At 53.7% G+C, this 57,671-nt stretch carries 51 protein-coding genes (2 of these 51 cut by a window edge); 38 read left to right on the forward strand and 13 right to left on the reverse strand.

Annotation, left to right across the window (positions count from 1 at the left end; all coding sequences use genetic code 11):
• Positions 1-51, reverse strand: partial view of a dihydrofolate reductase family protein gene (locus RB297_RS27260; RefSeq protein ID WP_096777016.1) — the 5' end (the start) only. 501 nt of this gene lie to the left of the window's left edge; only the first 51 of its 552 coding nucleotides appear in the window; the start codon lies at positions 49-51; its stop codon lies beyond the left edge, outside the window.
• A 196-nt stretch (positions 52-247) separates the two neighbouring features.
• Between RB297_RS27260 and acpS the strand changes: the two genes are divergently transcribed.
• From acpS to RB297_RS27275, 3 genes are all read left to right on the forward strand, one after another.
• Positions 248-643, forward strand: coding sequence for a holo-ACP synthase (acpS, locus tag RB297_RS27265; RefSeq protein WP_096777114.1), 396 nt, complete (start codon positions 248-250; stop codon positions 641-643).
• A 25-nt stretch (positions 644-668) separates the two neighbouring features.
• Complete coding sequence (mutY, locus tag RB297_RS27270; protein WP_375121875.1) at positions 669-1,817, forward strand: A/G-specific adenine glycosylase; 1,149 nt, start codon at positions 669-671, stop codon at positions 1,815-1,817.
• Between the two features lie 64 nt (positions 1,818-1,881).
• Positions 1,882-3,117 (forward strand): MFS transporter, encoded by a 1,236-nt coding sequence (locus tag RB297_RS27275; protein ID WP_096777014.1) that lies wholly within the window; start codon positions 1,882-1,884, stop codon positions 3,115-3,117.
• Between the two features lie 101 nt (positions 3,118-3,218).
• On the opposite strand, the gene RB297_RS27280 is transcribed toward RB297_RS27275, so the two are convergent.
• Complete coding sequence (locus RB297_RS27280; protein ID WP_009594941.1) at positions 3,219-3,827, reverse strand: superoxide dismutase; 609 nt, start codon at positions 3,825-3,827, stop codon at positions 3,219-3,221.
• 322 nt (positions 3,828-4,149) lie between these two features.
• Here RB297_RS27280 and RB297_RS27285 point away from each other — a divergent pair, with 322 nt between their 5' ends.
• From RB297_RS27285 to folE, 9 genes are all read left to right on the forward strand, one after another.
• Positions 4,150-6,717, forward strand: a complete 2,568-nt coding sequence (locus tag RB297_RS27285; RefSeq protein ID WP_375121876.1) for a hypothetical protein — start codon at positions 4,150-4,152, stop codon at positions 6,715-6,717.
• A gap of 27 nt (positions 6,718-6,744) precedes the next feature.
• The gene (locus RB297_RS27290; RefSeq protein WP_375121877.1) at positions 6,745-7,512 is read left to right on the forward strand and encodes an ABC transporter ATP-binding protein; all 768 of its coding nucleotides are present in this window, start codon (positions 6,745-6,747) and stop codon (positions 7,510-7,512) included.
• A gap of 50 nt (positions 7,513-7,562) precedes the next feature.
• The gene (locus tag RB297_RS27295) at positions 7,563-8,858 is read left to right on the forward strand and encodes an ABC transporter permease (RefSeq protein ID WP_096777011.1); all 1,296 of its coding nucleotides are present in this window, start codon (positions 7,563-7,565) and stop codon (positions 8,856-8,858) included.
• 33 nt (positions 8,859-8,891) lie between these two features.
• Complete coding sequence (locus RB297_RS27300; RefSeq protein WP_009594868.1) at positions 8,892-9,980, forward strand: efflux RND transporter periplasmic adaptor subunit; 1,089 nt, start codon at positions 8,892-8,894, stop codon at positions 9,978-9,980.
• A gap of 445 nt (positions 9,981-10,425) precedes the next feature.
• Positions 10,426-10,848 carry a GNAT family N-acetyltransferase gene (locus tag RB297_RS27305; RefSeq protein ID WP_012819018.1) on the forward strand — a complete coding sequence of 141 codons (423 nt, stop codon included), beginning with the start codon at positions 10,426-10,428 and terminating at the stop codon, positions 10,846-10,848.
• Positions 10,849-11,054: 206 nt separating this feature from the next.
• Positions 11,055-11,657 (forward strand): signal peptidase I, encoded by a 603-nt coding sequence (gene lepB / locus RB297_RS27310; RefSeq protein WP_009594926.1) that lies wholly within the window; start codon positions 11,055-11,057, stop codon positions 11,655-11,657.
• Positions 11,658-11,698: 41 nt separating this feature from the next.
• Positions 11,699-13,543 carry a tRNA epoxyqueuosine(34) reductase QueG gene (queG, locus tag RB297_RS27315; RefSeq protein ID WP_213580210.1) on the forward strand — a complete coding sequence of 615 codons (1,845 nt, stop codon included), beginning with the start codon at positions 11,699-11,701 and terminating at the stop codon, positions 13,541-13,543.
• A 137-nt stretch (positions 13,544-13,680) separates the two neighbouring features.
• Complete coding sequence (locus RB297_RS27320; protein WP_009594912.1) at positions 13,681-13,917, forward strand: YneF family protein; 237 nt, start codon at positions 13,681-13,683, stop codon at positions 13,915-13,917.
• A 123-nt stretch (positions 13,918-14,040) separates the two neighbouring features.
• A complete protein-coding gene (folE, locus tag RB297_RS27325; RefSeq protein ID WP_012819021.1) occupies positions 14,041-14,634 on the forward strand; it encodes a GTP cyclohydrolase I FolE in 594 nt (197 codons plus the stop codon).
• A gap of 110 nt (positions 14,635-14,744) precedes the next feature.
• Here the strand turns inward: folE and RB297_RS27330 are convergent, their stop codons facing one another.
• The 5 genes from RB297_RS27330 to RB297_RS27350 all read right to left on the reverse strand — a co-directional run bounded on the left by RB297_RS27330 (position 14,745) and on the right by RB297_RS27350 (position 19,435).
• Entirely contained in the window at positions 14,745-15,017 is a 273-nt protein-coding gene (locus RB297_RS27330) for a hypothetical protein (protein WP_096777009.1), read from the reverse strand.
• A gap of 32 nt (positions 15,018-15,049) precedes the next feature.
• A complete protein-coding gene (locus RB297_RS27335; RefSeq protein ID WP_096777008.1) occupies positions 15,050-16,324 on the reverse strand; it encodes a Tle-like phospholipase domain-containing protein in 1,275 nt (424 codons plus the stop codon).
• Positions 16,325-16,395: 71 nt separating this feature from the next.
• Positions 16,396-16,680, reverse strand: coding sequence for a hypothetical protein (locus RB297_RS27340; protein WP_090912753.1), 285 nt, complete (start codon positions 16,678-16,680; stop codon positions 16,396-16,398).
• Positions 16,681-17,102: 422 nt separating this feature from the next.
• Positions 17,103-18,281 carry a Fe-Mn family superoxide dismutase gene (locus tag RB297_RS27345; RefSeq protein ID WP_375121878.1) on the reverse strand — a complete coding sequence of 393 codons (1,179 nt, stop codon included), beginning with the start codon at positions 18,279-18,281 and terminating at the stop codon, positions 17,103-17,105.
• Positions 18,282-18,442: 161 nt separating this feature from the next.
• Complete coding sequence (locus RB297_RS27350; RefSeq protein WP_096777006.1) at positions 18,443-19,435, reverse strand: alpha/beta fold hydrolase; 993 nt, start codon at positions 19,433-19,435, stop codon at positions 18,443-18,445.
• 221 nt (positions 19,436-19,656) lie between these two features.
• On the opposite strand from RB297_RS27350, the gene RB297_RS27355 reads away from it, so the two are divergent.
• A complete protein-coding gene (locus RB297_RS27355; RefSeq protein ID WP_009591105.1) occupies positions 19,657-20,397 on the forward strand; it encodes an IclR family transcriptional regulator in 741 nt (246 codons plus the stop codon).
• 236 nt (positions 20,398-20,633) lie between these two features.
• Here the strand turns inward: RB297_RS27355 and RB297_RS27360 are convergent, their stop codons facing one another.
• On the reverse strand, positions 20,634-20,789 hold the full coding sequence (locus tag RB297_RS27360; RefSeq protein ID WP_176502551.1) for a hypothetical protein: 156 nt from the start codon (positions 20,787-20,789) through the stop codon (positions 20,634-20,636).
• A gap of 181 nt (positions 20,790-20,970) precedes the next feature.
• Complete coding sequence (acnA, locus tag RB297_RS27365) at positions 20,971-23,688, reverse strand: aconitate hydratase AcnA (RefSeq protein WP_096777005.1); 2,718 nt, start codon at positions 23,686-23,688, stop codon at positions 20,971-20,973.
• A 316-nt stretch (positions 23,689-24,004) separates the two neighbouring features.
• Between acnA and RB297_RS27370 the strand changes: the two genes are divergently transcribed.
• From RB297_RS27370 to RB297_RS27435, 14 genes are all read left to right on the forward strand, one after another.
• On the forward strand, positions 24,005-25,027 hold the full coding sequence (locus RB297_RS27370) for an amidase domain-containing protein (protein WP_009591119.1): 1,023 nt from the start codon (positions 24,005-24,007) through the stop codon (positions 25,025-25,027).
• A 45-nt stretch (positions 25,028-25,072) separates the two neighbouring features.
• Positions 25,073-26,167: a D-alanine--D-alanine ligase gene (locus tag RB297_RS27375; protein WP_012819030.1), complete on the forward strand. Its 1,095-nt coding sequence runs from the start codon at positions 25,073-25,075 to the stop codon at positions 26,165-26,167.
• Between the two features lie 98 nt (positions 26,168-26,265).
• Entirely contained in the window at positions 26,266-26,583 is a 318-nt protein-coding gene (locus RB297_RS27380; RefSeq protein WP_009591113.1) for a hypothetical protein, read from the forward strand.
• Positions 26,580-27,581 (forward strand): UV DNA damage repair endonuclease UvsE, encoded by a 1,002-nt coding sequence (gene uvsE / locus RB297_RS27385; RefSeq protein WP_375121879.1) that lies wholly within the window; start codon positions 26,580-26,582, stop codon positions 27,579-27,581. The genes RB297_RS27380 and uvsE overlap by 4 nt, the downstream gene beginning before the upstream one ends.
• Positions 27,582-27,844: 263 nt before the next feature.
• Positions 27,845-28,708, forward strand: a complete 864-nt coding sequence (locus RB297_RS27390; RefSeq protein ID WP_036671729.1) for an inositol monophosphatase family protein — start codon at positions 27,845-27,847, stop codon at positions 28,706-28,708.
• Between the two features lie 66 nt (positions 28,709-28,774).
• Positions 28,775-29,041, forward strand: coding sequence for a hypothetical protein (locus RB297_RS27395; RefSeq protein WP_096777002.1), 267 nt, complete (start codon positions 28,775-28,777; stop codon positions 29,039-29,041).
• A 180-nt stretch (positions 29,042-29,221) separates the two neighbouring features.
• Positions 29,222-29,557 carry a hypothetical protein gene (locus RB297_RS27400; protein ID WP_096777001.1) on the forward strand — a complete coding sequence of 112 codons (336 nt, stop codon included), beginning with the start codon at positions 29,222-29,224 and terminating at the stop codon, positions 29,555-29,557.
• Between the two features lie 74 nt (positions 29,558-29,631).
• Complete coding sequence (locus tag RB297_RS27405) at positions 29,632-30,894, forward strand: SGNH/GDSL hydrolase family protein (RefSeq protein ID WP_213580214.1); 1,263 nt, start codon at positions 29,632-29,634, stop codon at positions 30,892-30,894.
• Between the two features lie 363 nt (positions 30,895-31,257).
• Positions 31,258-33,123, forward strand: a complete 1,866-nt coding sequence (locus RB297_RS27410) for an SLC13 family permease (protein WP_375121880.1) — start codon at positions 31,258-31,260, stop codon at positions 33,121-33,123.
• Positions 33,124-33,426: 303 nt separating this feature from the next.
• Positions 33,427-35,259: a sensor histidine kinase gene (locus RB297_RS27415; protein WP_375121881.1), complete on the forward strand. Its 1,833-nt coding sequence runs from the start codon at positions 33,427-33,429 to the stop codon at positions 35,257-35,259.
• Positions 35,259-36,578 carry a response regulator gene (locus RB297_RS27420; protein WP_375121882.1) on the forward strand — a complete coding sequence of 440 codons (1,320 nt, stop codon included), beginning with the start codon at positions 35,259-35,261 and terminating at the stop codon, positions 36,576-36,578. The genes RB297_RS27415 and RB297_RS27420 overlap by 1 nt, the downstream gene beginning before the upstream one ends.
• Positions 36,579-36,675: 97 nt before the next feature.
• Positions 36,676-37,611: a carbohydrate ABC transporter permease gene (locus RB297_RS27425; protein ID WP_332296542.1), complete on the forward strand. Its 936-nt coding sequence runs from the start codon at positions 36,676-36,678 to the stop codon at positions 37,609-37,611.
• A 1-nt stretch (position 37,612) separates the two neighbouring features.
• On the forward strand, positions 37,613-38,479 hold the full coding sequence (locus tag RB297_RS27430) for a carbohydrate ABC transporter permease (RefSeq protein ID WP_090912776.1): 867 nt from the start codon (positions 37,613-37,615) through the stop codon (positions 38,477-38,479).
• Positions 38,480-38,610: 131 nt separating this feature from the next.
• Positions 38,611-40,053: an ABC transporter substrate-binding protein gene (locus tag RB297_RS27435; RefSeq protein ID WP_375121883.1), complete on the forward strand. Its 1,443-nt coding sequence runs from the start codon at positions 38,611-38,613 to the stop codon at positions 40,051-40,053.
• Positions 40,054-40,174: 121 nt separating this feature from the next.
• Here the strand turns inward: RB297_RS27435 and RB297_RS27440 are convergent, their stop codons facing one another.
• The 3 genes from RB297_RS27440 to RB297_RS27450 all read right to left on the reverse strand — a co-directional run bounded on the left by RB297_RS27440 (position 40,175) and on the right by RB297_RS27450 (position 43,707).
• Entirely contained in the window at positions 40,175-41,047 is an 873-nt protein-coding gene (locus RB297_RS27440) for an aminoglycoside 6-adenylyltransferase (RefSeq protein WP_375121884.1), read from the reverse strand.
• Positions 41,048-41,220: 173 nt separating this feature from the next.
• Positions 41,221-42,537 (reverse strand): glutamate-1-semialdehyde 2,1-aminomutase, encoded by a 1,317-nt coding sequence (locus RB297_RS27445; RefSeq protein ID WP_096776993.1) that lies wholly within the window; start codon positions 42,535-42,537, stop codon positions 41,221-41,223.
• Between the two features lie 81 nt (positions 42,538-42,618).
• Entirely contained in the window at positions 42,619-43,707 is a 1,089-nt protein-coding gene (locus RB297_RS27450) for an LCP family protein (RefSeq protein ID WP_096776992.1), read from the reverse strand.
• Between the two features lie 130 nt (positions 43,708-43,837).
• On the opposite strand from RB297_RS27450, the gene bcp reads away from it, so the two are divergent.
• Positions 43,838-44,320 (forward strand): thioredoxin-dependent thiol peroxidase, encoded by a 483-nt coding sequence (gene bcp / locus RB297_RS27455; RefSeq protein WP_012819045.1) that lies wholly within the window; start codon positions 43,838-43,840, stop codon positions 44,318-44,320.
• Between the two features lie 139 nt (positions 44,321-44,459).
• On the opposite strand, the gene RB297_RS27460 is transcribed toward bcp, so the two are convergent.
• Positions 44,460-45,308: a pirin family protein gene (locus tag RB297_RS27460; protein ID WP_375121885.1), complete on the reverse strand. Its 849-nt coding sequence runs from the start codon at positions 45,306-45,308 to the stop codon at positions 44,460-44,462.
• A gap of 167 nt (positions 45,309-45,475) precedes the next feature.
• Here RB297_RS27460 and RB297_RS27465 point away from each other — a divergent pair, with 167 nt between their 5' ends.
• The 10 genes from RB297_RS27465 to RB297_RS27510 form a co-directional block, all read left to right on the forward strand.
• The gene (locus tag RB297_RS27465) at positions 45,476-46,789 is read left to right on the forward strand and encodes a polysaccharide deacetylase family protein (protein WP_375121886.1); all 1,314 of its coding nucleotides are present in this window, start codon (positions 45,476-45,478) and stop codon (positions 46,787-46,789) included.
• 269 nt (positions 46,790-47,058) lie between these two features.
• Positions 47,059-47,529 carry a DUF1641 domain-containing protein gene (locus RB297_RS27470; RefSeq protein ID WP_009591098.1) on the forward strand — a complete coding sequence of 157 codons (471 nt, stop codon included), beginning with the start codon at positions 47,059-47,061 and terminating at the stop codon, positions 47,527-47,529.
• A gap of 32 nt (positions 47,530-47,561) precedes the next feature.
• A complete protein-coding gene (locus tag RB297_RS27475; protein ID WP_009591109.1) occupies positions 47,562-48,737 on the forward strand; it encodes an NAD(P)/FAD-dependent oxidoreductase in 1,176 nt (391 codons plus the stop codon).
• 324 nt (positions 48,738-49,061) lie between these two features.
• Entirely contained in the window at positions 49,062-50,840 is a 1,779-nt protein-coding gene (locus RB297_RS27480; RefSeq protein ID WP_096776989.1) for a sensor histidine kinase, read from the forward strand.
• On the forward strand, positions 50,815-52,368 hold the full coding sequence (locus RB297_RS27485) for a response regulator (RefSeq protein WP_375121887.1): 1,554 nt from the start codon (positions 50,815-50,817) through the stop codon (positions 52,366-52,368). Before RB297_RS27480 ends, RB297_RS27485 begins: the two co-directional genes overlap by 26 nt.
• A gap of 141 nt (positions 52,369-52,509) precedes the next feature.
• On the forward strand, positions 52,510-53,832 hold the full coding sequence (locus RB297_RS27490; RefSeq protein WP_375121889.1) for an ABC transporter substrate-binding protein: 1,323 nt from the start codon (positions 52,510-52,512) through the stop codon (positions 53,830-53,832).
• Between the two features lie 30 nt (positions 53,833-53,862).
• Entirely contained in the window at positions 53,863-54,813 is a 951-nt protein-coding gene (locus RB297_RS27495) for a carbohydrate ABC transporter permease (RefSeq protein WP_036664374.1), read from the forward strand.
• Between the two features lie 29 nt (positions 54,814-54,842).
• Positions 54,843-55,676, forward strand: coding sequence for a carbohydrate ABC transporter permease (locus RB297_RS27500; RefSeq protein WP_012819052.1), 834 nt, complete (start codon positions 54,843-54,845; stop codon positions 55,674-55,676).
• A gap of 167 nt (positions 55,677-55,843) precedes the next feature.
• Positions 55,844-57,391: a helix-turn-helix domain-containing protein gene (locus tag RB297_RS27505; protein ID WP_375121890.1), complete on the forward strand. Its 1,548-nt coding sequence runs from the start codon at positions 55,844-55,846 to the stop codon at positions 57,389-57,391.
• Positions 57,392-57,408: 17 nt separating this feature from the next.
• A protein-coding gene (locus RB297_RS27510; protein ID WP_375121891.1) for a sensor histidine kinase crosses the window boundary here: on the forward strand, positions 57,409-57,671 show its 5' portion. The gene runs 1,582 nt beyond the window's last position; 263 of the gene's 1,845 nt are visible here — the first part of the coding sequence; its start codon is at positions 57,409-57,411; its stop codon lies off the right edge, out of view.

Raw genomic sequence — 57,671 nt, forward strand, 5'->3', positions numbered from 1 at the left:
TGCGATAAAATAGTCAAGCGAAACGGCAACGTGATAAATTAATGTACCCAAAACATGATTCCTCCTTTGTTTTATATGCTGTTTTGTTCAGTTTATATGGATAAAATTTGAAATACAACAAATGTATTTAATTCATGCTGTTGTAACACCGTAGTCTCGCGTTGGCAGACATCGACTGCTACAATAAGAAGGAGTGTTTATTTTTTTGGAACAGGAAGACTGGATCAACGAAGGGGAGCAGACGATTGTGATCTACGGAATCGGGCATGATGTGCTGGACATGAAGCGAATGGAGACGTTGATGACAGGCCCGCATGGAGAGAAGTTCATTCAGCGCGTGCTTACGCAGCAAGAGCAGGCCGTTGCCGCTAAGAAGGGGGCAAGACGGACGGAGTTTATTGCCGGGCGTTTTGCTGCCAAGGAGGCGATATCCAAGGCATTTGGCTGCGGAATCGGCCGCCTGATCGGATTCCATGACATGGAAGTAATGCCGGGTGCTCTCGGCAGGCCGGAAGCCAGTCTGTCCAAGGAAGCCTGGGACCGCCTGGGCTTGGGGGGCCCCGCCCATTATGCGATTCATTTGACGATTTCCCATCAGGCCACGCTGGCTTCCGCCTTCGCCGTGGTGGAGAAGATCAAGTAAGGAAGACGAAGGAGATTACGAATAGATGCATAACACGGAACACAAACGATACTTCAGCCAAGAGCTGCTGGATTGGTATGAAATCAATAAACGGGATCTGCCATGGCGCAGGCATCGCGATCCTTATTATATATGGGTATCTGAAATTATGCTGCAGCAGACCCGGGTAGATACGGTGATCCCGTATTTCCATCGGTTTATCGAGCGGTTTCCGACGATCCAATCGCTTGCGGACGCGCCGGAGGACGATGTATTGAAATGCTGGGAGGGTCTGGGCTATTATTCCCGCGCACGCAACCTTCAGGCTGCCGCTAGACAAGTGACGGAGCAGTACGATGGCGTGATGCCCAGCGGCAAAGACGAAGTGTCGGGTCTGAAAGGGATAGGGCCCTATACCTCGGGCGCCATTCGCAGCATCGCGTTCAACATTCCGGCCGCGGCCGTGGACGGCAACGTGATGCGCGTGCTTTCCCGTTATTTTTTGATCGAGGAAGATATCATGAAAGTGAAAACCCGTACCAAGATGGAGGATCTGGTGCTGACGCTGGTTCCGGATGGACGGGCCTCGGATTTCACCCAGGCGCTGATGGAGCTGGGGGCCTTGATCTGTACGCCGAAGTCGCCCAAATGCCTGGTATGTCCGGTCATGGAGCATTGTTCGGCCAGGCTGGAGGGCAAAGAGGAATCGCTTCCTATTAAAACGAAGGCCAAGCCGCCGCGTCCTGAATACCGTCTTACCGCGATTGTAGAGGGCACCGGCGTGCACGAAGGCAAGATCCTGATCCGCAAGCGTCCAGCCGCCGGTTTATTGGCCGGGATGTGGGAGCTGCCGCATGTGATCGTATCGGCTGATGGGAGCAGCGTACCGGCTGCAATGCCCGAGGAGACGGCGATGGTCCGCTTGCGCGATGCCTTGCTGGAGGATGGGGTCCCGGTCCAGCCGATCGGCCATGTGATGGACGCGGAGCATACCTTTAGCCATATTCAATGGAATATGGGCGTATACCGCTGTAAGTGGCAGGATGTGCCGCCGGCAGCCCTGCAAGCAGCGGAAAGCGCGGCTGCATATGAGACGGGCGAAGAGAATTTCCGGTGGATTCACGTTCAGGATATGGAGCGTTACGCATTTCCCAATGTATTCATCCGGATTCTGAATGCCTATTTCTCATCTTGAAGCCGCTTTTGCCTTTTTCATTAGGATGTAATGCAGAAGAGGTTTGTAAGGAGTCGTGAAGCTTTTGCATAGTTGGAAGAATGCGTTGTTGTACATTTTTGGCATCGGGATCTCCAATCTCGGGAACTGGATCTATCTGGTTGCCATCAATTTGCTCGTGCTCCACATGACGGGGTCTCCCGCGGCAGTGGCCGGATTGTTCATCATCCGGCCGCTCGCTACCCTGTTGACCAACTCCTGGGCGGGCAGCATCATCGACAGGGCGAACAAGCGCAGGCTCATGATGATCACCGATGTGATCCGGGGGGCCTTGATCGCCCTGATTCCCTTCATGTCCTCGGTGTGGGGCATCTATGGCATCATGTTTCTGATTAACGTGGCGGGCTCTTTCTTTGGGCCTACGTCCATGACGTACGTAACGAAGCTGATTCCGGCAGAGGAACGAAAGCGGTTCAACGCATGGTCCAGCTTTACGACTTCCGGCGCGGTATTGCTTGGACCCGCCTTATCCGGCCTGTTGATCGCCTACACGGATATTCGGGTCAGCATCGTCATCAATGCGGTATCCTTCCTGATCTGTGCGCTTGTCATCTATTTCCTTCCCGATGTGGATGAAGAGGAGGCGGCAGACAGCAAGCGGGAGGCCATGACGATGAGAATGCTGCTTCGGGACTGGGCCGCGGTGATCGATTTCGGAAAGGCCGCGAAGTATTTTATGCTCGTATACGTGCTGTTTCAATCCGCCACGCTGCTCGGTTTTGCGCTTGATTCCCAGGAGGCCACGTTCATTAAGCAGGTGCTGCTCCTCGGCGACGAGGATTACGGATTGCTTGTCAGCGTTGCGGGAGCAGGGTATCTGGCAGGCTCGATGGCTGCGTCTTTATCCGTTAAACGGCTGTCGCTGCGTATGTTTATCGGTGCAGGGATGCTCCTGTCGAGCATCGGCTATATGATCTTCTATGCGGCATCGGGCCTCATGACGGCCGTAATCGGTTTTATCGTGTTTGGTTTCTTCTCTTCGTATGCCAACGCGGGCTATACCACCTTTTTTCAAAACCAGGTACCCGTTGATCTCATGGGACGCTTTACGAGCGTGACCCGACTGCTGGAAGGGATGCTGCAGATTCTCTTCACGCTCCTGCTCGGTTTTGCCGCCGATGCCTGGTCGCTGCAGGCCGTATGCCTGATCGGTGCAGGCGCAGCGGTTCTGTCCTCGGCCATGCTGCTGGCGGTCATCTACTCGCCGTCCAAAGCGCGTTATTATGAGACCGGCCCTGCGGCAGCGGCAAACGATGCGTAGGAGAATTCAATGAAAATGAAAAGGCTGCTTTCGCGGTAGACAGGGTCTACGGCGGAGAGCAGCCTTTTTTGTGATATGAGATCGGTTGTAGTCAGGCGATATTACTTCGCGTTGTCGTAACGTTTGCCGACTTCTTCCCAGTTTACAACATTCCAGAATGCGGAGATGTAGTCCGGGCGTTTGTTTTGATATTTCAGGTAGTAAGCATGCTCCCAAACGTCCAGGCCGAGGAGAGGAGTTTGACCTTCCATGATCGGGCTGTCTTGGTTAGGAGTGCTGGTTACCGCCAGTTTGCCGTCTTTAACAACGAGCCAAGCCCAGCCGCTGCCGAAACGAGTTGTAGCCGCTTTGGCGAAATCTTCCTTGAATTTATCGAAGCCGCCGAGCTCGCTGTTGATGGCATCAGCCAAAGCGCCGGTTGGTTGCCCGCCGCCGTTTGGTCCGATCACTTCCCAGAACAGGGAGTGGTTAGCATGGCCGCCGCCGTTGTTGCGAACCGCTGTGCGGATGCTTTCCGGTACAGCATCAAGGTTGCCGATCAGATCCTCAAGGGATTTGCCTTGAAGCTCAGGAGCGTTCTCAAGAGCAGCGTTCAAGTTGGTTACGTAGGTATTATGGTGGCGATCATGGTGGATCTCCATCGTTTGTGCGTCGATGTGGGGCTCGAGCGCGTCGTTTGCGTAAGGAAGTGCTGGTAATTGAAATGCCATAGTAAAAACCTCCTGTAAATTTAGTTTTTGGTTATGATGAAAGGACTTCCTTCATCAGGAAGTCTTTATCATCCCGGAGCAATGGAATATGTAATCCGGCTACACTACATATATTAAACCGTTTTGGGTGATTAAATCAACTTTTATGTTTGAAAAGTCCGCGAGAGCCGATTTAAGGCCTAAAGAATGTTGTTTCGCCGCAATGGAAAATGATGAAAAACTTTCCTAAGAAAGTTGTCGTTATATATATATAGCCTTGAAGAAATCTGTACTTATAGATGGAGCATGAAAGGGATAGATCGAGGTAGAAAGGAGTCGTAACATGAATAGTACAAAGTTCAGAGTGACGGCCATTTTGATGGCTGCGATTCTGGCTGCGGCACCGCAAGTCGAAGCTGCTGCATCTAAGACGGAGACATCGCAAATCGCGAAGTCGGCCGTGCAGAAAAATGCAAATCTGGCCTGGAGCGTGAAGCTGGGCAGCAACGTCACGGCGAAGCTCGACCATGCTGACGTATGGCAGCAAAACGGATCGCATGCGGCGGTATTTACCCTGACTTATAAAAATGGGGGCAAGAGCGCGGCGCGCCTGGTATCTTATTTTCCCAAGGTGGTCCTTCCCGGCGGTTCCGTGAGCGCGGCCAATCCCATTTCCAAGGACCTGGCCAAGAAGAAGGTAGAGCCCGGGCAAAGCGTGAGCGTCACCTACTATGCGAAGACCGACAGCAGCTCTTTGGCCGGCATGAAGCTGGTCATGGACGTATGGAATCCGCAGGTCAAAGGCTACCTGCAGCGCGTCGGAACGTACAGAATGCCCGCCAATTATTCCGCTGCCGTCCCAACGGGCTCAAGCACCAAGCTGAAGCTGGGCGGAACGCCGGTTACCGTACAGGCGGAATCGCTGGAGATCATCAAGTACGACGGCAAAGTCATCGCCAAAGTCGGGATGTATATGACCAATCATGGCGGCAAGGTATGGAACGATCGGGGATTCGAGCCGCATTTGGTAACGGCAAGCGGCAATTCGTTCCCGTTGCGTCATGAGGCGGGGGCAGAAGGGGTGCCTGTCCAGCCGAAAGAAAAGAAACTGGTTTACTACATAACGGAAGTTCCCTCTTACCTGAAGACGGCCGGCCTGCGTTTCTTATGGACCGAAAACGATGACACGCTGAAGCTGTCCCTGCCTGTCGCCTCATTCAAGCTGCCGGCGGCAACAGCTCCGAAGTGGGACGTCAAGGCGGGCGAAGCCAAGAAGTTGACCATCCGGGGGATTCCGGTCGATGCCAGAATCCGCCAGTCTTCGCTGCGTGCCTCCGGGGGACAGGGCATATGGACCATCGAGATGGCCTTCAAGAACAAAGGAAAAAAATCGGTGGAGGTTCCGGCCTACGAGTTCGCGATTAAAGCGTCCGAAGGCTCCTTCCATCCTTATACGCCGGACGCCAAAGCGGGCTTGACGCTCCGCCCCGGGGAAGAGAAAACGATGGTGATGGAAATCCCGCTTCCGCTTGATCTCAAGCAGGACCGGCTGAAGCTGCAAATGATCGGGGCATCAGGCACGGCCGGCCCATCCAAACCGCCCGCGAATCCGGGTGAGTCGGGCAGCGAGCCGACCTCCGAGGTCCAGGAGCCGTTGACCCTCCCGATTGCATACTTTGCCATCCCGTACCAAACGGAACGCAAGTCATCCATCGGCGTGGAATACGGCGCGCAGTCGGCCAAAGGATTTGCGTACACGCTGGAATCCATCCAGCGCCTGCCGTGGCAGGACCAGGACCTGATCGTGGCGACGCTGCGGCTGCGGAATACCCAGGAATCCAAATCGCTGCCGCTGCCTGAGCTTAAAGCGAACGTCACGGCGGATGAAAAAACAAGCTTGGCCGGCCCGGAGGTCATCGCCGAGGAGCAGGGCTCCCTGATTGCGCCGGGGGCATCAACCGAGGTGTACGTCATGGCGCGGATCCCGTATACGAAGGATATCCGTTCGCTCCGTTTCGAGCTGTTTACGCAGCAGGAGACGGCCAAAACGTCGTTCCTGACCATGACCACGTCCGGGATGATGCAGTCGATCGGCGTTCTGGAGAAAGGGAAGCCGTATACGGTCACGGCTGCGGGTAAACGTGCGGAGGCACAAGAACGGCGGACGGTCATCTATGAAGGAGCAGATTCCGATATCGTCTATTCGGAGTTCGTGCTGACCAGCAACGAACAGCGCCGCGTTCAAGCCGCAGTGCTGAAGGGGTACTTCCAAAGCGCGGACGGCAGGATTTATGAAGCGGAGACCCTTCAGCCGGAAGCGGCCCTTCAGCCGGGATCCAGGCAGTCGATCGTCTTTTGGGCCCGAGTGCCGAAAGGGGCTGCCAGCGAATTGGGCCTGGCCCTCGGCACGGCGATGTCCGGAGGCAAGCTTGCGGAAACGGGCAAGGACGCTACGGGTGTGCTGGGCGTGAAAAAATTGATGCTGAATCCGGCCAGACCTGCGGCAAGCTCCGGCCTGACGCAGCTCGATTGGTATCCTTACAGCGTTTCGGTCACGAAAGCGGCTGGACATTTACAGGAGGGCAGTTCCACCATATCGCTCAATGCCACGTTGGATGTGAAACGGAGCGAGAGCATTGCGGCCGCGGATTCCGGCCGCAAGCTGATACTCATCATCAAGGACAGCCTCGGACAAACACAGGAGCGGACGCTTACGCCAGGCACCGATATCCAAGTGCCGGGCACCCGGTCGATATCGATGGAGCTGACGGACGAGCAGTACAAAAAGCTCCGCGGCGGCTGGTTTAACTTGACCTTTGTGGACGAATTCCAGAACGAGCGGATCACGCTGGGCAGCCAGAGCTACAACCTGACGTTCCAGCCCCTTCTGGACCCGAACGAGGAGAGATAGACTAAGAACCGGAAAGGAATAGCGAACATGCTGCGTTTGGAAAATGTATCGCACAGCTTTAAGAACGGCAACGAAGTGTTAAAGGTGCTTCATAACATCCAGTTCGAAGTCCAGAAGGGCGAGATGATTGCGCTGCTCGGCAGCTCCGGATCGGGCAAGTCCACGCTGCTCAACTTGATGGCCGGGCTGATGAAACCGTCCGAAGGCCATATTTATATTGCGGATCAGGATATCGTCAAATACGGGGAGAACAAGCTTGCCGTTTTTCGGCGCAAGCATATCGGATTTATTTTTCAGGCTTACGAATTGATTCCGACACTCACGGTTCGTGAGAACGTGGAGCTTCCGCTTGTTTTTCAATCCGTTTCTCCGTCCAAGCGCCGCAAGAAAGCGATGGAGCTTCTGGAGATGACGGGGATCGGTGATAAGGCTTCGCTGTACCCGTCCCAGCTGTCCGGCGGACAGCAGCAGCGCGTCAGTATTGCCCGCTCATTGATTACCGAGCCTTCCGTCATTTTTGCGGACGAGCCGACGGGCAACCTGGACACCAAAACGGAAGAGGAAATTATCCGAATCATGATGTCGCTGAACGAGTCCATGAAAACGACGTTTGTCATCGTTACCCATGAGATGGAAGTCGCCGCCCAAATGAAAAAAACGATTATGCTCCGCGACGGTTATTTGGTTCAGCCGGAGAACTACGCGACTTCCACGGGAGGGCAACGGGGGCCGAGCGCCCCTTCGCCCCTGTCCGGGGTCCCGGTTCATTCGGAGGAGGCAGGTGAGGTCAGCTGAGATTTTTAGACAGCATACGGCTGGCATGGGGACAGATCAAACGCCGTAAAGTGGTAACGGCCCTGTGCATGACCGGCATTTCGATCGGATGTGCGGCTATCATCGTAGCGATCAGCATCGGAAACGGCGCCCAGAGTTATTTGGAGACGGAAATCATAGGCGGCATGAAACTTGACGAAATTACGGTGACTCCGCAGAGCACGGGCGGGCCCGGGGAAGGCGGCGGCCAATCGGCGGGAGGAGAACGGGGATTGCTTACGGATGATAAGGTTCAGGTCATTCAGGGCTTCAATCACGTCAAATCCGTTGTAGCCACCAAGCAGCTCGGTTATTTCCGGACCATTTCGTCCGACAACCTGATCCATGAAGGTATCAACGTCGTGGCCGTGGACCTGTCCAAGCTTAAAGAGCAGGGAAACCGGTTCAAGGAAGGCGGCCCGCTGGAGCAGATCGGTGCCGTGGTGCTGAATTACGGAGCGACAACCGGATGGAAGGACGCGGAGACGAGCGAAAGATTGAACAATATGATGAATTCCGATCCCAACAATCCGCAGCTATGGGAAGAGTTCCAGAAGTATGAGAGCGCCGTTTCGGAAATGATCGGAAAGAACGTTCAGCTGGAGCAGATGGACAACGACAAGAAATTGCTCAGCCCGCAGCTCTACGTCGGGGGCGTGCTGGATGTGCCCAAGGGGCGGGATGCCCAGTTTGCATTCTATGACCGTCAGGCCTACATATCCTTTGACACGGCAGATTGGCTGACGGACAGCTTGAATCTGCAAAAAGGGCCAGCTTCGAAACAGCGGGTTTACGATAATCTAACGGTCAAAGTGGAGGATCTGCAATATATTAAACCGCTCGAGGACCTGATCTCCAAGCTTGCGCTGAATGCGAGCGACAATCTGGCCATGCGGGATCAGGTTGCTTCCCAATTGGACACCTTCAAGGCGATCGCTCTCGGCGTAGGCGTATTTATCCTGTTGCTGGCCTCGATTTCGATCATCGTCGCCATGACGATGTCGACGCATCAGCGCCGCCGGCAAATCGGCATCATGAAGGTTCTGGGAGCGAATATGCCGCAAATCCGGAACATGTTCATCGTGGAAGCCAGCCTGCTCGGTTTGCTTGGCGGCTTGCTCGGCATCGTATTCGCGTATTTGATCATCAAAGGGCTGAATTCATTCATCATGGCTTCGGCAGGCATGTCGGGACTGCAAATCGCCGTGACGGCGGAGACGCTGCCGATCGGCATTGCCTTCGCCGTAATGACGGGCATCTTCTCGGGGATTTACCCGGCGATCAGCGCAGCAAGAACGAATGCGCTGCTGGCCATCAAGCGGGATTAGGATCATGAGTTTCGGAAAGGAAGCTAAATCGGAATGATAAAAAAAATCATAAAATGGACGGTTATCGCTGCTGTGCTGGGTCTGGTGGGATATTGGGGATATGGGCAGGTGAAACCCAAGGAACCTGAGATTCCCATGATGGAAGAGCCGCAGGTCATCTCATTCCCCGTAACCGAGGAAACGATCCTATCGACCGTGCAGGTCAAGGGAACGTCCGAATACGGAAAGGAAACGAACGTATACGCGCCTTTTGAAGCGAAGGTGGAGTCCTGGAACGTCGAGAACGGCCAGCAGATCAAAAAAGGCGACGCCCTTTTCAAATTGGAGCAAAAGGCGATTCGCCAGCAGCTCCAGCAGAAGGAGGCCGAGCTGCAGAAGCGGAAGCTGGAGCAGGAGCTGAAGGAGTTTACGCTGAATCAGGATCTCGACAACGCGCCTGTAGGCGCAACGGAGGCGGAGCGCCTGAAAATGCTGGCAGACCAGGAAAATGCGCGGCTGAGCAGTCAGCTGGACGAGGTGAACAACGATATCGAACGTCAGACGCTTGCCGATTTGAACGACAGGCTGAGGCAATCGACATACGTATCTCCGGCAGCAGGTCTGTTCCTGTTCGACCCGACCCAGCAGCGGCCGCAATCGGTGACGGCCAACCAGTATATCGGCAAAATCGTCGACCTGGATTCCCTGCGGTTAGTGGCATACGTCGGGGAAAACGACATCTTCAGCATTCAGCCGGACATGGCGGTAGAGGTCAAGCTGCCGTCCATCAAGGATTTGAAGCTAAAGGGCAAGGTGCTGGAAGTGGCCAAATTCGCCGAGGCGACGGCTCAGGAGAAACAGACGTCCCAGACGCCGCAGTTCAAGGTCATCATCTCGCTGCCGAAGAATGATCGCTTGATCGGCGGATTGACGCTGAACGGAGAGATCGTGACCAAACGGAAGAACAAGGCGGTGGTGGTTCCCAAGTTGGCCGTCATGACGGAGGGAGATAGCTCTTATGTCATGGTGGACAAGGGAGGCGGCCAGATCGAGCGGCAGGATATTGAGACGGGGATGCAAACGCTTGATAAAATCGAGGTTTTGTCAGGGCTGAAAGCGGGAGATACCGTCGTTCTCCAGTAAACATGGATGTACGAAAGCAGCGTTCCTCCAAAGGCACATGTCCGGGGGGCGCTGTTTTTTTTCATCAAGTTCCTTCATTACAGCATGTATCGCCACAGGAAAGGTAGCCCGGTGATTTCAAAAATACATGGGGACAATGATGTAAACTCATTGGTAATTAATGGAGCGACTTTTACCATGAGCTAATGGTTTAACGGCAGGAAACGAATCGTTTATTCAACAAAAATATGGAATTTTATCCATCAAAAATAATGAAAACGCTTCATATAAAGCGCTTTCAGAAGAAAACTCGTGAATTTACGAGAAAGATGTGGTTTAATGGACAAGGAAACAGGATTTTCGGGTTTTTTGTAGTAAACTTAAATGTCAGGTTTGCGTTAACGGAATACTAGATCTTTGTAAACCGGGTAAACCGCATCATGCTAACGAAAAGGGAGATTTTGAAATGCATGTTCGTTCCTTTCAGTTGAGTGACTGTAACCCCGTAACCGAGCTATTACAGATTGCTTTGTCGGAAGAATGCTACGAAAACACGATGGAGCCTTTCTCCAGGCAGCTCGCTTGGGACTCCGATCTGATTATGGTGGCAGAAGAAAACGGTGAAATCGTTGGTGCCTTAATCGGTACGATCGAACGCAATCATGGTTGTTATTACCGCATCGCCATTCATCCCGACTATCGCAGAAAAGGGATTGGCAAAGCCTTGATATCAGCGATGGAACAGCGTTTTCAATCACGGAAAGTCAGTCGGATCATGGTAGCCGGAGATGAGCACAACGCCGCAGCCATGCCATTTTATGAAGCCATGGGATACGGTGCCAGCCAAATCCTGCGGTCGTTCCAGAAGCTCAGTATCCTTGGTCAATAGTTGCAGCGACTACAGCGGTACATACGAGCAGCGCAAAACGGCGGCCTTAAGCTTCGACAGAGATAAGAAACGACATTTTTTCGATATGAAGCATATCTTTCAGCCGTTGCAAATGGGTGGGAGATATGCTTTTCTATTAATGTACCTGTTTTTGAAGGTGCCGCCCTCGATGCTCGAAGGTGAAATCGAAGTAAAGTAGGTGTAGCATGGGACAAGTGATTCCTCCGGATTCAACTGAGCATGGCGAGAACAACGGGCCTCAGAATCAACCGGCCAAGAAGAACGGCTGGGCCGCCGAGCTGTGGGATTGGGTAAAGACGATTGCGATTGCATTTGTTATTATGGTGCTTCTAAATATGTTTGTGTTTAACCTGTCTATGGTTAAGGGCGAATCCATGCAGCCGACGCTGGTGGCATCGGAGCGGCTCTTTATTAATAAAGTGGTCTATCGCTTTTCGGAACCGAGCCACGGCGACGTCATTGTGCTTAAGGATCCGAGCGACGGACCGGACAAGAAGGAGTTTCTTGTTAAGCGCGTCGTCGGCGTACCCGGGGATACCATTGAGGTAAAGGATCAGAAGCTGTACGTGAACGGCGTGGCCCAAGAGGAAGGGTATACCGATGTCCCGATCGAGGATCCTGGCTTTGAGCCCGTTACCCTGGAAGCGGGAAGGTATTTTGTTATGGGGGATAACCGCCACCTCGGAAAAAGCAAGGACAGCCGCATGTTCGGCAGCGTGAAGGAAAGCGACATCGTGGGCAGGGCCGAATTTATTTTCTGGCCGTTGTCCGAGATCAAAAAGCTGTAGCTTAAGACAGAACATCATCCCAGAAAAGGAGGCGCTGGAGAATGACCTACACACTCGGCTCGTACGCTCCTCCGCCTTCGGTATGGGAGGAGCTCAAGCAGGAGCTAAAAGCCGTTGCACCCGAGCTCGGCATAGATGATATCGGCTTCGCCTCGGCGGAGCCGTTCCAATCCCTGAAGGGGATTTTGCAATCCCATCGGGATAAGGGATATGAGTCCGGGTTCGAGGAGCGGGATCTGGATAAGCGGGTGACTCCCGCACTCCCCGGCACCGAGCCGAAGTCCCTGATCGCCATCGCGATAACGTACCACTCCAAGATGGAGAACCCGCCGAAATCGGAGCCTGGCAAGTACAGGGGCATCATGGCGCGATCCGCTTGGGGAAGGGATTATCACCATGTGCTCCGTGAGGCGATGAGCCGCCTGGAGGCATACATCAAGGAACGCGTGCCGGATGCAAAGCTTGAAAGCATGGTGGATACCGGCGCGCTTGTCGACCGGGCCGTCTCGCAGCGGGCCGGCATCGGTTTCAGTGCCAAGAACTGCTCCATCATCTCTCCGAAGTTCGGTTCCTGGATATTCCTTGGCGAAATGGTAACCAATATCCCGTTTCCGCCGGATTCGCCGGTAACCGAGGATTGCGGGGAGTGCACCAAATGCATCGATGCATGCCCAACCGGCGCCCTTGTCGGTCCCGGGCAGCTGAATGCCCAGCGCTGCGTTTCTTTTCTGACCCAGACCAAAGGATTTCTGGACGAAGAGGCCATGCGCAAGATCGGCAACCGGCTGTATGGATGCGATACCTGTCAAATTGTTTGTCCGAAGAACCGGGGCAAGAGCTGGACTCATCAAGAGGACTTCAAGCCCGATCCTGAAAAAGCCAAGCCGCTGCTCCTGCCCATTCTGGATATGAGCAACCGGGAATTCAAGGAGGCCTTCGGAGATACGTCCGCCGCTTGGCGCGGCCGTAAGCCGATTCAGCGCAATGCCGTCATCGCGCTCGGCAATTTTAAAGATATTTCAGCCGTACCGAAGCTGAGCGAAGTACTGCTGAAGGACCCGCGCCCGGAGCTGCGGGGAACCGCTGCATGGGCTCTGGGCCGTATTGGAGGCGAAGAAGCGTTGAACAACTTAGAGAAAAGCATGAAATCAGAAGGGGATTCCCGAGTACGAGATATGCTGCAGCAAGCCTTGAATAAACTAAAGCCTGAACCGGCTGGACATGAAGCACCTGCCGAAGCGCAAGCCGCGGCCGAAGTTTCATCCGCCGGGGTTTCGGGTTCCTCTAATGGGGGCAATCCGGATCAGGAGGGTCCTGTCATTCAGGGGGTCGAGCCGATGGCCATCCCTGAAGGAGGACCGGAAATGCTGTATTATGATGAAGTTCAATCTCCGATCGGACCGTTGACGGTCTGCGCCACGGAGAAGGGCCTTTGTCTCATTGAATTCGGCAGCTTCTATGTGAAGGAAGCGGTCATCCAGCAGTGGTCGCGGACTTGGGCCGGCAACGGCGGCTACCAACGGGACGAGGCCAGACTAGCCCCTGCGATCACGCAGTTGAAGCAGTACTTTGCCGGGGAACTGAAGGCCTTCGACGTACAGCTGGACATGCGCGGAACCTCATTCCAACTGCAGGTATGGGAAGCGCTGAAATCCATTCCCTATGGAACGGTTTGCTCCTATAAGGATGTAGCCGAATCCATCGGGCGTCCGAAAGCGGTTCGAGCCGTGGGCGGAGCGAACAATAAGAACCCCGTTCCGATCATCGTGCCGTGCCATCGGGTGGTAGGGGCCGACGGAGCGTTGATCGGCTATGCCGGCGGCCCGGAAATCAAACGCACCTTGTTGACGATCGAAGGAGCCATGCCGGACCGTAAAGGGTCGTAGTTGACCAAGGCGTAATCATCGGAACTGCCTGCTGCCGAACATCCGTTATTTTCATTTGCTGTGACGAAAAGGACATGCTATGATAGGTTCGTGTATGCGCCATTAAATGGCAGATATTAGTAGAAGGTGGTCAAGTGATGGATATTGTCATTCCGATTATTACATTGATCGTGGGTCTGGTCGGCGGATTCTTCATCGGCGTATTCTATCTGCGCAAGCAATTGGAGAAGATGCAGAACGATCCGCAAATGCTGCAGAAGATGGCAAAACAAATGGGGTATAACATGAACAGCAAGCAGATGCAGCGAGCACAGCAAATGATGAAAAATCAGCCTATGCCGGGCAAAGGGCAAGGCCGCAAACGCAAATCATAATGCAAGAAAGCCCGCTCCCGTCTAAATGGAACGACGGAGGGGCATTTCTATTTAAAAAGACCGCTAACAGCGGCTATAAGTTAACCGTTTGCTTTTTTTTGGAACGGAAAGGGGGATTGTACTGTGGCGGGCGTAAAGGACTATGTGAACCATAAAGTAGGCCAAAACCGGGAGCAGATCGAGTACCATGTAGAGCAAATATTGAAGCTGATCGGTGAAGATCCCAAGCGTGAGGGTCTGCTTGAGACACCGGCCCGCGTGACGCGGATGTACGAAGAGATCTTTGCGGGGTATGAAGTCGATCCCAAGGACGTTCTCGGGGTTACCTTCGACGAGAATCACGAGGAACTGGTCATCGTGAAGGATATCGTATACTACAGCCAGTGCGAGCACCATATGGCGCCGTTCTTCGGCAAAGTCCATATCGGATATGTCCCGAGCGGCAAAATCGCCGGCTTGAGCAAGCTGGCACGCTTGGTAGAGGCGGTTACGCGCCGTCTTCAGGTGCAGGAGCGCATCACTTCGCAAATCGCCGATATCATGGTGGAGGCGCTGCAGCCTAACGGCGTTATGGTCGTGGTGGAAGGCGAGCATCTGTGCATGTGCGCGCGCGGCGTGAAGAAGCCGGGCAGCAAGACGGTAACGTCGGCTGTACGCGGTACGTTCCAGAGCGATTCCGCGCAGCGCTCGGAGTTTCTGTCCTTGATTAAAGACTAAGCTGGATCTTCATGATATCAAAAAGGCTTCGCCCACGGAGGCGAAGCCTTTTTTTGTTATCCCTGTGACGATATGAAGCCATCTGATCATCCAGGACAAGCAAGGAAAGATCAAGATGCGCCATCGACTTGTTTCATATATTGCACATACTGGACGAGGGCGCTTTTTTGCTCCTCGATCTCCCGGATTCGACGGGACATCTCCATGAAAAAGACTTCGATCTGATCCCTCAGCACATTAGCCGATTGTCCCTTCCAATCCTGAAGGCGGGCATACATGACCCGCGCCTCTTGTTCGTCGGACCGAAGGGCTGCAAGCAGCCCCGTCAGCTCGCGTTCGGCTTGAAGCAAATCATCAAGCTCCAGCAGAATCTCTCGACTCATCCCCATTCCTCCCGGTGGTTGCTAATAGATGTTTACCCGCTGTTATCTGTACGTTCAAACAGATCCGCCTTAAATTTAATGTACTGCACGATGTCGGTGGTATGCTGCAGATGCCACTGACTCATCGACATGATGGATGTATCCAGCTGCTGGACGATCGGCTGCAGACGCCGGCTGTGGCTGGAGAACATGTATTTGGAGAGACGCTGCCGGATTCCCTGCATTTCGGCATCGCTCTGATGGGCATGCGCTCGCCATTTCTCGGCTACGCTTCGCAGCTCGGCAGGGGTAACCTGGATGGTACCGGAGGAGCCTCCTGCCGATCCGGCCATGGCTCCCAGCGAGCCGCCCAAACCTAAGCCCAAGTTGCTCAACGGCCCGCCAAGACCAAACAAGAGATCGCTGTGGGAAGGGATTCTGGGCGAATCCACGGACTTACCGGTAGCGCCGTCATACAGACGGTTCGAAATGTACCCATTCTCGAATTGATAGCGGTCCAGTTGGTGATAGTTGGGGCCTCCCAGCGTATTATCGATTTTTTCTTTGATGCTGAGCCCGTCATTGGCATCCTTGTAACTGGAGTCTATGTAATAGGTTGAGCCTACGTGACCGTCGTAACCTCCGAGCGCACCGCTGGCAATAATGTCGCCGGGATGGGCGAAATTAATGATCTGGGAATCGAATTCCCCATTCTCGGCTTTTCTTCTGGCTTCAGGGGAGAGGCTACCGATGACGGACGGGGCGCTGAAGGTGACAGCCGACATGCCGGTATAAGCGGCAGCATATTGCGCGTTGGCTCCGCCCAGCGAATGACCGGTAAGGGAAAAATCAACACCCTTGTACTTCTCCTTCATTTCCAGCGCGTAATCCTCGGCTTGATACATCTGATTGGTGCCCAAGATATCCGTTTTCTTATCGATTTTCCTCGATTGTTCGCCGAACCAATCCGTGACATCGTTAATGCCCGTCACTTCTTTGACTTTGTCTACATGGTCGGCCCAAGGAGCCCGGAACTCCGGAATTTTTCGTTTGATCTCTTCAATGCCAATATCCGCGTCGGCCAGATAATCGGGGAGCGCATGGGATAAATCTCTGCCTGCTTCGGTGCCGCGGTATGCGATAACGGCCTGGTTCGTTTCCTTGTTGTAGAAAGTTACCGCGTCAAAACCGGATATGCTGTTGCTCTTATAGTCCTCAAGAACCTCCCATCCCGGCAGGTCCTCAACGGTATCTTCTTTTTTCAGATCGAGGTAAGCCGCTTCCGACATGAGTCGGTATGTCTCGTCATCCACTTGCGGTGAACTCAAATATATTCCCTCCTTAACGTGATCTATCAGGTTCAGAGCCTATGGTTGCTGCAAAGAGAAACATAGGCCCGTCACTCGCCCTTAATAGCTTTTCTAAGCTCCGGGTTCATCACGAAATTGGACGTTTCGCCTGTGTTGAAATCTACGGATATTTTAAAGGTTTGTTCAGGATGATCCACGACATACCCTTCGAGGTTAACCTTGTCCGCTACGATCGATGGCATCATCTCTTCTTTGGTAATCTCTACATCCAAATTGTATTTTTCCTTAAAATACTCAACGGCCGTGGTTTTCGCCTTTGTTATAACCTCGTCCGAGCTGCCGTTTGCAGTGGCTTCGTTTTGATTATGGTTCACGGGCTGGCATCCTCCAACAATTAGAATAATGAATACAAATGCAAAAATGAAAATACGCGATTTGAACCTACTGTTCACACTGACCCATCCCTTCAGTCGTGATGTCCTGCTCCCACAGGCACGCCGGATCTTTCGGTTGTTGCCTTAGACCAATGCTGAGGCTGCGTACCAAGCTTACTGTCATATCATAATCCAGCATATGGTAGCGATCAACCGAATAAATAACCAGATATGTGGTAAAAAAGACCTAACAATAAGGTTGGGTTACTCCGTAGCTTGATAATCCTGTTCAAATCCGGGCTTATGACCAAGTATCCCTCTGAACAGGGAAGCCCTCCCTAAACTCCATAAAGGAAGTAAGGAGGGCTATAGACTTCATACCCAATATTAACCAATCCGAAGCAGCTAATGCCGGCTGAGAATTAAAACGGTTTCCATTTCAGCTTGCTGGCATGCTTGAAACGCTCCGCAACTTCCGGCCAGTAGACCACGTTCCACCAATCGTTGATGTAATCCTTGCGTTTATTTTGATGTTTAAGGTAATATGCATGCTCCCATACATCCAGGGCGAGGAGAGGGACGACGTCCCACTGGGAGAGATTTTGATGTTTCTCGGCCTGCAAAATTTCAAGCCGATGGCTGCGCGGACTCCAGACGAGGATCGCCCAGCCGCCGCCTTCCACTTTGTCTGCTGCTTCGGTAAAATGCTTCTTGAATCGATCGAAGCTTCCGAAATCCTTCTTGATCTGCTGTGCAAGCTCTCCGCCCGGTTCGCCGCCGCCCCGCGGGTTCATGATGTTCCAGAAGATCGTATGCAGATAGTGGCCGGCACCGTGGAACGCAAGCTCGCGTTCCCAATGCTTCACGAGCTCGAAATCGCCGCTTTTTCGGGCCTCCTCCAATTTCTTCTCCGCCTTGTTCAGGCCGTCGACGTAGCTTTGGTGATGGATGTCGTGGTGAATCCGCATGGTTTTCTCGTCGATATAAGGCTCGAGCGCATTATAAGCGTAAGGCAGTGGAGGGAGGCGGTGTCCGCCAATCGGCACAGCCTTGCCGCCGCTGTCTCCCATGCCTTGAATGGACAGCTCGGCTTCGGGAGTAGACGGCTGAGGAGACGTTGCCTCGTGCAGCGTCATCGACTGCAGCGGCATATCCACATCCATGAATCTCTCCAGCGCTCCGGCGGCGTTCAGTGTTTCGAGAGCATTCAGGAAATACTCGGACTCCCGAATCACATGGTGCAGGACCGTACCGGCAAGCGGCACTTTCTGAACGGCTTCACTGTTCTCTTTTAAGCTGTGCAGCTGGCGAATGAACTCCCTGGACTGCTCGCAGGAAGCGCGCAAGAGCTGCTCGACCTGGGCCAGCATTTGAGGCGTGGGAGAAGCATTATAACTTAGAATATGGCGCAGAAGTTCGTCTGCCGCCTTCTCCGTGTCGGAGAACACGACGGCCCATTGATCCAGCATTTTGACGTAGACCGGCTCCAGATCGGGCACCACGGCTTTGATCAGCGCGAGGTGTTTTCTTTCCTGATGCTTCCAAAAGCGAATTTCCTCCAGTAATCGCACCGGGAGCTTCGCTCCATAATGAAATAACATGTCCGTTCCCTCCAGTATCAGGTTCACTAAACACACTATATTCATTTGGCGGCCTGTATTATGAAGGAAATATAAAAACCCCCGCTGCATCAGGCAGCAGGGGGGAGAATCGTATACTGAAAGGCACGGTCTCTTCGCTACAGAAACACCTGATGAAAACCTCAGGATTCGTCCGGCGTTTCGAGTTTGCCGAGGAAGGTCGATACTTTGCGCAGATATTCCCTAGGATGCTCGCGGAAGATAAGCTCATGATGGGCATCCTCTACAATCCAGGAGTCGGAATCCGCATGCGTCTGGTTGGAAGCGATTTTCTCGGCGATCGGGTAAGGAGCCTTATCGTCCTTCGTTCCGTGGATGAACAAGGTCGGGAACGGGTAATCGTGCTTCTTCACCTCATTGTACGGGATCTGGTCCAGACTTGTGCCGTTAAGCACAGGGAAGAGCAGCTCCAGAATCTCCAGCGATGGATGACGGGGGAGATCAATCTGGTTGTGGATATTGTGGTAAAGCGTGTCCGGCTCCAATAAAAAGGCGCTGTCCAGAATCATGGCATCCACGTCCTTGGTCTCAAGCCCTGCCTGCAGCGCGGTGCCGGCCCCCATGGAGAACCCCCAGACGACAATTTGCTTCGCGCCGCGCTGCTTCACATGCTCAATGGCTCCAAGAAGCTGGCGTTTCTCCTCCTTGCCGCCGGTCGCCACTTCCTTGCTGGTCTGGGAGGCAAAACCGTAATCAAACATGAGCACATTGAAATTCATATTGTGCGCGTAGTGGGCGATATCGTACATCGGTACCCAGGTTTCCTCCCGGTTGGCGCCGTAACCATGGCTGAGCACGATGGTTTTCGAGGAATTCTCGGCCGGGATATACCATCCATTGATATTTCGTTTCCCGTCAATCGAGTGGAACGTGACGTTCTCGTAATTCATATCTTTCGCAAGCTTGGGATTGGAATAGAGCGGAGCCACCGTCGGATTCGACAAAACCCAAGCGATATAGGCATGAAGCGCAATAAAACAGAAAACGAGGAAAAAAACGACAGATAATAACAGCGCTAATATAATATGCTTTAGACGGACCAAGCCCGTGGACAGCTCGGCCGGCGCGTCATTCAATTGGGAGAGTGGGGCATTACTACCAGTCGTAGTGCTCATAAGTGGCCCCTCCTTACCATATAGTCTGAGTGCGTTTCGTGAACATGAAAAAGTTGAAATTATAATAATCGTATGCCCGGATGCCTATAAAGTCAATGCAAAACCATAGATTGTAAGACAACTGTAAAGTCCCTGTCCCCATGGTTTACTTTTGAGAAGAATTCTCATATAATTCTTGTAACCAGGTTTCATACAATGAAACAGGAGAGGAGCTGATCGGGATGGAAGACCGCAAATTAACGGTACGCGCCGTAGAGCGGGCCCTTGATATCTTGATGTGTTTTACGAAGGATGGCGAACTTGCTCTCACGGAGATTTCTTCCCTTATCGGATTACATAAAAGCACCGTCCATCGGCTGCTAACAACGCTGGAAGACAAAGGATTCGTTGTGCGGAACAAAGAGACGGAGAAATACCGGCTCGGCTTGAAAATATGGGAGCTGTCGATGCATCTGTCCCAAAGCGACGACCCTGCCATTCGCCTTCAGCCGGCGATGGAGGCCTTGCGGGATCGGCTTGGGGAAACGGTAAGTCTTTATTTAAGGGACGGTTCGGATCGCCTTCGGATTCAAGCGGTTCAGAGCAACCAGGGGATCCGCCGGGTCGCCCAGGTCGGCGTGCGGCTGCCGCTCTCGGTGGGCGCGTCCAGCAAGGTTCTTGTGGCCTTTGCGCCTGAGGCGGACCAGGAGGAGCTGCTGAATGCGCCGGATTGGCCGGAGGCGGTCGATAAGAACGCGTACCGGCAGCAGCTGGCGGAAATACTCGAGAACGGCTACGCGATCAGCATCGAAGAGCGCGAACCTGGAGCGGCTGCCGTATCGGTGCCGATCTTCGACCGCAGCGGCCGCGTCGCCGCCGCATTGTCGATGTCCGGGCCTGTAACCCGCCTGTCGGCCGAAACGCTTCGCGAGCATGCGCCAATCCTGATGGAAGCGGCAAGGGAAATGGGAATGATGATTTAATTTATTCTATTGCCGGATCAGAGACAGCATCACTATAAGTTATTCAATGACCGGGAGGCTGCGTGTGATACAGCCGCCCGGCATAACAAACCGTCCAAGCGCTGGCCGTCTTCGGAGAAGGCTCGCCCATCAACGCTATTTCTTATAGGATGGAAAAGGACCGTCCCCATGATCTTGGTGATCGCGGGGACGGTCCTTTTGACGCTGCAGCTCAGTATGTAACACGTAAGCGCAACTTAGGTCAGCTTCACGTTCTTTTCCTTCATTTTCTGATTAAGGATTTCTTGAAAGGTCAGGGGTTTGTCCGTCGCTTCCTCTTTCTTAGGCGCCGCCACCGGGTGCGGCCGCTGGTATTGATAGTGGAACGAAGCCATCGTATGTATTTTGATCATCGGTACCTTCCTCCTGGATATGGGTTTCCGCAATGTTTTGTACCCATTAACCTGTGCGGCCTTATTCGAAACGGAATTTCCAATATTCAGGAAGAAAGTACCGGGAAATAACAAAATCCCCATCATCCACGCGTGGATGATGGGGATTTTTGACTAAGGCCAAATCGCCTATAAGAATGCTTTATTGGTTCGATGCGATCATTTGACGCAGTACCGTTTGGAGGATACCTCCGTTATGGTAGTAATCCACGTCCACCATGCTGTCGAGACGGGCGATGGCTGGGAACTCGAATTGGGTTCCGTCTTCGCGCGTAGCGACAACCGTCAATTCCTGGCCTGGCTTCACGTCGTTGCTGAGGCCCAAAATATCGAATGTCTCGCGGCCGTTCAGACCGAGGCTCTTCCAGCCGTGACCTTCCTGGAACTGGAGCGGCAGAACGCCCATGCCCACCAGGTTGGAGCGGTGGATACGCTCGAAGCTTTCAGCCAGTACAGCCTTGACGCCGAGGAGATACGTACCTTTTGCCGCCCAGTCGCGGGAGCTTCCCGTACCGTATTCTTTACCTGCGATAACGATCAGGTTCTGTCCGCCTGCTTGATAATTCATCGATGCATCATAGATGGACATCACTTCTTCCGTTGGCAGGTAAGTCGTAACGCCGCCTTCCGTACCTGGAGCTACCTGGTTACGGATCCGGATGTTAGCGAACGTACCGCGCATCATGACTTCGTGGTTACCGCGGCGGGAGCCGTAGGAGTTGAAGTCTTTGCGTTCCACGTTGCGATCGCTCAGATATTTGCCGGCAGGGCTGTTCGTTGCGATGTTGCCCGCTGGAGAGATGTGGTCCGTCGTAACGGAATCGCCCAAGAGAGCCAGCACGCGCGCTTCCTTGATGTCCTGGATGTCGTTCAGGCCGTTGCCCAGGCTTTCGAAGAACGGCGGGTTCTGAATGTAAGTGGATTGATCGTCCCACTCGTACAGCTCGCCTTCAGGCACAGGAATCTTGTTCCAACGCTCATTGGCGGTGAACACGTTCTCGTACTTGGCGCGGAATGCTTCAGCGCTGACGGACAGGCCGATCGCTTCGCGGATTTCCGCGCTCGTTGGCCAGATGTCCTTCAGATACACAGGCTCATTGTTCGGATCGTAACCGATCGGATCGTTCTGAAGATCGATGTTCACCGTGCCTGCCAGGGCGTAAGCAACAACCAGCGGCGGCGAAGCCAGGTAGTTGGCTTTGACTTGAGCATGCACGCGGCCTTCGAAGTTACGGTTACCGGACAATACGGCAGCTACCGTCATGTCGTTGTCGGCAATCGCTTCGCTCACTTCATCCGGCAATGGACCGGAGTTACCGATGCACGTTGCGCAGCCATAGCCTGCCACGTAGAAGCCGAGGGATTCCAGATAGTGCAGGAGTCCGGCTTTCTCCAGGTAGTCGGTTACGACGAGGGAGCCCGGTGTCAAGCTGCTCTTCACGTAGCCAGGCTTTTTCAGGCCGCGTTCAACGGCTTTCTTGGCCAGGAGGCCAGCGCCGAGCATAACGCTTGGGTTCGACGTGTTCGTACAGCTGGTGATGGCCGCGATTACAACCGCACCCGTACCCATTTCGCTGGTAGAGCCGTCTTTATGGTTAACTTTAACGGTCTCTGCGATTTTCTCGTCGCTGAGTCCATATCCGCCCTTATCGATCGGCGTACGGATGATGTCGTTAAAGTTTTGTTTCATGCTGGTAAGCTCGATACGGTCCTGCGGACGTTTCGGTCCGGCCAAGCTCGGCACAACCGAAGCCAGGTCCAGCTCGATTACGTCGGAGAACTCAGGGTCCGGCGTATCGGCCGTACGGAACATGTTTTGCGCTTTATAGTAGTTCTCCACGAGCTCAACCTGCTCATCGGAGCGGCCCGTGTTGCGAAGATAAGCCAGCGTTTCGTCGTCAACCGGGAAGAAGCCGATCGTAGCGCCATATTCCGGAGCCATGTTGGCAACCGTTGCACGGTCAGCCAAGCTGATGTTGGCGAGGCCTGGACCGTAGAATTCTACGAATTTGCCTACGACGCCTTTCTTGCGGAGAAGCTCGGTTACCGTGAGGGCAAGGTCAGTCGCGGTAGCGCCTTCTGCCAGGCTGCCTGTCAGCTTGAAGCCGATAACTTCAGGGGTGACAAAGTACAGCGGCTGGCCGAGCATGCCGGCTTCCGCCTCGATGCCGCCGACGCCCCAGCCCACAACGCCAAGACCGTTGATCATGGTTGTATGGGAGTCCGTGCCTACGAGGGAATCAGGGAAGACCAGCGTTTCGCCGTCAACGGTCTTCGTAGCCGCAACGGAAGCCAGGTACTCCAGGTTAACCTGGTGAACGATACCTGTTCCCGGAGGAACCGCGCGGAAGTTGTTGAATGCCGTTTGAGCCCAGCGGAGGAAACGGTAACGCTCCTCGTTGCGCTCAAATTCAAGCTTCATGTTCGTTTCAAGCGCTTGGTCGGTACCAAAAGCGTCGACCATGACGGAGTGGTCGATAACGAGGTCGACCGGAACGAGCGGGTTGATCTGTTTAGGATCGCCGCCGGATTTTTTTACAGTGTCGCGCATGGCTGCAAGGTCTACGACAACGGGAACGCCGGTGAAGTCCTGCAGTACGATACGGGCAGGGATAAACGGAATTTCCTTGTTGTTGTCGCGTCCTTCGTTCCACTTGGACAAGAGTTTTACGTGATCTTCGGTAATCGCGCGTCCGTCAAACTGACGAACGGCAGCTTCAAGCAGCACCCGAATGGAGAAAGGAAGCTTGGACACGCTGCCGTATCCTTGCTCTTCGAGCGCCTGCAGGCTGAAATAGCGGTAACTTTTACCGCCCACCTCTAGGTTGCGAGAGATGGAGAATTGATCCTTTGCTGGCATTGATGAACCTCCTTAAGTCATTTCATAAATCGAATAAAGACAGTTAGGGTTAAATCCTTTTCGGTTTCACTAGATGAAACCTAATTTCATAAATTGACTACTTTAAGTATAACGTTTTCAACTCCCCGCGTAAAGCATTTTTTATAGAAGAAACGCATTTCAAAAAGGTGAAAACAAGACTGTTTTCTTACCGGAAAGCAGCCGCTGCAATCCCGCGTTTCTGCAATCTCTTGACCGAAGTTCATAGCCTGAAGATTTGCTTCATATAGTTGTGATAGGGAACGGCGTGAATGGCAAGGTTAGAGGAGGAGAGAGGATGAACAGTTTGAAGCAAGCCGAGAAGCCTTGGAAGCAAGCTCTATATATTTACGTCAATCAATATAACCAAAATCGCGTGGACTATTCCTCAGGCCTGAAAGAGCAGATTGTGGCGGACCTGAACTACCTGGTAGAGAGAGGAGAGAGGCAGTTTCGCCTGCAATCGTGGTATGCGGAGCGGGAGGCAACGCCGCTTAAGAGCGAGACCCGTGCCCGTCTTCAGCGCATACTGAGGGAAACGGAAGATGATGTGGTCGCCGATGTGCGGCTTCACAGCGTTTTTTATTATGAAAAAAGAGGGATGACGCATCGGGAAGACACGGTTGTCGGGGAACGGCTGACGCTGATTCGGGACGGGGATGCCTGGCTGATCGTCGGCATCGAACGTCTGCAGGATGAACGCCATCCTTTGCAAAGGGCCGATATTCCGGGAGCAGGCTCGGACGCGGCCGGAAGGGAGCCGTCCACTCCTTTCATGAACGGACGCGTATACGCCGCTGGCAGCAGTCCGCGATCGGGACGTTACGAACGCGAAGCCGCGGCTGCCTATGCCGACCGTTGGTGGGATTCGGGGAATCCGGAGTTTGAGGAATTCGACGTGGATTGCACGAACTATATCTCCCAGTGCCTCTTTGCAGGCAAAGCCCCAATCCACTATACTGGTAAAAGAGAAACGGGATGGTGGTACAAGGGATACGTCAACAAACGGGAGTGGTGGAGCTACAGCTGGGCGGTGTCGAACAGCTTCGCGCATTATCTGAATGCCAGTACCACGGGGCTTCGGGCCGAGCGGGTGGAGCGTCCCGAACAGCTGATGCTGGGGGACGTCATCGTGTACGACTGGGACGGCGACGGCGCGTTTCAGCACAGCACCATCGTGACGGCGTTTGACGCGGGCGGGATGCCGCTGGTTAATGCGCATACGGTGTCAAGCCGCCACCGCTATTGGGACTACCGGGATTCCTATGCTTGGAACGATAACACCGAATACCGGTTTTACCATATTCCCGATTATTTTTAATATGACAGCATGTCATGCTGCAATACGGACAAGAGAGAGGTTAACATGGGACAGGATAAATTGACGGTTGGTTTAGTATACGGGGGAAAATCCGGCGAGCATGAGGTGTCGCTATCCACGGCATTCGCGGTCATGAACGCTTTTGATTTTGATAAATACGAGATTGTCCCGTTTTATATTTCAAAACAGGGAACCTGGAGAATCGGCAGCAAGATGTCGGCTCCTTTCGCCCGGCAGGAGGAATTGAAGCTGGCTGAAGGGGAAGGCACGCAAACGGCGCTGAACGCCGTGTTCAGCAGACTGTACGGGGAAGAGAATCAGGCGGTCGATATTATGTTCCCGCTGCTTCACGGGACGTTCGGCGAGGACGGGACGATCCAGGGGCTGTTCGAAATGGCGGACATCCCTTACGTGGGAACCGGCGTGCTTGCATCCGCTGCCGGGATGGACAAAGTCGTCATGAAGAAGCTCTTTGCCCAGGCAGGATTGCCGCAATGCGAGTACTGCTATTTCAACCGCACCCAGTGGGAGCGGAGCCAGCATGAAGTGCTCAAGAACATCGAGGACAAACTCGGATTCCCGAGCTTCGTGAAGCCGGCTAACCTCGGCTCGAGCGTCGGGATTTCCAAGGCCAAGAACCGGGAGCAGCTGAAGGCAGCGATTGAATCCGCGCTCCGCTTCGATGACAAGATCATCGTTGAAGAGTTCGTCGATGCGCGCGAAGTGGAGGTCAGCGTGCTCGGCAATGACGAGCCGATGGCGTCCGTTCCTGGTGAAATCGTCTCTTCCAGTGAATACTATGACTACGCGGCCAAATATACGGATGGACAATCGCAGATGCAAATCCCGGCCGAGATCGACCCGGATACGGCGGATCGGCTGCGCGACCTGGCCATTGCCGCCTTCAAAGCGATTGAGGGCGGGGGCATTACCCGCGCCGACTTCTTTGTCCGCCGTTCGGACGGTGCGATACTGATCAACGAAGTGAACACGATGCCGGGCTTCACGCCGTTCAGCATGTACCCGCTCTTGTGGCGGGAGACGGGCGTTTCCTATCGCGAGCTGCTTGACCGGATGATCGAGCTGGGCCTTGAGCGGTACCATCGCAAGCAATCCCTGATTTATGAGAACCAGGCGTAAGCCGTCACAATAGGATATGAAACACCAGGGGGAGTCCGCGCTATTCATTACGGCTCCCCTTGAGTCTAATATTTTGGGATGAAAGGAAGAGACATGATATGGGATTTCAAACCGAGTTCAATTCCGTTTGTAAGTTTAAAAGCGAGCAGGAGCTCTACGAGCTGCTGGAATACGGCCGCGGCAAAATGCTGAAGGACGGGCTCCGGGTGTTTCCGACGGGACAGAAGGTCATTGCCTATACGCCGGATAACCGGGCGGTGGCCATCGTCCTGATCACCGCATGCGTATCGGAGATCAACTTCCAGGGGCGGGAGGTCACTTCGGTCGAGCTGCAGCTCATCCGCAAATTGACGGATGAGGAAGCGCGCGTACAGACCGCGCTCGCGCACGAGATGTTCTTCGGAGACCATGCATGATTGTCCGTTTCGGTTATGTGGCCATGTCCACGGTCGTGCAGAATGCTTCTCCTTCCAAGACGATGACGATGAAGAGTTTCATGAAGCTGAATGACCGTGAGGCCGGCCTGCACAAACTGGAGCGGATCGCGAATGAGAACCTACATAATACCCTTCGGCTTCTGAAGCATAATGCGGCTCACGATATCAAGGTATACCGCTTCTCGTCCAAGCTGATTCCGCTGGCCACGCATAACGACATGCGGGACTGGGACCCGTTCCCGGCTTTGCGGGAAGGCTTTCAGGCCATTGGGGAATTCGTGAAAAAACACGGGATGCGGGTTTCCTTCCATCCGGATCATTTTACGGTGCTGAGCACGCCGCGTCCCGAAGTGCTGGTCAATTCGGTCCGCGACTTGGAGTCGCACGTCCGCATGCTGCAGGCGATGGAACTGCCTGCTTCCATGAAGAATAACATTCACATTGGGGGAGCTTATGGGGACAAGCCTTCGGCAGCGGCCCGATTCGTTGAACATTTTTATGAGCTTGACCCGCACATCAAGGAACGGCTGACCCTTGAAAATGACGATAAAACCTTTACAGCCCAGGAAACGCTGGCCGTATGCAAGCAGACCGGGCTGCCGATGGTGCTGGACATCCATCACCAGTGGGTCAATAACGACGGCGAGGCGTCCTGGGAGCTGTGGCCGGATATCCTTCGCACCTGGGAGACGCCGCTGGCGCAGGCCGATTCGGAGCCGGCTCAGCCGCTCCCGCCGAAGATTCATGTCTCCAGCCCCAAGAGCAAGACCGATATCCGCAGCCATGCGGACGGGGTGGATGTCGTGCCGCTGCTCGCTTTTTTAAGGAATATTGCCGGGGCTACACCGAAAGTGGACGTGATGATTGAAGCGAAGATGAAGGACGGCGCCTTGTTTGACCTGATGAGGGATCTGGGAAATTATACGGAAGAGGGCATTACCATACTCGACGGTGCTTCCATCGAAGTGAACCCTTAACCGATAAGTTGAGCTTGTTAACACTTGCAAGTTGATGGGTTTTGGGTTACGTTGGAAGTAGCCAAACAGGGATTCCCCTTAAGATAATGACATTGGACTAAAAAGTTCGTTCTCGCCAAGCATTCAGGTGCACAGCATAGGACGGACTTTTATTGAAATAGGCGGAATTTTCGCGTGGCTGCCCTTTCGGCTACCGTAATGACGGAATAGGATGTAGAGATTTCCAAGATTACTAGATTTATATAGAAAGTAGAGTGAGTGCTTTGAACGAGAATGAAAAGATTCCTTATGTTGTCAGCAGTAAGAGCTATACCGCCGTTGCGATTAATTGCGCCGCGAAAGCGGGAGAATGGATTAAGAGCAAACTGGGCACCGTCAAGCAGCTGAGCACCAAGTCTTCGGCACAGGATATCGTAACCGAGGTCGACAAAGGCGCGGAGCAGATGATCCGCAAGCTGATCCTGACGCACTTCCCGGATCATGCGATCCTGGGAGAAGAAGGGGTTGCCCCGGGTACGGATGCCTATGCGAAGGCGCTTGAGGAAGCCAAAGACGAAGAGTATCTTTGGATTATCGATCCTGTGGACGGCACGACGAACTATGTTCACGGATTTCCGTTTTACTCGGTATCCATCGCGCTGGCTCATCATGGAGAAGTGATTGTCGGCGTTATCTACGACCCTTCCCGGGACGAGTTGTTCGTGGCGGAAAAAGGCAAAGGGGCTTACGTTCACGGCAATCCGACCTATGTCTCCACGGAGGAACAATTGTCGGACAGCTTGCTGGCCACGGGCTTCCCGCTGGACAGCAAGGTCAACTTGCCGCTCAACATGGCGGAGCTTCAGGCGCTGCTGCCGATGGTACGCAATGTAAGGGCGGGCGGTTCAGCCGCGCTTCATCTTGCTTATGTGGCGGCCGGCCGGCTGAGCGGGTACTGGGAGCACGGCTTGAGTGCCTGGGACGTTGCCGCAGGCGCGCTGCTGGTTCAGGAGTCCGGCGGCAAAGTAACCGATACGGAAGGACGTCCCTACGATCTGTCGGTGCGTCATTTAGCGGCAACCAACGGGTTGATTCATCAGCGTTTTTTGGATACGCTAAAAGATGCGGGCGAGGCTTTGGTCCGCTAAACGGTCACCATCCGCAGAGAGAATGCCGTTCACTATTAACCGTTTGATAAAAGGAGTGTGCGTACGATGAATGAGAAGTCGGATCAGGATTTGGAGCGCCAGCTCAGCGAGATGTTAACGGACGGTGAAATGGAGAAGAAGGATCGGGAGAAGGAGGAGCGCAGGCTGCTCTCTCCGAAATATGAGATCCGGATTCAGACGCAGCTCGACCCCATCGTGGAGGAGACGCTCAAATACCGCAGCATGGCAAAGGAATTGGATGACCGCTATGACAAGTATATCGATAAGGCGGTAAAGAAGGAGAAGCCTGAGGATTCAGGCGAAGGCGTGTGATAGCGCTTCAAGGAATATTGCGGTATTGGAGCGTAACATCATCCTAGTTCGGTATCAGGAATGGACAGCATGAAACAGGCTGTCCATTTTTTTGTGCAGCAATCAAGATAAGACTCTTCAAGACGGTGAATGTCGGAGTCAGGATGTGCGACCTTGTCCATATAGGGGGGAGGAGAAACAATGCGGGTTCAGCTGAAGGCTTCTCATTTTTTGGCAGGATTATCAGGTGTGGGTTCCATCCTGTTGTGGTGCATACTTATCATCTTTAATCCGTTTACGGACGTTATGAACTGGAGTCCGGCCCTGAATACGTTCATTACGCTCTTTCTGCCAGGCTGCTTGGCGTTGATTGCGATGGTGTATTCGTACAGAATGCTGCTGCTGATTGCTTTTGGATGGTCGATACTGCCAAGCCTGTATATGGCAGGCACGCCAGGGATATTTGCTTGGATTGGAGTTACCTCCATAGGTTATCTATTCGCTTATCTTCGCATGAAGCCGTCTCGTCCGGCTTGATTCGGTACCATTCGCCTGATGGTGGTGGTAAAATAAGGCTGTATCAAGATATTCGACGTTAAGGGAGTGAAGTCATGTTCAAACAATGGAAGAAGGGGCTGGCGGCAGTAACCGGCAGCTTGACGCTCGCGGTGGCGCTAGTCGGACCGGGCGTTGCGCCGGCTTATGCCGATGAGGCTGCGGCTAAGCATACATATCGTATCGTAACGCTGGGGGATTCGCTGACCGTCGGGTATGAGCCGGGAATGGATCTGAACAGCAAACCGTACGGTTTTGTTGACCGGCTGTATGAGCAGGGGCTGTTCCATGGCCGGACCGAAGTCACGAATCTGGGGATCGGCGGGTTGAAGACCGACGGGCTGAACAACTACGTCAAGGCCGTCCTGGATGAACGGGCGATCACGCCGGAGGAGCTGCAGCCGGGACTCAGCAGCATCGATCCGCGGACCAAGCAGATCGGCGCCGATGCAGCGAAAGCTAAGCCGATTATCGCCGAAGCCGATCTGATCACCATTACGATCGGCGGCAATGACATGATGAGTCTTGTCAGCACCGTGGAAACGTTAAGCGATGAGCAGCTGCAAGCCAAGATGCAGGAACTGTTCCAGATCTATAAGGACAACGTGTCATCCGTCATTACAGGCCTGCATTCCCTGAATCCGGATGCCGCGATCGTAGTGGCCGACCAGTATAACCCGGTTCCCAAAATCGCCGATGACGTCGCGTACGCGAAACTGCTTGCGGCATCCGGTGAGTTCACGAAGCTGGTGGACGGGGTGGCCGGCGGTTTTGCAAGCCAGGGCGTAGACATCAAGGTAGCGCATGTCGCGAAGAAATTCGTGGGCTCCGAGCTGACGATGACCCATATCCTGAAGGATGACATCCATCCGAACCAATACGGATACGAAACGATGGCCAGCGTGTTTGCAGAGACGATCTGGGGCAGCTATCAGAAACCTCCTGTTCAAAATGAGGGGCAGCCGATGCGCATCGTCGTGAAAGGGCAGGAGCTGAATACGCCATACAAGCCGATCCTCCGCGACAACCTGAATTACGTAGCCATACAAGACATCGTGAACGCGGTGGGGGCGACTACCAAATGGGAGAATAAAACATCCAGCGCAACGATTACCTTCGGAGACCAGACGGTCGTGGTGAAGATCGGCGCCAAAACCGTTCAAGTCAACGGAACGGCCGTACCGATCGATACGCCGGCTTTCCTGCACAAGGTAGGAAAAGAGGATAAAACCTACGTGCCGCTCGCCGTGATTGCATCCGGCCTGGGCTTTGACGTTCAGTACAGTTCCAAATTGCGTACCGCATTCATCAATTTGTAATTCCATGAGCAAGCTGCACCGGCTGGAAGGAGCCGATGCAGCTTTTTTTGTGATTCCCCCGTGACGGCCTACGAGAGAAGTTCTTTGTTTACCCCTCGTTATGGTCGACGGTTCGATAGAGGATCGGATGGGGATATCGCCTAAAGATTTGCACACAGGGTTGTGACGTTTTTAACATGAGATGCTCCCGGCAGGTGTTACAATACTACATCATTTCCCTTGAATGGGTGGTGTGACGCTGGCGCAGATTGGCCGCCTGCTCCGGACCGGAAAGTGGCAGATCCGTGAAATGGGCAGGGAAAGGTTTATCGAATGTCGAATCTTGGAAGAAACATAGATATGGCATTATAGGGGGATCAAGGAATGAATGGACCGATGATCATTACGTTGTCTGTTTTGGCCGTGGCATCCGTATTGTTCATGTCGGGAAAAGTGCGGTCGGATTTGGTCGCGATCGGCGTGTTGATGGTACTTATGCTAACGGACATTTTAAGTCCGGCTGAAGCCCTGTCGGGCTTTTCCAATTCGGTTGTCATCATGATGATCGGTTTGTTTGTTGTGGGGGGCGGGATTTTCCAGACCGGGCTGGCCAAGATGGCCAGCGGGAAGCTGCTGAAGCTGGGCGGAGGAAGCGAGACCCGGCTCTTGATCATGATCATGCTGGTGACGTCGCTCATCGGCGGATTCGTCAGCAATACGGGCACGGTAGCGGTGATGCTGCCCATCGTTGTCAGTCTGGCATACAGCGCGGAGATCAATCCGGGGCGGCTGCTGATGCCCCTTGCGTTTGCAAGCAGCTTGGGCGGCATGCTCACCTTGATCGGAACGCCGCCGAACCTTGTGATTCAGGAGACACTGATTAACGCAGGGTACGAACGGTTGTCGTTTTTTGCTTTTCTGCCGATCGGCCTGGTGTGTCTGGCAACCGGGATTCTCGCGATATTGTTCCTTCGCCGTTATCTTCCCAGCAATGAAGAAGGAAGAACGGGGAACCAGGGCGGACGCTCGCTCAGGGAGCTGGCCAAGCAGTATCGGCTGACCCAGAACCTGTATCGGATTCAGGTCGGAGCCGATTCCTCCATTCGCTCCAAGACGCTGCGGGAGCTGGATATTCCGGCACAGTTCGAAATCAACATCATTGAAATCCGCCGTAAAATGTCGGCCAAGAATCAATTCTTCAAAACGATCAACCAGGAGATCGCAGGTCCCGGGACCGTGATAGAGGAAGAGGATATTCTGTACGTGAATGGTCCATTCGAGCGGGCATCGGAGTTTGCGGAGACATACGGGCTTGTCATGCTGGACCAGGGTGTGCCCGAGCATCGTAAACATGCCGAAGAGTCGCAGTACGCCACAAGCGACGTCGGCATTGCGGAGGTGATGCTGACGCCGTCCTCGCGTCTGATCGGCCGGCTCGTCAAGCATTCGGGATTCCGCGAGAAGTATCGGGTGAACATTCTGGGCATCCAGCGTAAAGAACAGTATTTGCTGCATCATCTGAAGGAAGAGAAAATGCGCTTTGGCGACGCGCTGCTCGTGCAGGGCACGTGGAAGGACATTGCCCTGCTGGCAGCGGAGCAGACGGATGTCGTGGTGGTGGGGCAGCCTGCAGAGGAGTCGCGCAAATTGACGATGGATCACAAAGCGCCGATCGCGGCGGGTATCATGCTGCTGATGGTGATCCTGCTCGTGACGGAATGGATTCCGGCGGTGGCCTCCGTGATGATTGCCGCGGTATTGATGGTGGTGTTCGGCTGCGTGCGCAACATGGAGGAAGCCTATAAGACGGTCAACTGGGAGAGCATCGTCCTTATTGGAGGGATGATCCCGATGTCCATTGCCATCGAGAAGACGGGAGCCGCCAGGCTGATCTCGGATATGCTGGTTCATTCCCTGGGCAGCTATGGATCGCTTGCCCTGCTGGCAGGGGTGTATTTCACCACTTCGCTGCTAACGCTGTTTATCAGCAATACCGCCTGCGCGGTATTATTCGCGCCGATTGCGTTATCGGCTGCGATCCAGATGGGAGCCAGTCCGTATCCGTTTCTGTTCGCCGTTTCGATTGGAGCGAGCATGTGTTTTGCGTCCCCGTTCTCCACGCCGCCCAACGCGCTCGTCATGTCGGCAGGACGTTATAAATTCAGCCATTACGTGAAGGTCGGCCTGCCGCTTCAACTGACGATCGGGCTCGTCATGATGGCGGTACTGCCGCTGTTCTTTCCGTTTTAAAAAAGGGAACCGGCACCTAACACCCGCATGTTCAATCCGATGAGGATCGCGCATGCGGGTGTTATTCCATTTTGAGGGTAGATAGCGTGGAAGACGGGCGGTCAATACTCCCTCATACCTCGACAGATCGACTCCCGCCAGACGCTCCTGCCCCTTTTGCAGGAAATCGCCTGCCGCAGGGCTAATACATCCACTTAGGGCATCCTGCCTAATCGTAAAAATGCGCATCATTTCCGTAGAAATGACTACGCTGATCCCGCTGGATTGTTGCTATGCTTGAGAAAGCCGGAGGTGCAAGGGCCGATGAAGAACCGCTTCAAAAATCCGCTGGGCCGCATGAACATCAAACAGCAGATGATTCTGCTGTTCCTGGTGCTGGTCATTCCGTTATTCGGGCTGAACGCCTACGGGAATTCCATGGCCGGGCAAATCCTGAAGCGCCATGTGACCAATGCTTATATCGAACTGAACAAACAAAATTTCAAGCTGATTAACCGGGACATTGAAACCGTCAACAAAGTAACCTCCACGGTCATCCAGAACTCGCAGATCCAGCAGCTGGATCCTTTTGCCGAGGTTACCGTGCTGGAACGCGTCAAAAATTACGAGCGGCTCGAAAAGATGCTGATTTCCTTCTCCCAAGAGACGGATGAGCGTGAACCGGTCTATTACTCGCTTTATGTGTACGACCCGGACAACAGCTACTTCTTTGCCCCGTATTACCCAGACCGCAGAAAAGCAGGGGTATATTTTTTCTCCGACGAGAAGGAGAAGCCCGCTTGGTTCGATGAAGCCGTGGCGATGAAGGGGAACGGGTACCTGAAGCGCATGGCCAATCTGTCGCCGCCGGTGCAAGGACGACAGGATCAAGAGACTTTAAGCTATGTGCGGGCCGTTAACAATATCTATCGGGGCGGTACCATCGGCGTACTGCTGGTCACCAATTTGGACGCGCGGATCGGCGAGTCGTTATCGACGGTCTCGATTCCCGATGGGGAGCTGTATTTTACGGATTGGGACGATAATATCCTGACCTCGTCGGTACAGGGCATGGCGGGCAAGCTGGAATTGCCGCCCGAAGCGGATCCGGGCCATTCCACGATCGGCGTCATGGACGTGATCACGTCGGATTTCATCTATGTCATCGATTACAATTACGTGCTCCAGCAGAAGCTGATTTACAAGGTGCCCGTCAAAACGCTGCTTGCCCAGCAAAGCGAGATGAAGCGCGTCATACAGGTCATTTCCGTCGCTTATTTTGCCGTGGGCCTCATTATCGTCTTTTACTTCTGGCAGTCGCTGATGACGCCGCTCCAGAAGCTGGCGCATTTCGTGAGGAGGTACGAACCGGGAAACGTCGTGCCGGAAACTCCTTATCGGCGCAGAAAAGACGAAGTCAGCGTCCTGATCTCCACGATCTATGACATGGCCCGCCGACTGAATGACCTGATCCATTACAAATACAATATGGATTTGAAGCAGAAGGAAGCGCAGCTGCAGCTGCTCTATCAGCAGATCAATCCCCACTTGCTGTACAACACCCTGGAGAGCATTTACTGGAAGAGCACGATGGAGGGCAATACCGAGTCCGCCGAAATGATCAAGGATTTATCCAAATTGATGAAGATCAGTCTCAGCCGGGGCCGGGATCTTATCACGCTTGGGGAAGAGCTTGAGCATGCGGGGGCTTATATGAATCTCCAGCTGAACCGTTATGATTATCAGTTTACGATCCGATGGGACGTTCCCGAGGCATTGCTGGCGAATCATGTGCCGAAGATCACGCTCCAGCCGCTGCTGGAGAACGCGATCATTCATGGCATTAAAAATATGGGCGAGGACGGAATGATCCGCGTATCGGGTCATCTGGAGGGTGATCGATGCCGGATCGTCATTGAAGATAACGGCTTCCGTCCCGTGAACTACGAATCCATTCACCGGCTGCTCCATGATGATGCACCCGATCATTCGCTGGGCTACGGCATCCGCAATATCCAGGAGCGGATACGGCTGCATTTCGGCAGCCGCTACGGGCTGCAGTATGAGCCCGGGGAAGAAGGGGGAACCCGCGTGACGATCACGATACCGCGAACAGAAGCAGCAACCATTACAGCAACCGGACAGGAGGTTTCCTGATGTACAACATTTTGGTGGTAGATGACGAACCTTTGATATGCAAGGGCTTGGCAGGGCTGTTAACGTCCTCGGGCCTTGCCATCGATGGCATAACCACGGCTTACAGCGGGCAGGAAGCGCTGGACTACATACGGATGGGGGACATCGACCTGCTGGTCACCGATATCCAGATGGGCGAGATGAACGGCATTGAGCTGATGCAGCAGGCAAAGATCGTGAAGCCTTGGGTACAGACGATCATTATTTCAGCCCATGAAACATTTCAATATGCGCAGCGGGCGCTTCAGCTAGGAGCCAAGGATTATTTGATCAAACCGCTGAACAGCGAGCAGTTTCTGGATTCGGTACGCAGCGTGCTGCTCAAGATGGACCGGCCGGCACCCCAGGTCGAGCCGCTTCTCATGGCCGATAATGAGCATTTCCGGATGGAGGAGCCGCCGTCCGAAAGAATAGAGCGGCTGAACGAGCGGCTCTCCATGGAGCCGGATCCATCGGCTGCTGCCGGTCCCGACGAGTCGGAGCTGGGCCTGGTCGGCCCTTATTTTGCCGTTATCAAAATGAAACTGGGACTGGCGGAAGAGCGCAGCGCTTCTTTTTCCAGTCATGATATAAACCTGATTCAATATGCCGCGCTGAATATCGCCAAGGAGCTGCTGGAGCAGGAGCCGCACACCTTAGTGTTCTATTCGCCGGAACGGGACGTCAACATCATCCTTCAATGGAGCGAGCAGGAAATGGAGGAGAACGCCAGCGGGAAAATCCACCACCTGGAGATGATCGGCCGGAGTCTGCACCACCATGTGGAGCTGCACCTGAAACGGAGCTGTACCGTGGGCATCAGCCAAATATTGAGGGGACGGGAATTCTTGAGCGTGCTCAGCCGCCAGGCGGACAAAGCGATGCTGTGGAGCGAGCAGCTGCATGATTTCCATGTCTTTTATTACGGGGATTTCAATTGGCACAATTATGCCCAGGAGACGTCGCAGGAGGTGCTTTCGAGCCAGAGCAACCGGATCGTGGAGAATACGAGGCAATATATCGACGAGCATTACCGCCAGAAGGGATTGACCATTCACGATGTAGCGAAGAACAATCACGTGAGCCCCAACTATTTGAGTTACCTGTTCAAAAAATATACCGGCAGCAGCCTGTGGGAGTATGTGGTGAAGCTGCGAATGGAGGAGAGCAGGGCATTGATCCTGAACACGGATCTCCGCCGGTACGAGATAGCCGAGCGGGTGGGGTATGAATCCCCGGAGCATTTCAGCAAAATCTTCAAAAAATACTACGGCGTCAGCCCAAGCGAGCTAAAGAAGTAAGATCCTTCATACTTCACATAGTTTTAGACATGTTCGAAGGCTCCCCGGCTTTTTTACAATAAAAGCTAGACATTGAATAAAGGAATGAGGGAGTCGGATGGAAGAAACGATCATGTCACAAGGCCAGGCTCTGATCGAGCCCGGCCGCCGCGCCCGGAAGGAGCATAAGCGCAAGCCGCTGTGGAGGAAGTATGTATGGGGGTATTTGTTCCTTGTCCCGGCCATAGCGATCTTTATCGTCTTTTTATGGGTGCCGATTTTCAAAGGGATCTTTTACAGCTTTTTTCATATCGATTTCGTAAAAGGCAATACCTTCGTCGGTTTGGATAATTACGCCAACGTTCTGAGCAATCCCGACCTGCTGCTATCGGTCAGGAATACGTTGTATTTCATGCTGTTAACGCTTGTCATCGGCTTCTGGGTGCCCATCGCCGCATCCATTGCCATCTCGGAGCTGAAGCTGTTTCAAGGGTTCGCCCGGATTGCCGCGTATCTCCCGTTTGTCGTGCCCGGGGTCGTGCTCTACGGCATGTGGCGATGGATGTACGATCCGGTGGGCCCGGTCAATGCGTTGTTCGGCTTCTTCGGGGCAGAGCCGGTATCGTTCATATCGGATAGCCGCTTCTCGATGGTATCGCTGGTCGTCATGGAGACATGGCAGCAATTCGGCTCGGCGATGCTGATCTATCTGGCCGGAGTGCTGAGCATACCGAAGGATTGGTATGAAGCCGCCGAAATCGACGGTGCCGGCGTGTGGGCCCGGATTAAATACATCACGCTTCCCTCGATGCGCAATCTGATTGTGCTCATGCTGATTCTGCAGCTGATCGGCACGTCACAGGCGTATCAATCGCAGCTGGCGATGCTGGATGGCGGACCGAACAAGGCCACGCTCACCTATGCGCTCCTTACCGTAAAATATGCGTTTAACCAGCTGGATTACGGGGCCGGAACCGCGATGGGCATCTTGATGTTCCTTGTGCTGAGTTTGCTGGGCATCCTGCAATTCAAGATGAACAGGGAGGAGTACTAGGATGAAAGAGAGAGGCATTCTGTCCGCTTCGGATTTGAGAAAACCGTGGAATAAGGCGGTTTACGGATTTATGGTGCTGTGCATTGCCGTGATGACCTTCACGATGCTGTACCCGATCGGCATGACGATGTTCAACGGATTGAAGAGCAATCAGGAAATCAACACGTTTCCGCCGCGCTTTTTCCCGTCGGAATGGCATTGGGAGAACTTCCCGAAGGGGTGGGCATACATCGATCTGCCGATGTTTCTGAAGAATACGCTGCTGATTTTCGGCGGTAATCTGTTGGTCACGATTCTGGTGCTGGGCATGGCGGCATTCAGCATTTCCCGCATCCGGGTTCCGTATCATCGGGCCATCTATTTCTTCATTCTGATGACCTTGTTCATTCCGGCGTCGAGTTACATGATTCCGAATTTCGTCAATTTGAAGGAGCTCGGCCTGCTGAATTCCTACTGGGCCTTCTGGCTGCCGGCCGGAGCGAACGCGTACTTCTTCCTGCTGATCAAAAACTTCTTCGACGGCATTCACCCGGAGATCTTCGAGGCGGCGCGCATCGACGGCGCTTCGGAGATGAGCAGCTTCCTGCGGATCGCCATACCGCTATCCGTTCCGATCTTCGCGACGCTGGCGATTTTTACATTCTCCACGGCATGGAACGACTGGTTCTGGCCGTCGCTCGTCATGCAGACCCAGGACAAATATACGCTGGCTACGGCCATTTACAAGTATGTCATCAACGCAAGGAGCCTGGACAGCAGCGTTAAATTTTCGATCCTGTTCATGGTGATGGTGCCGCCGATCTTCGTATTTCTGGCGTTCCAGAAATTCATCATGCGCAGCGTCAGCCTCTCGGCCGTCAAAGGGTAGGGCAGCAGCGGTACACATCGTAGCCCTGCACACGATCGTCATATGAATGCACATCGTCCTTTCCGGATTTGGCTTTTATGATGGAGAGAGGAAAGGACATCATTATTTCAATAAGGAAAAGGGGAGTATCCATGCGCAAGTTCCCAGCATTACTGATCTGCCTTATGCTGTTCAGCTCCTTGCTCGCCGCATGCGGCGGCGGCAAAGCAGCGCCGGAGGTCACGAATACAGAGGGAGGGACCGCCAATTCGGGCGGGACGGCCACGACGCAAACGGAGGAGCCGAAGGAGGATATCGCGGATCAAAAGATCACGATCAAGATTCACTATCCGCTGCCGGATGATACAACGCTGCGTCAGCAGGAGGATGATAAAATCGCCCGCTTCCAGGCGAAATATCCGAACGTGACCATCGTGAAGGACGACTGGCAGTACAGCGTCAACGAAATTGGGGTGAAGATGGCTTCGAACGAAGCGCCGACATTTTATAACACTTGGGCCACGGAGGCACAGCTGCTCGTGGAGCGGGGCTGGGTGGCCGACATTACGGAGTTCTGGAACGAATGGGAGTACAAGGACGACATGAATCCCGTGCTGCAGGATCAATTCATCGTGGACGGCAAGGTGTACGGCGTCACGCAGAACGGTTATATCACGTCTACGATCGTGAACAAGAAGCTGCTGGACGCGAAGGGCGTGCCCGTACCGCCGATGGATTGGACATGGGACGACATGTACAACACGGCGAAAGGCGCTGCGGACCCGAAGGCCGGCATCTCCGGAATCGCGCCGATGGGCAAGGGCAATGAGGCAGGCTGGAACTGGACCAACTTCCTGTTCGAAGCCGGCGGGGATATCGAAGTGAACGAGGACGGCAAAGTGAAAGCGGTGTTTAACTCGGAAGCCGGCGTGAAGGCGCTGGATTTCTACAAGAAGCTGAGATGGGAAGCAAACGCCATTCCGCAGGACTGGGCCCTCGGCTGGGGCGATGCCGTCAGCTCGTTCCAGCAAGGACGGACGGCGATGGTCATTGCAGGCGCATTTGACGTGATCCAGCCGGCATTGAACGAGGGCGGCATGAAGCCTGAGGACGTGCTTGCGTATCCGATGCCTGCGATGGAGAAAGGCGGAGCGCACCACGGCATTTTGGGCGGCAACTATCTGGTCATCAATCCGAATGCCACGAAGGAAGAACAGGAAATGGCATTCCGCTATATCACGTTTGATTATTTTACGGATGATGCGCTGAAATCGGTGGAAGATACGATCAATGCCCGCAAAGCCGAGGGCAAATATTTTGTGCCGACGCCGCTGGAATATTTCAGCGACGATTCGGAGTATGCGGCGAAGGTGAAGGCGATCTACGATAAGTACGACAACGTCTATGAATACGATCCGCAGCTCTTCAGCCTGTTGGAAGGAAAGCCTGAAGCGCAATTCGGCACGCAGGATTATTATGCCGCGATGTCCAACGTGGTGCAGGAATCGTTCTCGAAGGAAGGCACGGATTCCAAGAAGCAGCTGGACGAAACGGCCAAGCTGGTTCAGGAGAATTTCTTCGATAAGATCGAATAGAAGTAGGAAAGAGGCCATTTGATGTCCCGTGAATCTAGTAAATAAACGTAATAGAACAACCCGCCCAAGGATTATCCTTGGGCGGGTTGTTTCTGTTTCATAGGGATGACCGTGGAATCGATTAGTAGATCTCGCTCGCATCCGCCGGCAGCTGCCGGACATGCTGCAGGAAGCCCGTTACGCGCTGATCCTGCCCCATATCGTATTCAAAGCCCAGCTGCTTGGCGACATCCAGCGCGGTTCTGCGGAACAGCGCTCCCATCGTAAACAGCGCCTCCCACACCTCTTCGTAGGTTCCGCGAGGGTAGGTGGACATCAGCTCGTTCCAGCTGTCCGCAGACAGGTAGTTTTTCAAGTACTTGCCGTTCTTGCCCACGCTGAGCGAGAAATCGGTCTGGGTGCCCACCTGCCACTCCAGCATTTTCATCAGCATCGGCCGCATGATGTTGTGTAGATGGTCCTGGGCATAGAGGATTTCTGCCCGCCACAAGCCTTTGGCGACATACGTGGATACCCACCAGAACTCGTTGCAACAATCCTCGAAAAAGGCTGCTGACGGACGCTGTACCCAGAAATCCTCGTCGGACGGAGAAGGAACCTTGGGAAAGGTTTGATCTTTATCCATTAAGATCCGGATCAGTTTGTCTTCCTTGCAGTATTTCTCCTTCTCCTCGATGGGGATCAGGGTCATGTCAATCCGGTTCCCGTCGGTAAATAACATCAGGTATGAGAACCAGCCTCCAAGGTCGGGAGGGAACAGGTCCATATCTTCCGGCGTCTGCAGAATCAACCGTTCCCCGAAGACGTCAATCCAGTTTGGATCCTGGATAAAGCTCTCCATATCCGTAACATGAAAGCTGATGTCGTAATCCTGAAAAATATCCTTAGGGACGTTGGGGTTCGTTCGGGAGCCTTCCAGGGTCACGGCCCGAACCCGCTCATCGCGGGCTGCATAGCCCAATACCAAATCTATCATTTCTTGCTCGCTTCTCATATGTTCGTAGCCTCCGTATTCGTATTTGGACTACCGACGATTCGAATCGAACAGGTCAGGAGGTCCACGGATCCGGATCGTAGAAGCATGGCATGGATGTAGAGCAGGTTATAACTTGTTCAACAGCTTTTTCATGAGGAAATCTCCTTTCGCGTTCTTTGAATTTATCTAGGTTAATTCTTCATGGCCTTAAAAGATTCCTCCGCGGCCTCAAGCGTTGCCTCGATGTCCGCATCCGTATGGGCCGTGGTCATGAACCAGGCTTCGTATTTGGAAGGGGCCAGGTTCACGCCGCGGTCCAGCATGTGGCGGAAGAAGGCCGCAAAGGCTTCGCCGTCGGTATCCTGCGCTTCGTCATAGTTCGTTACCGGATGATCGCAGAAGTGCGTGGAGAAGGAGCCCCGGATGCGGTTGATCGTGAGCGGAACGCCATGGCGGTCTGCGGACGCTTGCAGGCCTTCCGTCAATTTGATGGTCAAGCGCTCCATCTCCTCATACACGCCTTCGCCCTGCAATACCTCCAAGCAGGCGATACCGGCCGCGATGGAGGCCGGATTGCCAGCCATGGTTCCCGCCTGATAAGCCGGGCCGAGCGGGGCAACCTGCTCCATCACGTGCTTCCGGCCGCCGTAAGCGCCGATTGGCAGTCCGCCGCCGATGATTTTGCCCAGAGCCGTAAGATCCGGCTGAATCGCCTCGTGATTGGCCAGACCCGCATAGGTTTGGGTGGATCCGTAATGGAAGCGGAAGGCGCTGATAACTTCGTCATAGATGACCAGCGACCCGTTGTCGTGCGTCATCTGGCACAGGCCTTCGAGGAATCCCGGCTTCGGCATGACCATTCCGAAGTTGCCGACGATCGGCTCGACCATCACGGCGGCCACATCTTCGCCCCATGCTTCGAGGGCAGCGCGCAGGCCTTCCAGATCGTTGAAAGGAACGGTAATGACTTCCGTGGCAATGCTGGCCGGGATGCCGGCGCTGTCCGGAATGCCGAGCGTGGAAGGCCCGGAGCCCGCAGCCACGAGGACCAGATCGGAATGGCCATGGTAGCAGCCGGCGAACTTGATGATTTTGTTGCGCTTGGTGTAAGCGCGGGCGACCCGAATCGTGGTCATGACGGCCTCGGTGCCGGAATTGACGAAACGTACCTTGTCCATGGACGGGATGGCTTCCTTCAGCATTTTGGCCAAGGTAATTTCAAGCTCCGTCGGCGTTCCGTATAGGGTGCCGTTTTGGGCAGCCGCCGTGATCGCCGCCGTAATATGCGGATGGGCGTGTCCGGTAATGATCGGGCCGTAAGCCGCCAAGTAATCGATATAACGGTTGCCGTCCTCGTCCCAGAAGTGGGCTCCGCTTGCGCGTTTCATGAAGACGGGGGCACCGCCGCCGACGGCTTTAAACGAACGGGAGGGGCTGTTTACGCCGCCTACGATATGCTGCAGCGCTTCTTGATACAGGGCTTCGGAACGGTTTCTTGAGGTTGACATGATAGTAAAACTTCCTTTCTTCATGAAGCAGGACAGGAAGCTAGATTGACGTAGCGCCCTGTCCTGATTGCTGTAAGTGTATTAGTTGCGATCCGTTGTCGCAGATGGTGTTGCGGAGCTTTCAGAGTCGCTGTTCTCGGAGTCGGTATTCCCGGAATCGGTGTTCCCGGAATCACCTTCCGTGCCTTCGCCGCCTTCGGTCTCAGGGTCCGGCGTCGGCGGGTTCATGATGTCCTGGATATACTGCTTCAGCGTATCCGGATTGCCGACCGTTAAGACGGCCGCGCCGCCGATATGTTCTTCCTTCAGGAGTTTCATCGGTGGCACCTGCTCGCTGCCGCTCATTTTGCTCTTGTAGGCGACGTTCGCAAGCTTCCACATATCCTCGACATCGAGATTCGTATCAATATAAGGGCTGACGGACTTCAGGATGTCCGGAAGCTTCATGATGGAAGTGGTGGTCTGCATTTTCTTGGCTACGGCCTTCAGGAGCTCGCGCTGCCGCTCGGTGCGGGTGAAGTCGCCCATCGCATCATAGCGGAACCGGACGTATTGCAGTGCCGCGTTGCCGTCCAGATGCTGCATGCCTTGCTTCAAATCAATGTCGTACTCGTTCTTGTCGGCTTTACTTGAATAACTCATGTCCTTCTCCACGTAGAAGTCCACCCCGCCGACGGAATCAACCAGCTTCATGAAGCCCTGGAAGTCCGTATAGACGTAGTATTGAATCGGTATGCCCAGCAGATCGCCTACCGCCTTCATGGCCGTGTTCGGGCCGTGCGTGATGGCCGTATTGATACGGTTTCTGTCATACCCGGGTATTTCTACGTAAGTATCGCGCAGAATAGAGAATAAGTGCATTTTCTTTTTTACGGGATCAATCGAGGCAACAAGCATACTGTCGGAACGAGGAATTTCCCCTTCCTCGAAACCGCGCGCATCGACGCCCATCAGCAGAATGTTAACCGTCTCCTTGCCTTCCCACTCCGGCGGGGCAGGGACTTTGGCATCCACCTTCTCGATTTCCCGAAAAGGGGAGGCTTCGCCAGTTTTCTGAAGACTTTGCAAGCCGTCATAAAACGAGGCCGCATAATAGATGCCGTAACCGATGACGGCGGCCAGTATGATGCTGACACTCCATATAATCGTCTTCTTTGTTTTTTTGGTCATTGGGTTCTTCCTTTCGGATTACGCTGATGAATAAATTCGATAGAACATTTGAACATTCGACATTCATTCTATTATAATTTTTTTCGAAAAGACAATCAATTTTACGGGCCTAAAGTCCGTATAGCAGGAGTTGAGCCTTATCGCAGACCAAAAGCAGTTGAAGATTGGAAGCAAGGTGCCGGATTTTTCACTTCCGGCTTCGAACGGGGAGAAGGTAGCATTAAGCGATTTTCGTGGGCGCAAAGTCGTGCTGTTTTTCTATCCGAAAAATATGACCCCAACCTGCACCGAGGAGGCTTGCAGCTTCCGGGACAACTATGGTGCGTTGGAGCAAGCCGGCGCAGTCGTGATCGGGATCAGCCCCGATCCGCTGAAATCCCACGCCAAATTCATCGATAAGCATAGCCTGCCCTATTTGCTCTTGTCTGATGAGGAGCATAAGGTAAGCGAAATGTTCGGCGTATGGCAGATGAAGAAGATGTTCGGCCGTGAATATATGGGTATTGTACGCTCAACCTTCTTGATTGATGAGAAGGGGAAGCTGGCCGGCGAGTGGCGGAAGGTGAAAGTGAAAGGCCATGTCGAAGCGGTTCTCGCAGCCGTGCTGTCATAGCTATATATGAAGAACGGTCCCTCGGCATGCCTGAACAGGCATGCCGAGGGACCGTTTTTTTTGAATATATCTTGCAAGCAGGGAGCCTCGAATGAGGGGCTTATCACCTAAATCAGAGGATTTGGCCAACCTGAATGAATCAGAACTTCAAGAACGTACCCGTCCGATATTCGCGGAAGGCTTCGTTCACTTCTTCCTCCGTGTTCATGACGAAGGGACCGCGGGCCGCCACGGGCTCCCGCAACGGCTCGCCTGCGTACAGAACAAAGCGAAGAGGCTCCGCAGCCGCTGCCCGTATTTCGCTGGGTTTTCCGTCGATTCCAGCGCCCAGCCACAACACCTGGCTTTTAGCCGCATTTACGCCATTGCCTCCGAAGGTTCCGCTGCCCTCAAGGATGTAGATGAAGCCGTTATAACTGCCGGGCAGGTCCTGCGCGATGGAAGCGCCGGGCTCCAGCAGCACCTCGACCATCGTGACCGGAACATGATTTTCGGTAGCGGATATGACATCGCCGGAAGAACCGGAGAAGACTCGCACAACCGCGCCATCCTCTTGTCGGATCGGCATATCCGCGCCTTTCAGGTTCTGGTAGCGGGGAGTCGTCATCTTCTGCTCGCGGGGCAGATTGATCCAGAGCTGCAGGACGTGGGCCGTTATGCCTTCTGACGGTACTTCGTTGTGGATGACGCCGCTTCCCGCCGTCATCCACTGCACGTCTCCAGGCCCTAGCACGCCGCCCTTGGAGAGGCTGTCATAGTGTTCAACGGTTCCATCGATGACAAAAGTAACGGTTTCGATTCCCCGATGGGGATGGTCGTCGAATGAACCGGCCTGGAACTTGTCCTCCATCATCCCGAGAAACGGATCGGCTTTGCTCCAGTTTCCAAATTCGATGACGGGTCCTGAGGCATGGATGGAGCTGTGCCGCCGAAGAACGACATCCCGGACTTCCGTAATATCACGCTGAATGATCGCTTGGTGATTCATATGTCTATCATCCCTTCCGAGTTCTGGATTTGAATTCAGTTTACTAGTAATGTGAATAGGAATCAAGGGACGTAAGAAAATATCAGATTCTAGTCTTTTTTTGAATCGCCCTCCATATAATCTATCAGGAAGCCGAACTCATAGAAACGATGGAGGTAGAGTTGATAATGAAAAATATGGTGCGGGTTACATCGATAGCGGTATTCTTCGGCGTTGTGGCAGTGCTGATCATGATCGGCATGGGACTTGAGGTTCAGGCGCCGATGGCAGACTATGCGGAGCAGGCCCCTTTAGCAGCGGCACCCCTGACAGCAGTGCCAGAGCAGAATGTTCAAGCAAAGACCCGGGAGGCAAGCAAGCCGGTCGTCACCACTGCAATCAAGAAACCATCGGCTGTGAACGCCGCACCTGTTCAATATAAGAAGAAGCCAAGCGACAAAACGGTATACCTGACATTTGATGACGGACCATCGGATTTAACGCTCGACGTGCTGGATATTTTGAAGCGGGAAGGAATCAAAGGCACGTTTTTTGTACTGGGCAAGGAGGCGGAGACCCGTCCCGAAATTATCAACCGCATCTATGAGGAAGGCCATGTGATCGGGAATCATACATATGATCATCGTTATGACGAGCTCTACGGGCATTTTCAGGATTTCTGGGGACAGATTAAGAAAACCGAGGAAATCATCCGTTTGATTACAGGGGAACGGCCGCAGCTGGTCAGAGCTCCCGGGGGGACGGCCGGACATTTCGACGAAGCTTATTTTCAATACATGAAGCAGGGGGGATATCATGTATTCGATTGGAATGTCGACAGCGGCGATTCCAGATATAGGGGCGTCCCGGCTAAAGACATCGTAAAGGGGGCGACCACGAAAGTGAACGGCAAGGAGGCGATCGTGCTTCTCCATGACGGTAAAGGCCATGGCGAAAGCGTCAAGGCTCTGCCTGACATTATTTCTTATTATAAAAAGCAGGGCTATGCCTTTGACGTGCTGTCTCCGGAAACCGAGCCCGTTCAATTTCGTGCTCAGCAGACCGCCCGCAAGGCTTCACAGCCTTCACAGCAGTGGGTTCGCGAGCACGTCGCCGTCAACGCCGCCTTATTCGGGACCGGGCGAACGCTGGCGGTGGAATTCGGAGGGCTTGAAACCGCGTTTGCGGCAGGCGAATACAAGCTGGTCGACGGCCGGCTGATGGTTCCGCTGCGCGCTTTGGTGGAGCGGCTTGGCGGAAGCGTATCCTGGAAGTCTCACAACAAGACCGTGCAGGTGACGCTGGCAGGGAAACGCTGGGAAGCCGATCCGGTGGGAGGCTTGCTGTTCCCCATGCAAACCGGCGGCAAGCCGGTGTCCTCCGATGTTCATTTAATCGGCGGCACCGCTTGGATTCCGCTTCGGGAAGCGCTTGACTTTTCCGGCCGACCTGTTACAAGAGTGACATATGAAGAAGGCGAGTATCGCGTTCTAACTTTGTAGTCGAAAATTGTATTTTATGTTTGTAATTATGCTTCACAAGTTATAGACTAGTACTTAGAGATATTTATCACAATCCCTGAGATTGTTTCAGATAAAGGAGGGGGAAGTTTCCCCCTGCTTTATTTTTGGCGATAGTGAGTCACCCATAAGTTCGCACTTTTGTAAGTGATGCATAATAGATACCGGTTATCCCAAAATTAAAGCTAGCCGGTACGATCGTCGCCAAGTTCATCTTGGGAATTCACTTAAAGAAAAGGAGGCAATTCATTATGACAGAAACATCTTCTCCACAGCCGTCCGAAACTCCGGAAAATGTTGTAGGAAACCAAGAAGCTGCGGCGTCCAGCCGTCCTGATGTGCTGCTCGAACAACTGCTCAAGCCCGAGGTTCAGGAATCCCTCACAACTCTCGTGGACAATCTTCCAAAACTTACGGAAATGCTGACCGTCATGACTAAGGCGTATGACTTCGGTAAATCCGTAGCTACGGATCCCGTGCTAGCGGAAGACACCATGGCTTCCCTGAGCGGATTCGCGAAGCCGATCACGACAACAGCAAAAAGCGTTGCATCTGCAGCCATCGAAGCCGGAGACCGCGTACACGCTCAAGGCGACCAAGCTCAGATCGGCGTATTTGGTCTGATGAAAATGCTGAAAGATCCTCAGGTTCAAAAGGGTCTTCGCTATGCTCAGGCTTTTTTGGACGTTCTTAACGAGCGCGACCAACAAAACAAGCGTTAATCCATAAATCATACGAAGAACGGAGGATGGTCATGTCTAAACATATTTTAATTTTGGGCGGAGGCTATGGCGGCTTGCTTAGTGCGCTTTCTGCACGCGAGCATTTTGGTGCTGCCGCAAAAATCACGCTGATCAACCGTTTCCCAACCCATCAGATCATTACGGAATTGCACCGTCTGGCAGCAGGCAACATCGCAGAGAAGGCAGTAGCTTTGCCGCTCGACAAGCTTCTGCGCGGCGCGAACGTTGACCTGCGCATCGGCAACGTTAAGGAAATCAAGCCGGATGAGCGTTCGGTTTCCCTCGACGACGGCGGAAACTTTACCTATGATGCCCTGGTTATCGCACTGGGCAGCGAAACGGCATTCTTCGGCATTCCGGGACTGCAAGAGAACAGCTTTATTCTGAAGTCCGTGAACGATGCTAACCGTCTGCGTGCTCATGTGGAGTCCCGCATTGCGGAATACAGCAAAACCAAAAACAAAGCGGACGCTACCATCGTGGTTGGCGGCGGCGGCTTGACAGGCGTTGAGCTTGTTGGCGAATATGCCGATATGAGAAGCGAGCTGGCTCGCAAATACGGTATCGACCCACAAGAAATCACGCTTTATTGTGTTGAAGCAGCTCCTTCCATTCTGCCGGGCTTCCCTGCAGAACTGGTTGACCGTGCGACAACAAGCCTGCAAAAACGCGGCGTGAACTTCCTGACCGGATTGCCGATTACCAAAATGGACGGCACGACCGTTGAACTGAAAGACGGCAGCACGATTGAAACCAGCACCTTGGTATGGACTGGCGGCGTACAGGGCAACTCCGTTGTGGCTAACTGCGGCATCGAAGTCAACCGCGGACGTGCGGTTGTCAACGAATTCCTGCAATCCGCTTCCCATCCTGACGTATACGTTGCCGGCGACAGCGCGGTTGTTATGGGACCGGAAGGCCGTCCATACCCGCCAACGGCACAGCTGGCATGGCAAATGGGCGAGCTGATCGGCTACAACATCTTCGCTCAATTGAACGGCGGCGCACCAGCTTCCTTCAACCCGGTATTCTCCGGTACGCTCGGCAGCTTGGGACGTAAAGACGCCATCGGCACCATCGGCGCCAACAAAACCCAATTGAAAGGTCTGCCTGCAACCTTGATGAAGGAAGCAAGTAACATGCGTTACCTGTCCCACATCAACGGTTTGTTCACGCTGGCTTACTAAGCCTGGAAGGCGACATTATATCCAAATACAAGAGATGGACCCGGAATGATTCGGGTCCATCTTTTTTTATTGCGCAGCCCAAACATAAGCGCATGGACTTAGGGACAACGTCAGGAAAACATAATACGATGGATACACCCGAAGCGAGGATGCAAGCAGGGAAAGAATTCCCGGGCGCCGCTCCCGACGGGATGTGGGAGAAGGAGGTAAGAAAGGGCAGAATGGATGAGCGTCCAGAGCGAAGAAGAAAGAAGGTCAGATAGTTATGTAAGCGCTATCTCAAATGTTCGCAATTTTCATTTCATGAAACAGGAGGGAGCATGTATGCGGGGATACCGTCGTCTTCATTCGATCGTGATTCAACTGTTTTTGTTTTTTTTCATCGGCACAACACTCCCGGTTCTCATCATGGGTTTCCTTTCGTATCACAAATCGGCCTCGATCGTGGAGGAGCAGGTCAGTAAAGTGGCTTCCCTCACGATCACCCAAGTCAGCGACAAGCTGAACATGTTCTTCAAGAAACTGGACGACTCCTCGATGATGGTGCTGAACAGCAAAGTGGTTCACGGCATACTGGAGGATCAGGATATCAGTAAATACGACCTGACGTTGAAGGTGAAGGAGGGGAAGGACCTGCTGACGTCCATCATGATTAATTCGCCGGAGATCTTGGATGTATACGTGTTTGACGTGCAGCGGAACAATTCGGTCCTGAGCGCGGATTCCTTGATGTCCATCCCGGACCAGTGGGATTCGCCTTGGTATCGGGCGATATTGGAGGCGAACGGGCAGGCGGTATGGTTCGGCTTGTCGGATACCTCCTACCTGAAGCAAACGGGAATGGGATTTCCCGTGTTCGGGCTGGGCCGGGCAATCCGGAGCTGGGATACGGGGGAGATCGTCGGGGTGATGTTCATCGAAATTATGGGGGATGTCCTGATCGATGAATTAAACCATGTCCAATTCGGCGACACGGGGTATATGTACGTGGCGAATGACGAGAATCGCTACTTTTACCATCCCGATCCATCGATGTACGGGAAGCAGTCCAGGATCAAGCTGCCCTCGGGTTTGACGGAATACAACCTGAATAACAACAAAACGCTGATGATCCCCTCGCGCCTGAACAACGGCTGGCATGTGGTCGGCATGGTGCCGCTTAAGGAACTGACGGCCGATTCCGCCAGCATCCGGAGTTTCACGGTCTGGATCGTATTCGGATCGATTCTGGCCGCGATCGGCATCGGATATTTCATGACGAGGAGAATCGGCAATCCGCTCGTTCAGCTGAGCCGCTTGATGCGCAGAAGCGAGGCGGGCGATTTATCGGTCCGCAGCAAGAACGTAGGTCCCAGCGAGATCGGTCAGCTGGGCCGAAGCTTCAACAAAATGATAGAGCAGATCGACCTGCTCATCAGGCGGATCGCCGCGGAGGAGTCCGAGAAGAAAAAAGCCGAAATCCGCGCGCTGCGGTATCAGATCAATCCCCATTTTCTCTACAATACGCTGAACTCGATCCGCTGGATGGCCAAGCTGAATCGAACGAATGACGTGGACCGATCGGTCACGGCCCTGGTTCATCTGCTGGAGGGGAGCCTGGAGCGCAACGGTGTGTTTATAAGGCTTGGAGATGAATTGGAGCTGCTTCGGAAATATATGATCATCCAGAATTACCGTTATGACCACCCAATCGAGCTGCGGATCGATTGCCCCGAGGAAATGGAGGACCTCCACGTTCCCCGGATGCTGCTGCAGCCGATCGTGGAGAATGCGATCTTTCACGGAATTGCCCCGCTTGATGAAGGGGGCGTCATTCAGATCCGGATAACATTGCAGCAGCAGGATGTCATGGTGCAGATCGAAGACAACGGAATCGGCATTAAGCCTGAACGGATCAAGGGACTGCTGTCGTATGAGCAGGATCACTCCAAGCATGGCATGACCCATATCGGCCTGCGTCATGTTCACCAAACGGTCCAGCTGTATTACGGCAGCAGGTACGGGGTATGGGTGGAAAGCACGGAAGGCGGAGGCACGAGGGTCACGGTCACGTTTGCGAAACAAAGGGGGGACGATTATGTACAGAGTGCTGCTCGTGGATGACGAAGCGATCGCGCGTACGGGACTGCGCTCGACCTTCGATTGGGAGAAATACGGTTACCGGCTTGTCGGGGAGGCCTCCAATGGACAACGGGCCATGAAATGGATCGTAAACGGGGATCTGGACATTCTGATCACGGATATCGCGATGCCGGTCATGGACGGCCTGGAATTGACCCGCCGGACAAGGGAGCTTTGTCCATGGGTGAAGGTACTGCTGCTCAGCTGTCACAGCGATTTCGAATTCGTGCGGGAAGGCATCAGGCTTGGCGCATCGGATTATATCCTCAAGCCGACGCTGGACGCGGACTCCCTGGTCGCCGTGCTTGATCACATGCGATCGAAGCTGGAAGAGGAGAAGCAGATGCAGCGGATTCTGACCGAGCATGAGCAGCAGCAGCGGCTGAATAAGAAGAAGGCTGCCGGAAAAATGCTCTTTCAGGCGCTGTCCGGTGAGCCGGACGCGCTCGCGAAGCTGGAAGCATGGAACCGTAACGGCCCGTACCTGCTGGCCGTGCTCCAGCTAGATTCGGACCTGGGCGGTGCCGCGGCCGGGGGACAGCCAAAGGATTGGCAGGAGGAGATCGAACGGTTCATGGGACAGTTATACGACCAGGCGCCGGAGGCGCTGGCAGCTCGGCTGGAAACGGACCGGATCGCAGTCTGCTTACCGTTAAGGGATGAAGCAAACGGGCAGGCTTCAGAGCACGAAGGAGCTATCCGCCTGCCGATCCGGAGCACGATGGGGCTCAGCAGGAGATATAACAGCATGGATAAGCTGCAAGAAGCGTTTAGAGAAGCCGCTGAAAGCCTGGAGGGCCTCTTCTTTCATCAAGATCAACAGATATTGCGGGCAGAGGAGCTTCCCCTGACCGATGCCGATTCGGCTCAGGAGAGACAAGCTGCCGAGCTGCATGCCTTAAGGGCCGCGCTGACCGTCGGGAACATGGACATAAGCGAGGAACGTCTGCAGTCCATTATGCAGCGCTGGCGTCCCGGACGGACGAAGAAGCCGGCGGTCCTCCGGGAAGCAGAGGAGCTTCTGAGCTTGCTTGCTATGTTTCATCTTCCCGGCGGCCCGCCGCTTCCGCAGATCGGGGAGGTGGGCAAGCTTCGCTCGGTGGAGGAAGTGAAGAAGCTGGTGGCGCATGGCTTCCATGCGCTGCGGGAGGAAGCCATGCGCCACCCTGTACCGGAATCCACGCTGCATGAGCGGATCGTGCTGCAGGCCGTCCGATATATTAAGGCGCGATTTACCGAGCCGATCTCCCTGCAGGAGGTGGCGGACGAAGTGGCAGTCAGCCGCAACTATTTTAGCGAATTGTTTAAGCGCGTCACGGGACATAACTTCATTGACTATGTCATTGATCTCCGCTTGAAACGGGCCAAGGAGCTGCTTTCCACAACATCGCTGCGTGTGTATGAAGTGGCGGATCGTTCCGGATTCAATGACGTCAAATACTTCAGCAAGCTGTTCAAGAAAATGGTAGGCATGACGCCAGCTGAGTACCAGGGACAGCATCGAAAATAAGCGGGATTTCATAGGATCGGAAAAGAAACCACTTTTTCGGAACATAATCCGTTCAAAAGCTTTTTGCCAAAATTTTATAATTAAAGCGTTTACAAAAGCTATGCCAGCGAGTCCAAATCTGGTTTGAATGGAGGAAATGAAATGACAAGGAAACAGGTGAGAGGGTCATTGCTTGCAATCATTCTTCTACTATCATCCATACTCCAAGCGTGTGGAGGCGGCGGAACATCAGAAGGCGGGGAGTCCGGAAGCGGCGAGAAGGTCAAGATCAAATGGGCGACCTGGGGAAATCCCGGCGAGCTTAGCCGCTTTCAGGAGCTGACGAAGGAATTTAATAAGAATCACTCGGACATTGAGGTCGAATTTATTCCGATTCCGGGCGAGTATGATCAGAAAATATTAACCCAATTAACAGGCGGGACGGCTCCGGATATCTTCTATGCAGGCGACGCCCTGGTCGTGAAACTGATCGAGAATCAGAGCATTGAGAATTTGACGACGTATATGGAAGCTCCGGAAAGCGTGATCAAGAAAGAGGATTATTTCGAAGGCTTGTGGGGCGCAGCCGTGCGGGATGACCAGATCTTCGGGGTACCGGTGGATTGTAACCCGATGGTGCTGTGGTACAACAAGAAGGTGCTGAAGGAAGCAGGGATAACCGAGATGCCGGCCGATCTTCAGGCGAACGGACAGTGGACCTGGGACAAATTTAAGGAGATGGCGGACAAGATCAGGGACAGCAAAAAGTACGGCTACGTGCTGGATAACTCCTGGAACAGCTACCACAGTTGGGTTACTTCCAACGGCGGCCGGGTGTACGACGACGAAGGGAATTTCGTAGCGGCTTCGGATCCGAAGGCGATGGAGGCTTTCCGCTTCCTGTACGACAACGTGAAATCCAAAAACATCACCTTCTCCGGCACGCTTCCGAAAGGGCAAGGCGGGGACGCCATGTTCATGTCCAACCAGGTCGGATTCGTTGCTGCAGGCCGCTGGTACCTGCCGCTGTTCAAGAAGAATCAAGGGCTAGAATATGACGTGGTCACATGGCCAACCAATACCGGCAATAAGATCGAGCCTGCCGGTATTCCGACCGCCTACATGGTGATGAACAAGGCATCGAAGAATAAGGAAGCGGCATACACCTTCTTCTCCGAGTACGTAAGCAAAGAGGGCCAACGCTTCCGCCTGCAGGGCGGCGGCAATGCCGTCCCGTCGGTACAGGGAACGGATGAGGTGGTGCTGGAAGGGAATCTGCCGGAGCACGCCCAGTTATTCCTGGACGCGCGCAAGATCGGGTATTCCCTGACTCCGTTCGAGGCGGGCATTCCCGGGCTAAGCCAGGATATAACGTCCAAGTTCGAGGCGCTGTGGCTGAAAGATCAGGAGCTTGAAAGCTCCTTGAAGGATATACAGGATATGGCCAACAAGAAAATTCAGGATTACAAGAGCGGCAATAATTGATCCAGCTCTGGGGAGGAACGGTGAGATGAAATGAACACGCAGCCTGCAGGAAGCTCCGGAGCCGCTCCTTCTCCGGAGCGGTTTCCGGAGAGGAGAACAACCTTAAAGAGCAAGACGTCCGACGGTTTGTGGGGGTACTTTTTTATCTTTCCCCAGATGATCGGTTTGATCGCTTTTTCATTGGTTCCGCTCATCTCGGCTTTTGTCATCAGCATGATGAACTGGGACGGCATGGGGGCGAAGAAGTTTATCGGACTCCAAAATTTCGTGTCCCAGCTTCAGGATGAGGAGTTCCACATCGCTTTGGTGAACACGGTGTATTACACGATTCTGTCGGTACCGACCGGCATCGTTCTCGCCATGCTGGTGGCGGTGGGCTTAAACCGGGTTCGCGGAAAGATTCTGTACCGGCTGATCTACTTCATGCCGAACATTACGATGTCCGTCGCCGTGGCCGTCGTGTTTATGTGGCTGTTCAACGCCGACTTCGGCCTCATTAACATGTACCTGCAGCAGTGGTTCGGGATAACGGGCCCCTCCTGGCTGACGGATTCCAGGTACGTGATGCCTTCGATTGCCCTGCTGAGCGTCTGGATGGGGCTGGGAGGCAACATGGTGCTGTTCCTGGCCGGACTTCAGGGCATATCGAGAAGCTATTACGAGGCGGCCGAGATTGACGGCGCCGGCAAATGGCAGCAGCTGATCCATATTACGATTCCGCTGCTGTCCCCGACGACCTTTTTCGTGACGATCATGTCCATCATCGGTTCCTTTCAGGTGTTCGACCAGTCGTTTGTCATGACCTCCGGCGGACCGGCGAAGGCCAGTTATACGCTTGTCTATCACATCTACGAGACGGCCTTTGCGGACTTTACCTTTGGCAAGAGCACGGCGTCGGCGGTCATCCTGTTCGTGATGATCCTGTCGCTCACCTTGTTCCAGATGAAGATGTCCAAGCGGTGGGTGCATTACGAAGACTGACGATTCGAACCTAGGAAGGAGGAAAACGAATGATACATCGGGGATTGAGGATGTCCACCGTGGTGCTGCATATCGTGCTGATTTTAGGCGCCTGCCTGATGGCCCTGCCGTTTGTGTGGATGGTGCTCAGCTCGCTCAAGGATTTGTCGCAAGTATTCGTCGTGCCGCCCAAATGGATTCCGGATCCGTTCATCTGGTCCAATTATAAGGATTCGCTGACGGCCCTGCCGTTCGGGCGCGCGTATTTCAACAGCTTCTACATCAATATCATCGTGGTGGTTTCACAGCTGGTTACCTGCTCCATGGCGGCTTATGCTTTTGCCAAAATCACGTTCCCGTTCCGGGAGCCGCTATTCGTCCTGTTTCTGGCAACGATGATGGTTCCTGGACAAGTGACCATTATTCCGCTCTATCTGATCATGAAAAATATCGGGTGGCTGGATACGCATCTGGCGATTATCGTCCCTTCTGCGCTGCTGAACGCCTTCGGGGTATTTTTGCTCCGGCAATTCTTCAGGGGCATTCCGAAGGAAATGGAAGAGGCGGCCATCGTGGACGGCGCGAATCGCTGGACGATCTACGCCCGGATCATGATTCCTCTTATCAAGCCGGCTTTATCGGCACTCGGGATATTTACCTTCCTCGGGATGTGGAACAACTTCTTTAACCCGCTGATTTTTCTCAGCAGCACGGATAAGTTTACCGTGCCGATGATGCTGAATTTGTACCGGGGCATGTATGCAACGGATTGGACGCTGATGATGGCGGGGGCTTCCATTGCGCTCGTCCCGGTGCTCATCGTGTATATCATCGGGCAGAAATATATTATTGAAGGCGTTACGTTATCCGGGATTAAGGGATAAGCCAGCTTGAGCAGACCGTAAGCGGGGTTCCTTTGTACAAAGGAACCCCGCTTACGGTTATTTGTGTTTGTGTTCCTGTAGTATATTCTCATAGATATACTAGTATGGTAGTATAAGTAAAAATGAGTGCGCTTACATTATTCGCTTGGTAAAGGAGGACGAGGGTATTGTTCAATGTACTTCTGGTGGACGATGAACCATGGGTTCTGGAAGGACTTCGAACCATGATCGATTGGAACCGGTTTGGATTTCAAATATGCGGAGAAGCCCTGAGCGCTCCGGAAGCGCTAAAGTTAATGGAACAGTTGAAGCCCGAGCTGGTGATGACGGATATCCATATGCCAGTCCTGAACGGCCTGGAATTGATTGAGCACAGCAAACGGATACTGCCTCTTCCTCCGAAATTCGTTATTTTGAGCGGATATGATGATTTTGGATACGCGCATCAAGCCATGCGCCAACGGGTTGCCGAGTATTTGCTGAAACCGATTGATGACGAGGAGATCGAGGCAGTGCTTGCCAAGCTCAGCCATGAGATCCAGGACGAACGAGACGCTGAACGCAGCAACCGGAAGAAAGCCGGCCTTGCCGTCCATTATTTGTTGAACCGGCTCATTCGGGAAGAGTTGAGTCCTGATTTGGCCGAGCAAGCCAGCAATGCGATGCAAATCCAGGGCGAGCCGCTGCTGCAGTGCCTATTGATTGAAACAGGGATTACTGAAACGGGAGTGGATTGGATCGAATGGATGACCGATTACGGGCCCCCGAGCTTACTGGGATGCTTCCAGGACAATAGCGGGAGCATCGGAGTGGTGCTGCATGTCGAGCATTCGACTCCGGATGAGGTCATGGAGACTGCGCTGCTGTTGCAGTCTGCTCTGGCCCGGGAGCTTGAAGGGCCGGTTATCGTGGCGTTAAGCGGCACAGGGGAGGGAATCCAGGCGATCGGAAAGCTTTACAGGCAAAGCGCGGAGGTGCGCGACGATAAGCGAAGCCAAGGCCGAAGCGGCGTGTTTTGTTGCCAAGAACCGAGAGGAGCCGAGCGGCTCCGGGGACTTCCCTTCGGATGGATGGACGACTTGCTTTCCATGATTATGGCGGGGGAGCATGCGTCCATCGAGTCATGCTTGGCGCGAATTTTTACGGCCATGCCCGATCATCTCCTCCACCTGAGGGCTTTTCAAGCCGATGTGGCCGATCTGGAATTGAAGCTGTGTCGAAGAATCGCGGAAATGAATGGAGATCCGGATCTATTCATGAACCGGCTGCAAAGGAAGCTTGGTCATCTGAGTGATGCTTGCCATAAAGCGCCGTTGAAGAATTATATGCGGTTGCTCGCGTTTGAGGCCGCTTCGCAGCTGGAAGAGTTAAGCAAGCTTAACGAGCATAACACCATTTATCAAGTGATTCAGTATGTCGACCGGGAGTACCGGAGCAGGCTTCAGCTTCAGGATTTGGCACGGCATTTCCATATGAACGCCACCTATTTGGGCCAGCTGTTCAAGAAGCATGCTGGCAAGCCGTTCAAGGAATACCTGAATGACAAGCGGATCGAGGAGGCCAAGCTGCTGCTGAAACGGAGCGGAATGAAGGTTTCCGAGATTGCGCTCCATGTCGGGTTCCCGAACGCGGACTATTTTATCCATAAGTTTAAGTTGACAACCGGGATTCTGCCCTCGAATTACAAGAATCATGTTGAAAGCAAGCAGCGCTAAACCGGGAGGGTGCCTTCATGAAGAGAATGTCCAGGCTGGGGAATTTCGTGAACGATATTCCGTTGAAAACTAAATTTTTTCTTATTTTTGTCATTGGTGTACTGCTGCCTATTCTGGTGGTCAACCTCATCTTTATGGATCGGATGTCGGAGCTGATCCGGGAGAGAGAGGAGCAGAACCTCGATATCTCGATGGAGCGGGCTAGGAAGGATATTCATAATTTCATCGACGGCGGGGTGGCTGTAAGTCATGCGCTGAGTACGGATAAGACCCTTTACGA

This window comes from Paenibacillus sp. CR_12 (genome assembly GCF_041953985.1).
Lineage (GTDB): Bacteria > Bacillota > Bacilli > Paenibacillales > Paenibacillaceae > Paenibacillus_AQ > Paenibacillus_AQ lautus_A.

Bases quoted from the DNA above. Each gene is read 5' to 3' on its own strand.
- mutY (WP_375121875.1), top strand. From the start codon at position 669: ATGCATAACACGGAACACAAACGATACTTCAGCCAAGAGCTGCTGGAT.
- RB297_RS27280 (WP_009594941.1), bottom strand. From the start codon at position 3,827: ATGGCATTTCAATTACCAGCACTTCCTTACGCAAACGACGCGCTCGAG.
- RB297_RS27285 (WP_375121876.1), top strand. From the start codon at position 4,150: ATGAATAGTACAAAGTTCAGAGTGACGGCCATTTTGATGGCTGCGATT.
- RB297_RS27290 (WP_375121877.1), top strand. From the start codon at position 6,745: ATGCTGCGTTTGGAAAATGTATCGCACAGCTTTAAGAACGGCAACGAA.
- RB297_RS27300 (WP_009594868.1), top strand. From the start codon at position 8,892: ATGATAAAAAAAATCATAAAATGGACGGTTATCGCTGCTGTGCTGGGT.
- RB297_RS27305 (WP_012819018.1), top strand. From the start codon at position 10,426: ATGCATGTTCGTTCCTTTCAGTTGAGTGACTGTAACCCCGTAACCGAG.
- lepB (WP_009594926.1), top strand. From the start codon at position 11,055: ATGGGACAAGTGATTCCTCCGGATTCAACTGAGCATGGCGAGAACAAC.
- queG (WP_213580210.1), top strand. From the start codon at position 11,699: ATGACCTACACACTCGGCTCGTACGCTCCTCCGCCTTCGGTATGGGAG.
- RB297_RS27320 (WP_009594912.1), top strand. From the start codon at position 13,681: ATGGATATTGTCATTCCGATTATTACATTGATCGTGGGTCTGGTCGGC.
- RB297_RS27330 (WP_096777009.1), bottom strand. From the start codon at position 15,017: ATGAGTCGAGAGATTCTGCTGGAGCTTGATGATTTGCTTCAAGCCGAA.
- RB297_RS27345 (WP_375121878.1), bottom strand. From the start codon at position 18,281: ATGTTATTTCATTATGGAGCGAAGCTCCCGGTGCGATTACTGGAGGAA.
- RB297_RS27350 (WP_096777006.1), bottom strand. From the start codon at position 19,435: ATGAGCACTACGACTGGTAGTAATGCCCCACTCTCCCAATTGAATGAC.
- RB297_RS27355 (WP_009591105.1), top strand. From the start codon at position 19,657: ATGGAAGACCGCAAATTAACGGTACGCGCCGTAGAGCGGGCCCTTGAT.
- RB297_RS27360 (WP_176502551.1), bottom strand. From the start codon at position 20,789: ATGATCAAAATACATACGATGGCTTCGTTCCACTATCAATACCAGCGG.
- acnA (WP_096777005.1), bottom strand. From the start codon at position 23,688: ATGCCAGCAAAGGATCAATTCTCCATCTCTCGCAACCTAGAGGTGGGC.
- RB297_RS27370 (WP_009591119.1), top strand. From the start codon at position 24,005: ATGAACAGTTTGAAGCAAGCCGAGAAGCCTTGGAAGCAAGCTCTATAT.
- RB297_RS27375 (WP_012819030.1), top strand. From the start codon at position 25,073: ATGGGACAGGATAAATTGACGGTTGGTTTAGTATACGGGGGAAAATCC.
- RB297_RS27380 (WP_009591113.1), top strand. From the start codon at position 26,266: ATGGGATTTCAAACCGAGTTCAATTCCGTTTGTAAGTTTAAAAGCGAG.
- uvsE (WP_375121879.1), top strand. From the start codon at position 26,580: ATGATTGTCCGTTTCGGTTATGTGGCCATGTCCACGGTCGTGCAGAAT.
- RB297_RS27395 (WP_096777002.1), top strand. From the start codon at position 28,775: ATGAATGAGAAGTCGGATCAGGATTTGGAGCGCCAGCTCAGCGAGATG.
- RB297_RS27400 (WP_096777001.1), top strand. From the start codon at position 29,222: ATGCGGGTTCAGCTGAAGGCTTCTCATTTTTTGGCAGGATTATCAGGT.
- RB297_RS27405 (WP_213580214.1), top strand. From the start codon at position 29,632: ATGTTCAAACAATGGAAGAAGGGGCTGGCGGCAGTAACCGGCAGCTTG.
- RB297_RS27410 (WP_375121880.1), top strand. From the start codon at position 31,258: ATGAATGGACCGATGATCATTACGTTGTCTGTTTTGGCCGTGGCATCC.
- RB297_RS27415 (WP_375121881.1), top strand. From the start codon at position 33,427: ATGAAGAACCGCTTCAAAAATCCGCTGGGCCGCATGAACATCAAACAG.
- RB297_RS27420 (WP_375121882.1), top strand. From the start codon at position 35,259: ATGTACAACATTTTGGTGGTAGATGACGAACCTTTGATATGCAAGGGC.
- RB297_RS27425 (WP_332296542.1), top strand. From the start codon at position 36,676: ATGGAAGAAACGATCATGTCACAAGGCCAGGCTCTGATCGAGCCCGGC.
- RB297_RS27430 (WP_090912776.1), top strand. From the start codon at position 37,613: ATGAAAGAGAGAGGCATTCTGTCCGCTTCGGATTTGAGAAAACCGTGG.
- RB297_RS27435 (WP_375121883.1), top strand. From the start codon at position 38,611: ATGCGCAAGTTCCCAGCATTACTGATCTGCCTTATGCTGTTCAGCTCC.
- RB297_RS27440 (WP_375121884.1), bottom strand. From the start codon at position 41,047: ATGAGAAGCGAGCAAGAAATGATAGATTTGGTATTGGGCTATGCAGCC.
- RB297_RS27445 (WP_096776993.1), bottom strand. From the start codon at position 42,537: ATGTCAACCTCAAGAAACCGTTCCGAAGCCCTGTATCAAGAAGCGCTG.
- RB297_RS27450 (WP_096776992.1), bottom strand. From the start codon at position 43,707: ATGACCAAAAAAACAAAGAAGACGATTATATGGAGTGTCAGCATCATA.
- RB297_RS27460 (WP_375121885.1), bottom strand. From the start codon at position 45,308: ATGAATCACCAAGCGATCATTCAGCGTGATATTACGGAAGTCCGGGAT.
- RB297_RS27465 (WP_375121886.1), top strand. From the start codon at position 45,476: ATGAAAAATATGGTGCGGGTTACATCGATAGCGGTATTCTTCGGCGTT.
- RB297_RS27470 (WP_009591098.1), top strand. From the start codon at position 47,059: ATGACAGAAACATCTTCTCCACAGCCGTCCGAAACTCCGGAAAATGTT.
- RB297_RS27475 (WP_009591109.1), top strand. From the start codon at position 47,562: ATGTCTAAACATATTTTAATTTTGGGCGGAGGCTATGGCGGCTTGCTT.
- RB297_RS27480 (WP_096776989.1), top strand. From the start codon at position 49,062: ATGCGGGGATACCGTCGTCTTCATTCGATCGTGATTCAACTGTTTTTG.
- RB297_RS27485 (WP_375121887.1), top strand. From the start codon at position 50,815: ATGTACAGAGTGCTGCTCGTGGATGACGAAGCGATCGCGCGTACGGGA.
- RB297_RS27490 (WP_375121889.1), top strand. From the start codon at position 52,510: ATGACAAGGAAACAGGTGAGAGGGTCATTGCTTGCAATCATTCTTCTA.
- RB297_RS27495 (WP_036664374.1), top strand. From the start codon at position 53,863: ATGAACACGCAGCCTGCAGGAAGCTCCGGAGCCGCTCCTTCTCCGGAG.
- RB297_RS27500 (WP_012819052.1), top strand. From the start codon at position 54,843: ATGATACATCGGGGATTGAGGATGTCCACCGTGGTGCTGCATATCGTG.